At 59.6% G+C, this 45,583-nt stretch carries 38 protein-coding genes; 10 read left to right on the plus strand and 28 right to left on the minus strand.

Annotated elements, in window-relative coordinates:
- Positions 1-252: 252 nt before the first annotated feature.
- The 3 genes from BUE38_RS19280 to BUE38_RS19290 all read right to left on the minus strand — a co-directional run bounded on the left by BUE38_RS19280 (position 253) and on the right by BUE38_RS19290 (position 3,101).
- Positions 253-1,548, minus strand: coding sequence for a TRAP transporter large permease (locus BUE38_RS19280; RefSeq protein WP_073436869.1), 1,296 nt, complete (start codon positions 1,546-1,548; stop codon positions 253-255).
- On the minus strand, positions 1,538-2,014 hold the full coding sequence (locus BUE38_RS19285; protein ID WP_073436870.1) for a TRAP transporter small permease: 477 nt from the start codon (positions 2,012-2,014) through the stop codon (positions 1,538-1,540). The genes BUE38_RS19280 and BUE38_RS19285 overlap by 11 nt, the downstream gene beginning before the upstream one ends.
- A 73-nt stretch (positions 2,015-2,087) precedes the next feature.
- Positions 2,088-3,101 (minus strand): DctP family TRAP transporter solute-binding subunit, encoded by a 1,014-nt coding sequence (locus tag BUE38_RS19290; RefSeq protein ID WP_073436871.1) that lies wholly within the window; start codon positions 3,099-3,101, stop codon positions 2,088-2,090.
- Between the two features lie 259 nt (positions 3,102-3,360).
- On the opposite strand from BUE38_RS19290, the gene BUE38_RS19295 reads away from it, so the two are divergent.
- Both BUE38_RS19295 and BUE38_RS19300 read left to right on the plus strand, forming a co-directional pair.
- On the plus strand, positions 3,361-4,119 hold the full coding sequence (locus BUE38_RS19295; RefSeq protein WP_073436872.1) for an outer membrane protein OmpK: 759 nt from the start codon (positions 3,361-3,363) through the stop codon (positions 4,117-4,119).
- A 373-nt stretch (positions 4,120-4,492) separates the two neighbouring features.
- Positions 4,493-5,368 (plus strand): DMT family transporter, encoded by an 876-nt coding sequence (locus tag BUE38_RS19300; protein WP_073436873.1) that lies wholly within the window; start codon positions 4,493-4,495, stop codon positions 5,366-5,368.
- Between the two features lie 3 nt (positions 5,369-5,371).
- Here the strand turns inward: BUE38_RS19300 and BUE38_RS19305 are convergent, their stop codons facing one another.
- The 13 genes from BUE38_RS19305 to BUE38_RS19365 all read right to left on the minus strand — a co-directional run bounded on the left by BUE38_RS19305 (position 5,372) and on the right by BUE38_RS19365 (position 18,409).
- Positions 5,372-5,896, minus strand: coding sequence for a DUF192 domain-containing protein (locus BUE38_RS19305; protein ID WP_073436874.1), 525 nt, complete (start codon positions 5,894-5,896; stop codon positions 5,372-5,374).
- 2 nt (positions 5,897-5,898) lie between these two features.
- Positions 5,899-7,092, minus strand: a complete 1,194-nt coding sequence (locus BUE38_RS19310; RefSeq protein WP_073436875.1) for an ABC transporter ATP-binding protein — start codon at positions 7,090-7,092, stop codon at positions 5,899-5,901.
- The gene (gene modB, locus BUE38_RS19315) at positions 7,089-7,760 is read right to left on the minus strand and encodes a molybdate ABC transporter permease subunit (protein WP_073436876.1); all 672 of its coding nucleotides are present in this window, start codon (positions 7,758-7,760) and stop codon (positions 7,089-7,091) included. The genes BUE38_RS19310 and modB overlap by 4 nt, the downstream gene beginning before the upstream one ends.
- A gap of 10 nt (positions 7,761-7,770) precedes the next feature.
- On the minus strand, positions 7,771-8,565 hold the full coding sequence (modA, locus tag BUE38_RS19320; protein WP_234987109.1) for a molybdate ABC transporter substrate-binding protein: 795 nt from the start codon (positions 8,563-8,565) through the stop codon (positions 7,771-7,773).
- Positions 8,566-8,619: 54 nt separating this feature from the next.
- A complete protein-coding gene (locus tag BUE38_RS19325) occupies positions 8,620-9,342 on the minus strand; it encodes a GntR family transcriptional regulator (RefSeq protein WP_073436877.1) in 723 nt (240 codons plus the stop codon).
- Between the two features lie 178 nt (positions 9,343-9,520).
- Entirely contained in the window at positions 9,521-10,699 is a 1,179-nt protein-coding gene (gene uxuA / locus BUE38_RS19330) for a mannonate dehydratase (RefSeq protein WP_073436878.1), read from the minus strand.
- A 140-nt stretch (positions 10,700-10,839) separates the two neighbouring features.
- The gene (locus tag BUE38_RS19335) at positions 10,840-12,309 is read right to left on the minus strand and encodes a mannitol dehydrogenase family protein (RefSeq protein WP_371860429.1); all 1,470 of its coding nucleotides are present in this window, start codon (positions 12,307-12,309) and stop codon (positions 10,840-10,842) included.
- Between the two features lie 3 nt (positions 12,310-12,312).
- A complete protein-coding gene (locus BUE38_RS19340; RefSeq protein WP_073436880.1) occupies positions 12,313-13,593 on the minus strand; it encodes a TRAP transporter large permease in 1,281 nt (426 codons plus the stop codon).
- On the minus strand, positions 13,593-14,192 hold the full coding sequence (locus tag BUE38_RS19345; RefSeq protein ID WP_234987110.1) for a TRAP transporter small permease: 600 nt from the start codon (positions 14,190-14,192) through the stop codon (positions 13,593-13,595). The genes BUE38_RS19340 and BUE38_RS19345 overlap by 1 nt, the downstream gene beginning before the upstream one ends.
- 107 nt (positions 14,193-14,299) lie before the next feature.
- Positions 14,300-15,280, minus strand: coding sequence for a TRAP transporter substrate-binding protein (locus BUE38_RS19350; RefSeq protein ID WP_073436881.1), 981 nt, complete (start codon positions 15,278-15,280; stop codon positions 14,300-14,302).
- Positions 15,281-15,340: 60 nt separating this feature from the next.
- On the minus strand, positions 15,341-16,363 hold the full coding sequence (locus BUE38_RS19355; RefSeq protein ID WP_073436882.1) for a Zn-dependent oxidoreductase: 1,023 nt from the start codon (positions 16,361-16,363) through the stop codon (positions 15,341-15,343).
- 76 nt (positions 16,364-16,439) lie between these two features.
- The gene (manD, locus tag BUE38_RS19360; protein WP_073436910.1) at positions 16,440-17,651 is read right to left on the minus strand and encodes a D-mannonate dehydratase ManD; all 1,212 of its coding nucleotides are present in this window, start codon (positions 17,649-17,651) and stop codon (positions 16,440-16,442) included.
- A gap of 20 nt (positions 17,652-17,671) precedes the next feature.
- Positions 17,672-18,409 (minus strand): GntR family transcriptional regulator, encoded by a 738-nt coding sequence (locus BUE38_RS19365; RefSeq protein ID WP_073436883.1) that lies wholly within the window; start codon positions 18,407-18,409, stop codon positions 17,672-17,674.
- A gap of 218 nt (positions 18,410-18,627) precedes the next feature.
- Between BUE38_RS19365 and BUE38_RS19375 the strand changes: the two genes are divergently transcribed.
- Complete coding sequence (locus tag BUE38_RS19375; protein ID WP_073436885.1) at positions 18,628-19,809, plus strand: alpha-hydroxy acid oxidase; 1,182 nt, start codon at positions 18,628-18,630, stop codon at positions 19,807-19,809.
- A gap of 389 nt (positions 19,810-20,198) precedes the next feature.
- Here BUE38_RS19375 and pyk read toward each other — a convergent pair whose 3' ends face one another.
- The 6 genes from pyk to BUE38_RS19405 form a co-directional block, all read right to left on the minus strand.
- The gene (gene pyk / locus BUE38_RS19380; protein WP_073436911.1) at positions 20,199-21,674 is read right to left on the minus strand and encodes a pyruvate kinase; all 1,476 of its coding nucleotides are present in this window, start codon (positions 21,672-21,674) and stop codon (positions 20,199-20,201) included.
- A 978-nt stretch (positions 21,675-22,652) separates the two neighbouring features.
- Positions 22,653-23,546 carry a 2-hydroxy-3-oxopropionate reductase gene (locus BUE38_RS19385; RefSeq protein ID WP_073436886.1) on the minus strand — a complete coding sequence of 298 codons (894 nt, stop codon included), beginning with the start codon at positions 23,544-23,546 and terminating at the stop codon, positions 22,653-22,655.
- 89 nt (positions 23,547-23,635) lie between these two features.
- Positions 23,636-24,415, minus strand: coding sequence for a hydroxypyruvate isomerase (gene hyi, locus BUE38_RS19390; RefSeq protein ID WP_073436887.1), 780 nt, complete (start codon positions 24,413-24,415; stop codon positions 23,636-23,638).
- A gap of 139 nt (positions 24,416-24,554) precedes the next feature.
- Complete coding sequence (gcl, locus tag BUE38_RS19395; RefSeq protein WP_073436888.1) at positions 24,555-26,330, minus strand: glyoxylate carboligase; 1,776 nt, start codon at positions 26,328-26,330, stop codon at positions 24,555-24,557.
- 790 nt (positions 26,331-27,120) lie between these two features.
- A complete protein-coding gene (locus tag BUE38_RS19400; protein WP_073436889.1) occupies positions 27,121-27,963 on the minus strand; it encodes a bifunctional allantoicase/(S)-ureidoglycine aminohydrolase in 843 nt (280 codons plus the stop codon).
- A gap of 96 nt (positions 27,964-28,059) precedes the next feature.
- Positions 28,060-28,548, minus strand: a complete 489-nt coding sequence (locus tag BUE38_RS19405; RefSeq protein ID WP_073436890.1) for an ureidoglycolate lyase — start codon at positions 28,546-28,548, stop codon at positions 28,060-28,062.
- A gap of 234 nt (positions 28,549-28,782) precedes the next feature.
- Here BUE38_RS19405 and BUE38_RS19410 point away from each other — a divergent pair, with 234 nt between their 5' ends.
- The gene (locus BUE38_RS19410) at positions 28,783-30,249 is read left to right on the plus strand and encodes a YfcC family protein (protein ID WP_084542048.1); all 1,467 of its coding nucleotides are present in this window, start codon (positions 28,783-28,785) and stop codon (positions 30,247-30,249) included.
- Positions 30,250-30,348: 99 nt separating this feature from the next.
- On the opposite strand, the gene puuE is transcribed toward BUE38_RS19410, so the two are convergent.
- Entirely contained in the window at positions 30,349-31,287 is a 939-nt protein-coding gene (puuE, locus tag BUE38_RS19415; protein WP_073436891.1) for an allantoinase PuuE, read from the minus strand.
- Between the two features lie 653 nt (positions 31,288-31,940).
- Here puuE and BUE38_RS19420 point away from each other — a divergent pair.
- From BUE38_RS19420 to BUE38_RS19435, 4 genes are all read left to right on the plus strand, one after another.
- A complete protein-coding gene (locus tag BUE38_RS19420; RefSeq protein ID WP_073436892.1) occupies positions 31,941-32,690 on the plus strand; it encodes an aspartate/glutamate racemase family protein in 750 nt (249 codons plus the stop codon).
- A 239-nt stretch (positions 32,691-32,929) separates the two neighbouring features.
- On the plus strand, positions 32,930-34,291 hold the full coding sequence (locus BUE38_RS19425; RefSeq protein WP_073436893.1) for an NCS1 family transporter: 1,362 nt from the start codon (positions 32,930-32,932) through the stop codon (positions 34,289-34,291).
- Positions 34,292-34,411: 120 nt separating this feature from the next.
- Positions 34,412-35,194, plus strand: coding sequence for an aspartate/glutamate racemase family protein (locus BUE38_RS19430; protein WP_143166402.1), 783 nt, complete (start codon positions 34,412-34,414; stop codon positions 35,192-35,194).
- Positions 35,195-35,322: 128 nt separating this feature from the next.
- Positions 35,323-36,780 (plus strand): NCS1 family nucleobase:cation symporter-1, encoded by a 1,458-nt coding sequence (locus BUE38_RS19435; protein ID WP_073436894.1) that lies wholly within the window; start codon positions 35,323-35,325, stop codon positions 36,778-36,780.
- Between the two features lie 129 nt (positions 36,781-36,909).
- Here the strand turns inward: BUE38_RS19435 and BUE38_RS19440 are convergent, their stop codons facing one another.
- The 3 genes from BUE38_RS19440 to uraH form a co-directional block, all read right to left on the minus strand.
- Positions 36,910-37,596, minus strand: a complete 687-nt coding sequence (locus BUE38_RS19440; RefSeq protein ID WP_073436914.1) for a GntR family transcriptional regulator — start codon at positions 37,594-37,596, stop codon at positions 36,910-36,912.
- A gap of 469 nt (positions 37,597-38,065) precedes the next feature.
- A complete protein-coding gene (locus BUE38_RS19450) occupies positions 38,066-39,346 on the minus strand; it encodes a urate hydroxylase PuuD (RefSeq protein WP_073436896.1) in 1,281 nt (426 codons plus the stop codon).
- Positions 39,347-39,482: 136 nt separating this feature from the next.
- A complete protein-coding gene (gene uraH / locus BUE38_RS19455; protein ID WP_073436897.1) occupies positions 39,483-39,836 on the minus strand; it encodes a hydroxyisourate hydrolase in 354 nt (117 codons plus the stop codon).
- Between the two features lie 282 nt (positions 39,837-40,118).
- Here uraH and uraD point away from each other — a divergent pair, with 282 nt between their 5' ends.
- Positions 40,119-40,643, plus strand: a complete 525-nt coding sequence (gene uraD, locus BUE38_RS19460) for a 2-oxo-4-hydroxy-4-carboxy-5-ureidoimidazoline decarboxylase (protein ID WP_073436898.1) — start codon at positions 40,119-40,121, stop codon at positions 40,641-40,643.
- 202 nt (positions 40,644-40,845) lie between these two features.
- Here the strand turns inward: uraD and BUE38_RS19465 are convergent, their stop codons facing one another.
- Positions 40,846-41,553 (minus strand): glutathione S-transferase N-terminal domain-containing protein, encoded by a 708-nt coding sequence (locus BUE38_RS19465; RefSeq protein WP_073436915.1) that lies wholly within the window; start codon positions 41,551-41,553, stop codon positions 40,846-40,848.
- A gap of 555 nt (positions 41,554-42,108) precedes the next feature.
- On the opposite strand from BUE38_RS19465, the gene BUE38_RS19470 reads away from it, so the two are divergent.
- Positions 42,109-43,812, plus strand: a complete 1,704-nt coding sequence (locus tag BUE38_RS19470) for an L-lactate permease (protein ID WP_073436899.1) — start codon at positions 42,109-42,111, stop codon at positions 43,810-43,812.
- Between the two features lie 207 nt (positions 43,813-44,019).
- Here BUE38_RS19470 and BUE38_RS19475 read toward each other — a convergent pair.
- Positions 44,020-45,583 (minus strand): Ig-like domain-containing protein (locus BUE38_RS19475; RefSeq protein ID WP_143166403.1); only part of this gene is annotated, 1,564 nt, incomplete at its 5' end.

The raw sequence follows: 45,583 nt of genomic DNA on the forward strand, positions 1-45,583 counted from the left end.
CAGCTTCGAGACACGAGTAACGAGCGGCGAGCTGCCCAGTGCCGCTCCATGGTCCCAGCTTCGAGACACGAGTAACGAGCGGCGAGCTGCCCAGTACCAGTCTGACGGTTACGTGCCTTTTCTCGGGGTTCGGGGTTCGGGGTTCGGGGTTCGGGGTTCGGGGTTCGGGGTTCGGGGTTCGGGGTTCGGCTCGAGCGTAGCGTGCTCGTGGCTCGTGGCTCGTGGCTCGTGGCTCGTGGCTCGTGGCTCGCCCTACACGTTATACCCCAGCACCCTTGGCAGCCACAGCGCGATCTCCGGGAAGAACGCGACCAGCGCCAGCGACGAGGCCATGGCCACGACAAACAGCAGCGCCCAGCCGACCGTCTGCTCGAGGCGAATCTTCGCCACCTCTGTCGTCACCATCAGATTGACAGCAACAGGAGGCGTGAACTGGCCAATGGCGATGTTCATTGCCAACAGAATACCGAACCACACCGGGTTCCAGCCGAAATGCTGCATCACCGGAATCAGGATCGGCATCATGATCAGATAGATCGAGATGGCATCCAGCAGCATGCCTGCCGCCAGCACCGCCAACATGATCAGCACCAGCAGCAGAGCACCATTGTCCGACAACCCGATGACCCATTCGGCAAGGTGCCGGAAGGTGCCCAGGGTGGTTCCTGCCCAGGCGAAGATTCCGGCCAGCGCAATGATCAGCATCACCACCCCCGAGACCACCGCAGCCTCACCCAGCAGCTCCCAGAGGTCTCGCCAGTTCAGCTCGCGGGTCAGCACCAGGCCCACCACCACACCATACGCCACGGCTACCACCGCTGCTTCGGTCGGGGTGAACAGACCGCTGCGTAGACCACCGAGAATCAGCACAGGGGCAAAGAGTGCCGGAATCGCCTGACGAAAACTCTCTCCCAACGGTGGACGTTCCACCTCCCGGGGATCTTCCCAACCATAGTGGCGCGACAGCAACAACGCCGGTATCAACAGTGACAGTCCGGCAAGCACACCGGGAAAGAGACCTGCGGCGAACAACGCGCGCAAGTCCACTCCCGGCACCACGATCGAATACAGGATCAACGCCACCGACGGTGGGATCAGTATCGCCGTGGAGGCCGAAGCGGCAATCAGGGTCGCGGAAAAGGGCCGTGGATAACCGGCACGGGTCATGCTCGGCAACATGACCATGGCCACTGCTGCGGCGTCCGCCGGCCCTGAGCCACTCATCCCGCCCATGATCATGCACACCAACACCGCAACCACTGCCAGGCCGCCGTGACGCGGGCCGATCAGCGCCTGAGCGAAACGCACCAGACGTGCGGCCACTCCAGCACGCTCGAAGATCAGTCCGGTGAGAATGAACAACGGAATGGCAATCAGCGGATACTTGGCAACGCTGTTCCAGGTATTGGTACCCAGGGTAGCCAGCATGTTGGGTGACAGTCCCGCGAGAATACCGACCGCCCCCGAAAGACCAAGGGAAAAGGCAACCGGGACGCCAATCACCAGCAGCGCGAGGAAACTGACCAGCATCCACAGATCAGGCGTCATCGGCGAAATCCCCCCGCAAGCGAGCAACAGTCAGCTGGCACTGACGAAACAGCATCAAGGCCGACAACACCGGCAGCCAGACCAGGTACCACCACTGTGGCAGTCCGAGGCCAGGCGACAGTGATTGCCACTGATATTCCTGCCAAGCCATACGCCCGCCGAACCAGGTGATCAAACTGAGCAGCACAACCCCACACAACCCCTGAACCACAATGAGCCCCTGGCGAGCCCGAGGTGGTAGAGCTCGCTCCAGCAGTCCAATACGAATATGGCGATGGCTACGCAGTGCCACTGAGGCACCGGCGAAGGTCAACAGTACCAGCAGGAAGACGGAGAATTCTTCGGTGAAGGCGAAGGAACCGCCAGTGATATAGCGCACTATTACATTGCCGAGACTGATCACGCCGATGATCAGAATGGCCAGAGTGGCAAGCACACGTTCGACAACAGCGTCAGGGCGTTTCATCAGGGGATTGATCTACAGAGGGTAACAGGTGCCGGCCCCTGAGCCAGGAGCCAGCGTCGACTTCCAGCCAATGTCAGGGAGTGCCGATATCGGCACGAGCGGCCTCGAGCAGCTCCTCGCCAATACGCGGCGTCCACTTGCTGTAGACACTCTCGGTGGCACTGACAAAGGCTTCAAGCTGTTCTTCGGTCAACTCGGTGACAGTCACTCCTCGCTCCTCGATGGCAGCAAGGCGATCTGCTTCCTGTTCACGGGTCATCTTGATTTCCCAGACGCCGGCCTCAATGGCCGTCTCGCGCAGCAGTGTCTTCTCCTCATCAGAGAGCGAGCTCCATACCTGCTGGTTGGCAGCGAAGACCAGTGGATCATTCATGTAGTTCCACAGCGTGACATAGCTCTGCCCCACCTGATCGATACGTGCCACATCGAATACCGACAGCGGGTTTTCCTGACCGTCCACAGCGCCGGTGGTCAATGCCGGCTTGGCATCGGCCCAGCTCATCTGAGTGGGATTGGCCCCCATCGCAGAGAAGGTATCCTGGAACAGCGGTGAACCGACCACACGAATCTTCAGCCCTTCCAGATCCGCAGGTTCATCGATCACGCCACGGGAGTTGGACACCTGGCGAAACCCGTTCTCGCCCCAGCCCAATGGCACCACACCACGGGACTCAATGGCGTCGAACACCAGGTCACCCGCGGTGCCTCCCGTAACCGCATCCACTGCCGCTTCATCGGGCATCAGAAACGGCAGCGAAAACAGATTGAGCTCCGGCACCTGGGGCGACCAGTTGATGGTCGAGCCCACGGCCAGATCAATCAAACCGGAACGCATGGCCGAGAACTCTCGCGTCTGATCCCCGTTGACCAACTGAGAGTTGGGATAGACACGCAGCGTCAGCTCCCCATTTGAGCGCTCCTCCACCAGGTCCGCCCACTTCTGTGCCGCCTGCCCCCAGGGGAAGGCATCGGACAGCACCGTGGAAACCGAGAGTTCGCGAGCTTCGACGGAAGTCGCCAGGGTCGCGCCGGCGAGCAACGCACCCGCAAGTGAAAGAGACAGACGTGAAGGGAGCCAGGCAGTCATGACGTGTCCTTGCATTGTAGCCCCGTGAAACCGGGGTCGATTGGGAAACCCCGAGTCACAGGGGGAAATATTGTTGGTATGGAGACGCTACTTAATATGCCTGCAAAGCAGGCCCGCTCACAAGGCCTCGTCCCCGCTCGGCAAGGCCTCAACGGCTGGAGCCATGAAACCACTCGATCTGTATACAACTAATTTGACAAACTGGACACATGAAATCGATACTCTGATCGCCAATACAAAAACAATGGAAAACATTTCTATGAAATTACTTCATCTGGGATTCCTCAGCGGTGCTGCCATGCTGGCTGTCCACCCCGCCATTGCCGCACAGTACAGCACCACCAAGGTCGAGGCCCTCTATGGCTGGGACTATCAGGATGAGGCCGATGCCGGGTTCACCATCGACAATCCGCGCCACAGCATCCTGACCTTCGCCAATGCCAGCGGCTGGAGTTGGGGCGACAGCTTCTTCTTCGCCGACTTCACCAACTACGACCAGAGCAGCGACGAGGAGCAGGACTTCGGCAGCACTCACGCCGAGTGGATCGTACGTGGCAACCTCGGCGAACTGTTCAACAGTGACCTTTCCTTCGGCCCGGTCAAGGGCGTCTATGCCGCCGCCCAGCTCGACTTCGACCGCAACTCGTCAACCCGCAAGACCACCCACCTGGCGGGCTTGAGTTTTGACCTCGATGTCCCGGGCCTGGACTTCTTCAAGCTCCACACGCTATACCGCAACGACGAGAGTGACGCCGCCGAAGGCAGCTCCGAGCAATACACCCTGGTCTGGTCACGCACCTTCGAACTCGGCTCCGCCACCTTCTCCTTTGAAGGCTTTCTCGACTACATCACTGAGGAAGGCGATCTCGCCGACCAACTGCTGACCCAACCACAGCTGGTCTGGCACGCCACCGACAATATCGGCCTGGGGATCGAGTACCAGTACTGGCACAACAAGTTCGGCCTGGAAGGCACCGACGAGTCCCTGCCCCAGGCCATGGTGAGATGGACGTTCTAACCAAGCTTCCAGCTGCGAGCCACGAGCTTCGAGCTGCGAGCTGCGAGCTGCGAGCTGCGAGCTGCGAGCAGATCGGTGCCAACCTGATGGGTTACGTGCCTTTCCTCGGGGTTCGGGGTTCGGGGTTCGGGGTTCGGGGTTCGGGGTTCGGGGTTCGGGGTTCGGGGTTCGGGGTTCAAGCTCGAGCGTAGCGTACTCGAAGCTCGCCGCTCGCGGCTGGGGTCCATGCTCGAGCGTAGCGTGCTCGTAGCTCGTATCTCGTGGCTGGGTTTACCTGCTCGAGCGCAGCGTACTCGCAGCTCGCTGCTCGTCGCTATTGCTCTCGCCTGCTATGCTGTGCGGCTCCGTCTCCCCCTGAACTCAAGGACGCTCCGTGCCGCTTCGCGACCTGCTGCCTGGCCTGTTTGCCATTGCCCTCTGGGCACTGAACATCATCGTCATCAAGGTCGGCGTCACCGAGATGCCGCCACTGTTGTTGACCACCTTGCGCTTCATGCTGGTCGCAGTATTGCTGGTGCCCTTTCATCCGGTCGCCCGCCATCAGCTGCCGTTTCTGCTGCTGTTGTCGCTGACCTTCGGCAGCATGCATTTCGCGTTGATGATCATCGGCCTGGAGCAGGCTGAAGCCGGCACTGGTGCCTTGCTGGTGCAGATGGGAACGCCCTTCGCGACCCTGCTGGCAGTGATCTTCCTGCGTGAACGGCTGGGACTCAAACGCCTGGTGGGCCTGCTGATGTCCTTCGCTGGAGTGGCAATACTCGCGGGCGGTCCATCGCTCCCCGCACCTCTGCCCACGGCACTGTTGCTGACCAGTGCAATGGGCTGGGCGATTTCCCAGCTATTGATCAAGCGCGGCCCCAATATCGCGCCCATGGCACTGGCCGGTTGGGTGGCTCTGTTTACCGTCCCCCAGGTGGCGCTGGGATCATGGTGGTTCGAAGACCATCAGTGGCAGATCATCCAGAGTGCGGGCATCAAGGGCTGGGGAGCGGTCGTCTATACCGCGGTGATGTCATCGATCGTCGCCTATGGCCTGTGGTTCGGCCTGCTGCGCCGTCATGACGTCAATCGCGTAGTGCCCATGACTCTGCTGGTGCCGGTACTGGCGGTTATCCTCGGCATCCTGCTGCTCGGTGATGGTACCGATGTCTACAAGCTCGGTGGTGGTGGCATGGTCGTTGCCGGCGTCGGCCTGATCGTGATCCGCTGGCGACGCCGACGCCCTGAACCGGATACCGCTCGTAGCTGATCCCTACTGACACAGTCCACTGCTGCCCGGCCAACTGACGCAGTCGCCGACCCTGATGCCAAGCTGCGCCAGGGTACCGGCATTGACCTCCAGCGCAGCATGATAAGCCTGGCCTGGTTGCGTCGCTGGGCAGTGCGAGGCATCAGATTCACAGGGCTGCATCTGACGAATCTCGACGATGCGCCCATCGGCATCGATAAAGGCGATATCCAGCGGAATCAGGGTCTGATACATCCAGAAGGCGTTCTCCACCCCTTGAGGAGCGCTGTACAGAAACAGCATGCCATGATCCCCAGGCATCGAATCCCGTCCCATCAAGCCACGATTGCGTTCGCCCGGCGCATCGGCGACCTCGACGTCGAATCGCGTTGGTCCCTGTTCCGCGTGAATCACCAGTGGAACTGTTTCACCGGTGGATGCCTGCGCACTACGCCACGCAAGGCTCAATGGTGCCGACAGCATCATCGGCGTCAGCGCCAGCGGTGACAGCGAAAGCGTCTTGAGCAGTCGGCGACGACTCAGTGTCATGATCAGATCTCCTCGGGGGGAATCGCGTCCTGTGACGCCTCTCCCATGATATGAATGCCCGTCGCCAACAGCGACACTTCCACCACCTGCCCGCGCAGCAGTTGACTGCGTCGCACGGTATGGGTCGCCATGTCGAAGCGCATGGTCTGGTGCTCATGATCGAGTGCCAGGGTGATGGTGCTCACACCGCCCAGCACCACCAACTGTTCGATGCGAGCCCTGACTCGGTTCTCGTCCTGGTGCTGGTTCTCGTCCTCGTGCTGGTTCTCGTCCTGGTGCTGCGAGGACCGGTCAGCGCGTTGCAGGATGATATCCGATTCCGGCACATACCAGGCCAGCCGACTTCCTTCGGCATATCCCTCCAGCCCCTCGGTTACCTCCAGTTGCCAATCGCCCCACGCCAGCCTTGGTCCGTCTGCGCCATGGACCAGGGTTGCGGTGAACACATTGGGGCGATCGATCAGTCGCGCTACCTCGGCACTGACCGGGCGCCGGAAGATTTCGCTCGGTGCGCCCTGTTGCAGGGATCGTCCTCCATGCAATACACAGATTCGATCGGCCAGGGCACTGGCCTCATTGAGGTCATGAGTCACCATCACGATAGGGATGTTGAGCCGCTCACGAAGCAGCGCCAGCTCACGCTGCAGACGACGGCGCGTCACTTGGTCCACCGCCGAGAAAGGTTCATCCAGCAACAGTACTCGAGGCTCGCGAGCCAGGGCTCGGGCCAGGGCCACACGTTGCCGCTGACCACCGGAAAGTTGATGAGGATAACGATGCGCGAAGTCTTCCAGGTGCACCATCTCAAGCCAACTCATGGCTCGCTGATGACGCTGATCACGCGGTAGATGGCCGAGGGCTGTGGCAATGTTGGCCCGTGCATCCAGATGCGGGAACAGTGCATAGTCCTGAAAGACCATGCCCACGCGGCGCCTCTGCGGCGACCAACACTGGCCGCCTGCCTCATACCACAGCTCGTCGCCACAACGAATCGAGCCTCCGGAGGGCCGATAGAGACCGGCAATACTGCGCAACAACGTCGTCTTGCCACTGCCGGAAGGACCGACCAGCGCCAGCAGCTCGCCCGGGCCACAGCGAAACTCAGCCGCCAGAGGAATCGGCGAGGGCTGCGTCAGGTTCACCAGCAGCGTACCTGGTCCCACGGCCTCTGATCGAGCAGTCTCCGGTTGCGTCATACGTGTCTCTTCCAGCGTTGTCGGGCTGCCAGGCCGTAGACCACTCCAATGGTCAGGAACGACACCAGCAGCAACATGGCCGACATGATACCCGCCCCGCTTTCATCGAAGGCCTGCATGCGATCATAGATGGAGATCGCCAGGGTTCGGGTTTCACCATCGATCGAACCGCCCACCATCAGAATGACGCCGAACTCACCGAGGGTATGCGCAAAGGTCAGGGCCAGAGAGGAAATGATACCGGGTAGAACCAGCGGCAGCTCGATACGCCATAGGGTCTGCCAGGCAGACAGCCCGGAGCACCACGCCGCCTCACGCAGGTGGGCGGGTACTGCCTCGAAAGCACGCTGCACAGGCTGCACCGCAAACGGAAGATTGACCACCAGTGATGCCAGCAGGATGCCACTGAAACTGAAGTTGAGACTACCGCCGAACAACCACTGCCAGAAGGCGCCCAGGGGCGCATCCTGGCTGAATGCCTGCATCAGATAGAAGCCCAGCACGGTGGGCGGCATGACCAGAGGAAGCGCCACCATTGCCTCGGGCAGCACCTTCCAGCGAGCTCGGGCCTGCGCCAGGCTGCGCCCGAGAACAATGCCCAGCGGCAGCAGCATTGCACTGGTCAACAACGCCAGCTTCAGTGAGACGAATAGTGCCGCTCCATCCATGGCGGTCGCCTCAGGACGCTTCGGGTACCGAGAACCCGAAGCGCGTCAGGACCTCTTCAGCCTCGGGCGATTGCATGAAATCGAAGAAGGCTCTGGCACCATCGCCGGCGCCATCGACCAGCACCATGCGCTGTACCAGAGGGTGATGCCACTGTTCGGGAATCAGGCGCCAGGTGGCCCGCCCCTCAAGCTCCGGGGAGCTGACCAGAGAATAAGCCGAGAAACCACCGATGGCCTCGGCAGACAGGGAAAACTGCGCCGCCTGGGCGACATTTTCGCCGACGATGCGCAACGCCTCGGAGTCCTGCCACAAGTCAGCCTGCTCCAGCACCTCCCGTGCCGCCAGACCATAGGGCGCATGCTCGGGATTGGCCAGAGCAATCCGCAACCGCGAGTCACCACTACTGGATTCGGCAATGGCCTGACGCACCACCTGCAGCGGATCATCCTCGTTGGGCAGAGGACGATCCTTCGATTGCAGCCAGACCAGCCGCCCCAGTGCGTAGGTCCGCCCCTCACCGTCACTCAGCCCCTCATCCTCCAGGGTCCGGGCACGTGCCTCATCGGCGGACAGGAAGACCTCGAAAGGAGCGCCCTGCTGGATCTGCCGCAGCAGATTACCGGACGCCCCGTAGGTGACGCGCACCTGGTCGTCATGCTCGGCCTCGAATCGCTCCACCAATTCCGGCATGGCAAACTGCAGCGAGGATGCCGCTGCCACCGTCACGGTTTCGGCCTGAGCCAGACTGCTGGTCGCCAGTGTCACGGCCAGCAACATGGGCACGCCCAACAGCTTTCGCATCATGATGTTCTACCTTGCTGAATCCACAACATCGCCTGTTGATGACAGGCACCGGAGTTACTTGCCGCCGGACAGAATGGACTTGAGGTCAATACTGCTGTCCCGTGGCCCGAGATCCAGCAGGCCCTGCAGGCTGGTCAGATGCTGCTCGATATCGGCGCGAGCGGCTTCACCATCACCACTGCGCAGGTGCTTGATCAAGCAGGGATGGTCCCCTTCGAGATAACAGCTACCCAGACCCTGGCGCTTGTACAGCGCAATGACGATGGACGTGCGCAGGATCAGGTCCGTCAGCATCGAGCCGAGAACCCGATTGGGAGAATGCTCGGCGAGCAGGTGATGGAAGGCCAGCGAATGCTCGATGCGCGTCGGCTCGTCATTGGCGAGGAAGGCTTCACGCTCTCGTTCAGCACGATCCTCCAGTTGCACCAGCACGCGATCTTCCAGCCGCCCTGCGGTCAAGGCAGCTACCTCGCCCTCGACGAGGTTGCGCGCGGAGAAGGTTTCGCGAGTCTCGTCCACGTCCGGTGCACGGACTCGTGCCACCTGATTGGGGCGTTGGTCCACCACATGCTCCGACGCCAGGCGTGTCAGCGCCTTGCGCACCACCGAGCGGCTGACGCCGAAGACCTCACCCAACGTCACTTCCGGCAGACGCGAGCCGGGAGGCAGCCGTTGCATCAGTACCGCCCGCCTGACCTGACGGACGATATCGCCATCACTGACGCGCCCACCGGCGCCGATCTCCGCCATCACTTCCCGCTGCCAGGTGCTGCTCATTGTCTGCTCGCTTTTATTCACTTGGCCAATCAATGACCTTCGCACGTTTTTGCCAATTGCACCACAGAATCCACTTCACGTGTATACAACTGTCGAGGTGCGTGGCAACAAACCCAGGCGAGAGACAAGAGAACACCTGTTCCGGTAATCAGTGGAAAGTCGCAGCGATGTTCAGAGGTCAGCGACTCAACCGACGAACGGCCAACTCTACGCCACGCAGCTCGGCCAGCCCCTTGAGACGACCATAGAGCGGGTAACCGGGCGCGGTGTTGCGGTGCTGATCGTCGAGGATATGGTGACCATGATCCGGCCTCAGCGGCAGGCGCTTGCCCCCTTCGCGCCCGCGCCGTTGCTCCTCTTCAACCAGAGCCTGAATCACCCCGACCATATCCACATCTCCCTCCAGATGCTCTGCCTCATGGAAGGAACGTGCGTCAGGCTGCTCACGCTGAGTGGCACGCAGGTGAACAAAATGAATGTGAGGACCAAATTCACGTGCCATCGCCACCAGATCGACATCACTGCTGACGCCATAGGATCCGGTACACAGGGTCAGGCCATTGGCTGGGCTCGGGGATGCTGCCAGTATCCAGCGCGCATCATCAGGCCCGGAGACCACCCGTGGCAGGCCGAGTAGCGGACGGGGAGGATCGTCTGGATGAATTGCCATGCGTATCCCGACCTCCTCCGCCACAGGGATCACGGCCTTGAGGAAATACCCCAGATTGTCGCGCAGACGCTCGGCATCGATTCCGGCATATTCCGCAAGGATCTCGCGGAACTGCTCGAGCGTGTAGTGCTCCTCGGTACCGGGCAGGCCCGCAATGATGGTCTCGACCAGGCGATGACGCCCCTGCTGATCCAGAGCATCGAGCCAGGTGCGCGCCTGTTGCTTCTCGGCGTCGGAATACTCCTGATCTGCACCGGCGCGGGCCAGCAGATACAGATCGAAAGCGGCAAAGGCCTGCTGATCAAAGCGCAATGCCGTGCCGCCAGCGGGAAGCGGCCAGGCGAGGTCGGTTCTCGTCCAGTCGAGCACGGGCATGAAATTGTAACAGACGACATCAATGCCACAGTACGCCAGGTTGCGCAGTGTCTGCTGATAATTGGCAATCCAGGCATCGCGCCCGGGGCGCCCCTTCTTGATGTCCTCGTGTACCGGTACGCTCTCGACAACCGACCAGCTCAGGCCTGCGTTCTCGATCAGCTTTCGACGCGACTCGATAGCCTCCACCAGCCAGACTTCCCCATTGGGAATCTCATGCAATGCGGTGACTATTCCGGTAGCCCCTGTCTGACGAACTTCCGCCAGGGAAATCGGGTCATTGGGACCGAACCAGCGCCATGTGTGTTCCATCGATATACGTCCTGTGCCAGAAAACTTGCATTTCTGAATTCAACATCTTGAATTCAATATTCTGAGTTCGACATCCTGGGCTCAACCTCTCGAACTCAACAAACAAGGGCCGCACCGGAAGCAGCCCCGGCGGAGGAGGGTCATGAAAGACGCCTGAGTGTTGCGGAGACGCCGTCGGTCTCCAGCGCCTGCCAGGCATCCACGATTGCCTGGCTGAAGTGCGGGTAATCGGCCAGTTCGGCCGCAAAGACATCCGACTGGGCCAGAAACGCCGCCACCAGGGATTGCGGCTGCTGATGGGTCGCATGCAGAGAGGCCAGACGTTCAGCGATGGGGTCATCCACCACATGACGATGGCCGTGCAGGTCAGTACCCGCGGTATAGCGTAGCCAGGCAGCCACTCCCAGAGCGGTGCAGGACACATCCCTGTCGGCTCGCAGGTTGATCAATGCTCCCTGCAACCAGCGCTGTGGCAGCTTCTGCGAGCCATCCATGGCGATCTGCTGTAGGCGGTGACGCAGGCTATCATTGGCGAAGCGGGCCAACAGGCTATCGGCATAGGTCGCCAGGTCAGCGCCTTCCGGCATGGTCAGCGTGGCCGCCGCTTCAGCGAGCATGTAGCGTTTCAGCATGGCAGTGAAGGCTGGCTTCTGCATGGCATCACTGACCGTGTCGACGGCGTCCAGAGCACCCAGATAGGCCAGTAGAGAGTGGCTGCCATTGAGCATGCGCAACTTCATGGTTTCGAAGGGCGCGACATCGGCAACCATCTGCACCCCTTCCTGCTCCCAGTCCGGACGCCCCTGAGGAAAATCGTCCTCGACCACCCACTGACTGAAGGCCTCGCAGACTACAGCGGCAGGGTCATCCACCCCGAGCTCCGACAGACGTGCAAGGTCCCGACTGGTCATGGCCGGTACAATGCGATCGACCATGCTGCTCGGAAAGGCAACATTCTGCTCTATCCAGGTAGCCAGTCGTGAGTCGCGATGGCTCGCCAGTTCAATCACGGCACGCCGCGTCCGCTGTCCGTTGTGGGGCATGTTGTCACAGCACAGCACCGTGAACGGTGCTGTGCCCGCTTCCCGACGTCGTGCCAGGGCCTCCACCATAATGCCCGGAGCGGTCTGTGGCTGGTGGGGGTGTTCGATGTCGTGGGCAATGGACGGAGATTCAACCAGCAGGTCACCGCTGCCGGGACTGAGATGGTAGCCCTTTTCCGTCACGGTCAGAGTAACGATGCGCACCTGCGGCTGACTCAGCCGTCGAAGCAGAGTTTCCAGGTCAGGTCCATCGGGGCCGGCATAGAGCGCCTCGCGAACGGACCGCACGGCTCTGATCGTCACATCACAGCTGTCACGATATTCCGCTACATGGTAGCGCATACCCGCATCACGCAGCTGGATGACCAGTTGGTGATTGGAGCGGATATTGGCACTGCAGACTCCCCAGTTCCCGCCACCATGACGCGCCATGTTGCGTTCGATATAGACCGCCTGGTGTGCTCGATGAAAGGCCCCCAACCCCAGATGCACGATCCCGATATCGGCGGCGGGATAATGACTATCGATATACTGCATTTCTATCTCGTCACTTTTCCATTTTTCCATCTGTTACTCCCCCATCAACAGATTGGGTAGCCACAGTGAGATGGCCGGAACAAAGGACACCAGCATCAGCACTGCCAGATTGCAGATCAGGAAGGGAATGATGGCCCGCGCCACCTGCAGCATCGGCATCTTTCCGATGCTGGAAACCACGAACAGGCAAACCCCCACTGGCGGTGTGGTCAGTCCGATCATCAAGTTCAGTACTGCCATGACACCAAAGTGGATGGGGTCCATTCCGACACCTGTTGCCACACCAAGCAAGGCCGGAAACAGAATGATCAACGCCGCGATGGTCTCCATGAAGGCACCGACGAACAGCAGGATCAGGTTGAGAATCAGGATGACGACGATGGGATTATCACTGAAACCCAGAATGGTGTCGGCCAACATCTGGGGGATCTGCTGGCTGGTCAATATCCAGCCAAACAGATTGGCCAGACCGACAAGCATCATCAATGAAGCCGATGTCAGAACGGTATCGGTGAGGATGCCACGCAGATTGCTCCAGTTGATACCCTTGTAGACAAAAGTGCCGATCAACAGGGCGTAAAGGCTGGCAACGATGGATGCCTCGGTCGGGGTGAACAGCCCACCGATAATGCCGTACAGAATGATGAACGTCATCAGTAACGCCCAGAAGGCACTGCGACCTTCGGTCAGCAACTCCTTCAAGGTGGCACGCTTCTCCTTGGGATATCCCCGGCGCACTGCCAACCAATATACGGTGATCATCATCGCCACACCCAGCAGCAGCCCCGGAATCGCACCGGCGAGAAACATGCGCCCTACCGAGATTCCCGACAGAGAGCCGACAATGATCATCGGCACACTGGGCGGAATGATCGGACCAATAGTGGAAGATGCTGCCGTCACCGCTGCGGCAAAGGGCTTGTCATAACCGGACCGAGCCATGCCGGGAATCATGACCGAGCCGATACTGGCGGCATCAGCAACGGCTGTGCCGGAAATGCCACTGAAGATCATCGAACCGCCGACATTGGCCAGCCCCAACCCACCACGAATATGCCCCACCAGGGCATTGGAGAAACGCACGATATGCTGGGTGATATTGCCCACATTCATCAGGTTCCCGGCCATGACAAATCCCGGAATACACAGCAGCACAAACACATCGATACCGGCATACATGCGTTGCGGAATGATGGTGAGGGAGATGTCACCAAGTACCAGATAGGCCAGTGATGCAATTCCCAGGCAGAAGGCGATGGGCAGACCGATCAGCAGCAGAACCAGAAAAGTAATGAAGAGTACTGCGATTTCCATTAATGCACCTCACTGGCGGGTTGCTCACCACGCACCAGGGCAATGATGCCTTCCAACGTACAGATGACGCTGTAGAACAGCAGCGACGCAAAGAGTACGACGGAGGACAGGAAGATATAGATCATCGGAACGCGCAGCGAGGGAGATGTCTGAAAGGCACCGATCTGCGCGAACTTCCATGCCTCGGGAAGCACAATCAGCGAGAACCCTCCCGTGAGCAGCGAGATCAATGCCAGGTAGGCCGCGCGCCCGCGAAAGCCCAGCAGACCGTGAAACAACTCGACATTGACGTTGCGGTGGCGATGAAGGACGACACCGGCTCCCAGTGACACCATGTAGATGAACAGATAGCGCGTCAGCTCTTCTGTCCAGGCAACGGTAAACGGCAGCAGCAAGCGTGATGTCACCTGCAGTAGTACCGTGAGCGACAAACCGATCAGGGCAATCACGGCCAGCGCCAGCAGGGTCCTGTCCAGCACATCAGCCAGCCGGCCGAGTGGCCCCTTGAGTCTCGGCACGGAGGTCAACACCTCCAGAGACTCCTGTATATCCTGTACGGGCTCGGTCATATCGGGTCTGGTCATAACGGGCTCGGTCATGGGATTCTCCACACATGCTCTACATACATGCCATATGGCAGAAACCGGGGCCGGCCCTTATTGGCTGAGCTCAGGCCCCGGCGCATGCTATTCACCACCACTTCTGATTACAGGTCCTGGATGGCGTCGTAGATCTCACGCTGCTCTTCACTGAGGGCATCAAGCACAGCCGGGCGAGCCTTTTCGGCAAAGGCCTGCTGGTCTACTTCGACAAATTCCATGCCCTTGTCGGTCAGGGCCTGGCGCAGACGCTGCTGGTCCTCGGTAAACAGCTGCGCTTCGTAGCTCTGCATTTCACTGGCAGCATCACGTACGACCTGCTGCAGGTCTGCCGGCATGCTCTCCAGCTTGCTCTTGCCGATCACCACGTAGATCCAGCTGCGCACGTGGTCAGTCATGTTCACGTACTGCTGCACCTCGTTGAAGCTGGCACTCTCGATCAGGCTGAGCGGGTTTTCCTGGGCCTCGATAGTGCTCTGCTGGAGAGAGGTGAACACCTCGGAGAACGCCATGGGCGTCGGCCGGGCTCCCAGTGCCTCCCAGGTATCGACAAACAGCGGCACATTGGGGACGCGCAAACGCAGGTCGTCGAGATCCTCTGGCGAAGTGATCGGACGGTTGGAGGTCAACTCACGGGGGCCGCGTTCGAACCAGGCCAGGGGCACCAGTCCGGTCCGCTCGGTAATCTGTGCTTCGATCTGCTTGCCGACATCACTCTCGACGGTCTGACGCAGGTGATCCTCGTCACGGAACAGATACGGCACCGCCATCATTGCCGCCTTGGGTGCCCAGTTCTGCAGGCTTTCACCGCTGATGGTCATATCGGCGGTACCCAGTTGGATGCTGTTGATCACATCCATCTCGCTGCCCAATTGTTCATTGGGATAGACCTGAACCTCGATGCGCCCATCGGAGTTGGTTTCCACCAATTCCTTGAACTTGAGCGCAGCCTGGTTCCAGATATTCTGTTCGTTGGCCAGATGGCCGAACTTGAGGGTGAAATCCGCCGCCAGCAGTGACTGGCTACCGAGCAGTGCAGTACCCAGCAATGCTCCTGCCACTAGACGCTTGAAGGTTGTTGTTGACATGGCGTAGCTCCTTTCTTATCGGGGTCTGACAGTTAGGGGTCTGGCAATTGGCCGAACGCCTCAGGAGGCGATGTCGACGAGGACCTTTCGGGCCTTCTCGGGAGTGGTGTCGAGCATATGGATGGCCCCGGGCATATCGCGCAGGGCAACGCGGTGACTGACCAATGCATGGGGATCCAGGCGACCCGCCTCGATATGCGCGAGCACTTCCGGGAACTTGCGGTTGTTCAACCGAGAGCCGACCAGTGTCAGCTCTTTCTTGATTACTTCCAGTTGCACCAGGTCGCTGGGAGTCGGGTTGAATCCCAGCAGGCCGATGCGCCCTGCCGGACAGGCCATACGCAGCATGCCCGGCAGCATGGCCGGGACACAGGCCGCATCGGCGATCAGCGGGATACCTTCACCTGCCGTCAGCTCCTGCACCGCCTGCTCCAGGTCCTGTTCGCGCCCGTTGATGACATGACGGGCACCCAGCTCAAGGGCGGTCGCCAGGCGCTCTTCGATGATGTCGGTGACAATGATGTCCTCGATCCCCATGGCCTGCGCCATCTGCACGATGGTCAAGCCAATCACGCCGGCACCGATGACCAGCAGGCGATCTCCGGCATGGGGCTCCATGCGTGCCAGCACATTGGCCGCGATCGAATAGGGTTCGACCAGCGCAGCCGAATCCAGGCCCAGAGTGTCGGGAATACGCCAGGCATTGCCCGCTGGCACATTGACCTGCTCGGCAAAGCCGCCATGACGATGGACGCCAATCACCTGCATGGCGCTACAGACATTAGGACGGCCTATGCGGCATGGATAGCATTGACCGCAATTGACCACCGGGTCGATACACACGCGCTCTCCGACACGTCCGGCATCCACCCCTTCCCCCACGACACTGATGACGCCCGCGAACTCATGGCCGGTGATGCGAGGAAAGCGGACAAAGGCGTTGTCGCCGTGGATGATGTGCATATCCGAGCCGCAGATACCGGCAAAGGCCACATCGACCACCACCTCACCTGCAGCGGGCTGTGGTGACGGCTGCTCACTGACATCGAAATCGTGCGGGGCCTTGACTTGAAATGCTTGCATGCAACCAACTCCTTGAAACCATTCGGTGACGCCGCTTGCTCTGATTGATAGCGCGGCACCTGACCTTGTTGACGACCTACCAGTGCCAGAGCGTGCCGTCCTCCAGACGGTTGACGGGTAGACTCGCGCGCTTGTACGGGAATTGCGCCGCTGCCGACTCATCGATATCGACACCGTGCCCCGGGGCTTCGCCGACGATGAAATGACCATCCTCGAACCGATGATCATGGGAGAAGACCTGGTGGGTCAGGTCGTCATGGGGCATATGTTCCTGAATACCGAAGTTGGGCACCCAGGTGTCGAAATGCACCGCCGCTCCCAGACACACCGGGGGCAGGTCGGTCGGGCCATGAAAACCGGTGCGAATGTGGTAGAGAGCCGCCAGATCCGCGATACGGCGGACATGAGTGATACCACCACCATGGGTCAGCGGTGTACGGATATAGTCGATCCACTGGTTCTGGATCATCTCGCGATAGTCATGGATCGAGTTGAACACTTCGCCTATCGCCAGAGGCGTGGTGGTGTGTTCACGAATCAGGCGCAGGCTCTCCTGGTTCTCGGCGGGGACACAGTCCTCCATCCAGAACAGGTGATAGGGTTCCACAGCCTTGCCCAGGCGGGCCGCTTCAATGGGTGTCAGGCGGTGATGCACATCATGCAGCAGGTGCAGGTCGTGGCCGAAATGCTCACGCACCGCCGCAAACAGTTGCGGTACATGATTGAGATATTTCTCGGTGCTCCACACATGCTCTGCGGGAAGTTCCGCATCCGCGGGTTCGTAACGCTCGCCCTCGCGTTTTGCCACACCGTAGATCGTCGGGATACCGGGCACGCCAGCCTGTACGCGCACCGCACGATACCCCTGGGCCACATGACGCTCGACCTCGCTGAGACAGCTGTCGATGTCCTTGCCGGTGCAGTGGGCATAGGTCATCACCCGCTCGCGACTGCGACCCCCCAGCAGTTGATACAGCGGCATGTTGGCAGCCTTGGCCTTGATGTCCCACAGCGCCATGTCGACGGCACCGATGGCCGACATGGTCACCGGGCCACGCCGCCAGTAAGCACCACGATAGAGGTACTGCCAGATGTCCTCGATGCAGCTGGCATCCTTGCCGATCAGCGCCGGAATCACGTGCTCCTCGAGGTAGGCGACGACCGCCATTTCGCGCCCATTGAGGGTCGCATCCCCGATACCGTAGACCCCCTCGTCGGTGACGATCTTGAGAGTGACGAAATTGCGCCCGGGGGCACAGACAATGGTGTAGGCCTGCGTGATCTTCATTGGCTGGCGTCCTCGGTTGTTCATAAGCTCGCTTCTTTAACGAGGGATTGGGTCTGCTGGTCCTCGAACATGTCGGGAAAGCGCCGCACCAGGTCAGGTAGAGAAATCAGCACTTCGCGTAGATGAATCTCCATCGCCTGCCCTGCCGCCTCCACATCCCGGCGCTCGATGGCGTCGAGAATATGCGCATGCTGATCGACCAGCTTGTCGATGGGTGTGCTGTCGGGGACACTGAGATAGCGCACCCGGTCGAAATGAGCCCGTACCTCTTCCACGACCTTCCACGCTGACTGCTGATGCACGCCCAGAATCAGCGCTCGATGAAACAACTCATCAAGGTGATAGAAACGGTCGTGATCCTGCGGATCGATGCAACGCCGCTGACGCTCGACCAGGTCATGCAGCTCCATCAGCGTTGCCGATGATAGTCCCCGAGTCGCCGCCAGGCGTACTACCGCCACCTCGATCGCTTCACGCACGAAACGCGCTTCCAGCACTGCCTGCTGCGAGATCTTGACCACAAAGGTGCCGCGTTGCGGTCGGACCTCGACCAGCCCTGCCTCCGACAGCCGGATGAAGGCTTCGCGAACGGGCTGGCGGCTCACCGAGAAGGTGTCGGCCAGTTCCTTTTCCGACAGACCCTGCCCCGGCACCAGCACCATTCTGATGATTGACTCACGCAGCACCTGGTAGAGCCGCTGGCGAACGGGGTCGCTGGTCCGCGTTTCCTGCCATAGCGATTGCAGCGTTGTATTCATGGGGTTCTCTCCACCTCGGGCTTTATCCACCTCATGCGCTCTCCACCTCGAGCTCTGACTTCGGCTCCAACCTTGCCCTGGCTTTCGACATGGCCCGGCTGGTCCTGATGGAAATACAGCAGCCTCTTCCTGATATGACTAGTATGGTAGTATGGTGACAAAACAAAAAGCACCTCCGTCTTAGACATTGGTGCAATGGCCCTCATCTGGAGACTCCCGTGAAACGCCGCTCCTACGCCGGAAGCGATTACCGCAAGGCCCTCAATATCCACGACCTGGAGCGTATTGCTCAGCGTCGACTGCCCAACTTCGTCTTCGAATACCTTCAGGGCGGCGCCGATGATGAGCGCACCCTGGCTCGCAACCGAAACGTATTCGCCGATTACCTGTTCGAACCCAGAACCCTGACCCGAGTCGGCCCACGCGACCTGACCAGCACACTGCTGGGAAAACAGTACGCCATGCCGCTGGCCATCGGCCCGACCGGCTATAACGGCATGTTGACGGCTGACGGTGACATCAAGTTGGCAAAAGCCGCTCGCGATGCAGGCATTCCCTTCGTGCTGAGCAACGTCTCCACCACCTCGCTGGAGGATATCGCCGCCATCGAAGGGCTCACGGCATGGATGCAGATCTACTTCTATCGTGACCGGGACTATGTCAGGAAACTGGTGGAACGATGCCGAACCGCCGACTATGAAGCCATCGTGGTAACCACCGACAGCGCCATCTATGGCAATCGAGAGTGGGATGTGCGCAATTTCCGCAAGCCCATGCAGCCCACCCTGCGCAACCTCCTCCACCTACTGACTCGACCACGCTGGATGGCTGACGTGCTGATTCCCGACGGCATGCCAACCTTCAAGAACCTCGGCGACCTGTTGCCCCCCGACAAGCAGGGCGTCCAGGGAGCCTCTGCGATCATTGGCCAGCAACTGGACCCTACCCTCAACTGGGATGACATTGCCTGGCTGCGCGACCTCTGGCCGCACAAGCTGATCGTCAAGGGAATCCTGTCACCCGCCGAGGCCGAGCAGGCAGCCGCCATCGGCGCGGATGCGGTTGTGCTCTCCAATCACGGCGGTCGCCAACTCGATCATGCCTGCTCGCCGTTCGAGGTACTGCCGGAAGCCCGACAAAGGGTGGGGAACCGCTGCCAACTATTCATCGACAGCGGATTTCGCAGAGGAACAGACGTCGTCAAGGCTCTGGCGCTGGGCGCCGATGCGGTATGGCTGGGACGCACCACCCTCTATGGACTGGCCGCAGGTGGTCAGGAAGGAGCCGCCCATGCACTGGGCATCCTGCAAGGGGAAATCGACCGCACCATCGGTCTACTGGGCGTGGATCGCATCACCGATCTCGAAGCCAGCATGCTGAGGCGCGCCGTTCGGTGCTGAGAGATACCAGCTTCGAGCAAAAAGCGACGAGCCTCAAGCTGCACAGTGCCGCTCCGAGGACCCAGCCTCAAGTCGCGAGCGCCGGGAAACTCAGCGTAAAACCGACAACCCCGCGCCTTTTCACGCGGAGCGGGATTCAAGCTCGAGCGTAGCGTACTCGTAGCTCGTCGCTCTCAGCTTGCGACCCACAGGGATGTGGGAAGTGCATGCTCGTGTCGGGAACACGAGTAGCCGACCCACAGGGATGTGGGAAGTGCATGCTCGTGTCGGGAACACGAGTAGCCGACCCACAGGGATGTGGGAAGTGCACATGTTCGTCGGGAACGAACATGTGCCAGCTCGTAGCTCGTAGCTCGTAGCTCGTAGCTCGTAGCTCGTAGCTCGTAGCCTTATTTCCCCAGATGACGCTCGTTGATGTCGAGGATCTTCATGGTGTTGGTGCCGCCGTGGGCATTCATGTGGTCACCACGTGTGAGGATGACGTGATCGCCGATATCCGCGATGGCATGCGAGACGATACGCTCCAACGCTCGATCATTGAGTTCATCAGCCGTCATCTCACTGGTATCGAAAGGCAGTGAGATCACGCCGCGATACAGCGCCATGCGGCGCTGCGCCAGCGGATTGTGGGCCAGACCCACGATCGGCAGACCGGAGCGAATCCGTGAGGCAATCAGCGGTGTATAGCCGGTGGACGTCATGCAGGCAATGGCCGCGACACCGGAAAGGTGGTTGGCAGCATACATGGCCGACAGGGCAATGGTTTCATCAATCCGCTCGAAGCCCTCGTGAATGCGGTGGCCGGATTCCTGAGCGATGCGCTCACGCTCCGCTCCCAGGCAGACGCGGTTCATTGCTTCGACGGTTTCCACCGGGAAATCCCCCGCCGCTGTTTCGGCGGACAGCATCACCGCATCCGTGGCATCCAGCACCGCATTGGCCACATCGAACACCTCGGCACGGGTCGGCAGCGGCGACTCGATCATCGACTCCATCATCTGAGTCGCAGTGATCACGGCCCGGTTGTGGCTGCGCGCATGCTTGATGATGCGTTTCTGGGTGCCGATCAGCTTGGCATCACCGATCTCGACGCCCAGATCTCCACGCGCCACCATCACCGCCTCACTGGCCTCGATGATGCCGTCCAGGGTCTCGTCATCGGCCACGGCCTCAGCGCGTTCCAGTTTGGCCACCAGGCCGATTTCCTTGCCGGCTTCGCCCAGCAGACGACGCGCCTCGAGCATGTCCTCGGCAGACCGCGGGAAGGACACCGCCAGGTAATCGACTCCGATCTCCATGGCGGTCTTGAGGTCCTGCTTGTCCTTGTCGGTCAGCGCCGGGGCAGAGAGACCTCCACCCTGCTTGTTGATGCCCTTGTTGTTGGACAGCTTGCCGCCGACCACAACCCGGGTATGGATCTCGCTGCCCTCGACACGATCGACGTCCAGCACCACTCGTCCATCGTCAAGCAACAGACGGTCACCGGCGGTTACGTCGTCGGCCAGCTCGCGATACTCACAGCCCACGCGATCAACATTACCGGCATCCCTGTCCAGTGACACATCAATGACGAAGAGGGCTCCCTCGGTCAGCTGTACAGCGCCTTCGGCAAAACGCGCAATACGAATCTTCGGCCCCTGCAGGTCACCCAGAGCGGCGACACTGCGGCCCAGACGTTCGGCGATCTCGCGCACCTCGCCGAGTCGGCGTCGATGATCGTCGGCACTACCATGGGAGAAGTTGAGGCGCACCACATCAACTCCGGCCTTGAGCATCTTCTCGAGGACGCCCTCGCGATCACTGGCAGGCCCGAGTGTGGCTACGATCTTGGTACGGCGAATAGGGGGATGTGGCAGTCGGCTCATGCTGTCCTCGATGATGGTTCGAATATGACCTCTGGAAACCCTGATGCACTGCCCTGCTGCGCCCGTAGCACTCGCTTCGATGGAGCGCTCGACGACCATTTTCGACATCCCTTCTCAACACCCATCGTGATGCGGGCCATGTCGGTACGGATGAGATGCATCAGCGATCTCTTGCGACCTGGGTCGCCCTGACGGGCAACTCGTTATGTAATTTTACTACACATAGGGACATCAAGGCGAACCCAAGCTTCACACGGGTCATATTGGTAGAAATTGTTCTTTTCAACAACAGGTTGTATCGAAACACCGTCACCTTGGTGGGCTGCTGGCGACGCCCCTTCTCGGTTCAGGGGCACGGCCTTGCGGTGTATCTGTAAATAAACTACACGAAAAATGTGACAGGCGGATGGACCAGACTGTCCTTCTGTAGCCATAAGTACCGATCATAAGTACTGATCATAAGTACCGAGCATACGTAACAGACTTCGAGCCGCGGGTCACGAACTGGTCAGCGCTGCTTCATTGCTCATGCACAAAAGCCAGGGGTTGCGGCTTCAAGCTCGACCTGATCGTAGCTCGACTCATTCAAAAAGGCTCGCCGACCGGCAGGAACAGGGGGGAAGCAAGCCGGCGAGCAAGGGCCGCCGTAGCGGCCCAGGCAGGCGACGACCCGACGCCTGCGCTCAGGGAGCAGTCAACTCCCCTGTCCGACCCACACGGATGTGGGAAGTGCGTGCTCGTGTCGGGAACACGAGTAGCCGACCCACACGAATGTGGGAAGAACAAATATAGCCGCCGTCACCTCAGCCCTGGCGGCACAGCACTGTCATCCCTGGGCCCTCAACACCGTGCTGTCGTATGCAGCGGCTGCCGACCCCGGGGCTTGCGACACAGTGGCTTGCGATACAGGACCATCCACGAGGCAACGACTGACACAGCAAGATCACTGACCAGCCCAACTCACTGGGCTGATCTCATTCACTCACCTTTTTGCCCCACCTCGTGGTCCGCCAATGACTCGAGAGCACGCAGAATACCCGCGTGATCCCAGTCGCTGCCGCCCTGCGCCGCGCACGCCTGGAACAGTTGCTGGGCATTGGCCGTCCCCGGCAGTGCCAGGTTGAGACTGCGAGCGCCTTCCAGAGCCAGGTTGAGGTCCTTCTGGTGCAGTCGAACCCGGAAGCCCGGATCGAAGGTGCGCTTGATCATGCGTTCGCCATGCACATCGAGAATCTTCGACTGTGCCAGGCCGCCCAGCAGGGATTCGCGAACCCTGGCCACATCCGCACCGGCACGAGAAGCAAACAGCAGCCCTTCGGCAACGGCTTCGATGGTCAGCGCCACCACGATCTGGTTGGCAACCTTGCAGGTCTGGCCCGCACCATGACCACCGATATGGGTGATGGTCTTGCCCATGACCTCGAGAACCGGCAAGGCACGCTGGAAGCCTTCCTCGGTGGCACCGACCATGATCGTCAGCGCGGCATTGATGGCCCCACCTTCGCCACCGGATACTGGTGCATCGACATATTCACCGCCGGCCTTGTGGATGCGCTCGGCGAACTGCTGAGTGGCGATGGGCGCGATCGAGCTCATGTCGATCACCAGAGTGCCCGGCTTGAGCCCCTCGACGACACCGTTCTCACCGAACAGCACCTCTTCCACATCGGGGGTGTCCGGCACGATGGTGATGACAATGTCGGACGCCTCGGCCACGGCCTTCGGCGAATCCGCCACCTGCATACCCTTGTCAGCAAGGGTGGCATCCAGGCTGCCACGCTTGACCGTGGTCAGTTGGTGGCCTGCATCGATCAGATGCCCCGCCATCGGACGCCCCATGATACCCAGACCAATAAAACCGATATTGCTCATGATACTTCTCCTGAAATCTGTACTGCGTATGACTTCTGTGCTGCGTATGACTTCTGTACAGCGCAAGACAATAAAAGGAAGCGTTTCACTCAGCGGCGCGCGGCGTCCAACCAGCCCAGACCTTCCTGGGTAGTGGTCGCCGGCTTGTACTCACAGCCGATCCAGCCGGTGTAGCCCAGCCGTTCAAGGTGAGCGAACAGAAATGGGTAATTGATCTCGCCACTGCCCGGCTCATGACGGCCGGGGTTATCGGCCAACTGAACGTGGGCAATCCGCGCGAGGTGACGCTCGATGGTCGGCGCCAGGTCCCCTTCCATGATCTGCATGTGATAGATGTCGTACTGCAGTTTGAGATTGTCGCTGCCGACTTCATCGAACAGCGCCAGTGCCTGTTCAGTACGGTTGAGGAAGAATCCCGGGATATCGCGGGTATTGATCGGCTCAGCGATCAGCAGGATGCCCGCCTGCTCGAGACGCTCCGCGGCATAACGCAGGTTGTCGACCAGAGTGCGATGCGCCTGCTCCTGGGTCACACCTTCAGGCACGATACCGGCCAGACAATTGACCTGACGGCAACCCAGGGTGGTGGCGTACTCGATGGCAGTATCGACACCGGCGCGGAACTCCTCCACGCGATCCGGGTGGCAGGCGATCCCTCGCTCCCCCGCTCCCCAGTCACCCGCCGGCAGGTTGTGAAGCACCTGCTCGAGACCGTTGGCATCAAGGCGCTGCTTGATTTCCTCGGCAGGATAATCGTAAGGGAAAAGGTACTCGACGCCCTTGAAGCCCGCCTGAGCGGCCGCTTCAAAGCGATCGAGAAAGTCCACTTCGGTGAACAGCATGCTGAGATTGGCAGCAAATCGAGACATTTCGGGTCTCCCTGTTGTGGTTCTGGAACCAGGCTTGTCCAACCGTGGTTATCGACCCAGCACCGCAATCCCCATTGCCGTGCCGGGAGAGGGTCAGGGACCGTGTTTCAGGTCCCCATGTTCTTGAAGCCCCTTGCCCTCAGGTCAGTGCGGCAATCGAGCTCGGTGCATCCTCGAGGTTCTCGGCCAATGCCTCGAACTCGTTGATGCCGCCCAGATCAGTACCCATGGCGATGTTGGTGACGCGCTCGAGAATCACCTCGACCACTACCGGCACGCGATACTCTCTGGCCATCTCACGCGCCTGCCTGAGCGCAGGAGCAATGTCATCCGGACGCGAGACACGCAGCGCCTTGCAGCCGAGACCTTCGACCACCGAGACATGGTCAACGCCATAGCCGTTGATCTCTTCGCAGTTGATGTTCTCGAACGCCAGCTGCACGCAGTAGTCCATGTCGAAGCCGCGTTGCGCTTGGCGGATCAGACCGAGATAGGCGTTGTTGACCAGCACATGCACATAAGGCAGGCGGAACTGGGCACCAACGGCGAGCTCCTCGATCATGAACTGGAAGTCATAATCACCGGAAAGTGCCACCACCTCGGCATCCGGATCAGCGCGGCAGACACCCAGCGCGGCCGGAATGGTCCAGCCCAGCGGACCGGCCTGACCACAGTTGATCCAGTGGCGCGGCTTGTAGACATGCAGGAACTGGGCACCGGCAATCTGCGACAGGCCGATGGTGCTGACATAACGCGTGTCACGGCCGAAGACCTTGTTCATTTCCTCGTAGACACGCTGCGGCTTGACCGGCACGTCATCGAAATGGGTCTTGCGCAGCAAGGTGCGCTTGCGCTCCTGACAGGACTCGGCCCACTCACTACGATCCTTGAGACGACCGGCCTGCTTCCACTCGGAGGCCACCTCGATCAACAGGTCGAGTGCCGCCCTGGCGTCGGAGACGATGCCGTAGTCCGGGCCGAAGATACGCCCGATCTGGGTCGGCTCGATATCGATGTGAACGAACTTGCGGCCCTCGGTGTAGGTCTCGAGGTTGCCGGTATGGCGGTTCGCCCAGCGGTTACCGATGCCCATGACGAAGTCGGATTCGAGCATGGTGGCGTTGCCGTATCGATGGGAGGTCTGCAGGCCCACCATGCCTGCCATCAGCGGGTGATCATCGGCAATCGTGCCCCACCCCATCAGCGTCGGAATCACCGGCACACCGGTCAACTCGGCGAAGGTCTGAAGCTGCTCGGCGGCATCCGCGTTGATGATGCCACCCCCGGCCACCAGCAACGGACGCTCGGACTCATTGAGCATGGTCAGCGCCTTCTCGACCTGGGCACGAGTCGCCGCAGGCTTGTAGGCCGGCAACGGCTCGTAGGTATCCGGATCGAACTCGATCTCGGTCATCTGTACATCGATCGGCAGATCGATCAGCACCGGTCCGGGACGCGATGAACGCATGATCTGAAAGGCCTGCTGGAAGGCACGCGGCACCTGGGCGGGTTCCAGTACGGTGATGGCCCACTTGGTCACCGGTCCGGCGATGGCCTTGATGTCCACCGCCTGGAAGTCTTCCTTGTGCAACTTGTTGGCCGGCGCCTGGCCGGTGATGCACAGAATCGGAATCGAATCCGCCGATGCCGAATAAAGCCCGGTGATCATGTCGGTGCCGGCGGGGCCAGAGGTGCCGATACAAACCCCGATATTGCCGGGCTTGGTACGGGTATAGCCCTCGGCCATGTGTGAAGCGCCCTCGACATGGCGAGCCAGCACATGATCGATACCTCCCACCTTACGCATGGCGGCGTAGAAGGGGTTGATGGCAGCACCGGGCAAGCCGAAGGCAACATCTATGCCCTCCTTGCGCAGCACATGCACAGCAGCGTCAGCGGCGGTCATACGAGCCATGATGCTTCTCCTGTTATCTGGTTGTGATTTTTGTATACAAAATAGTATCTACAATGGCGACGAAACTATTTTTATGGAAATTCTTTTCAATATTTGTAGCAGCCATGGAAGCGCAGCGCCAGAGAAACTGGAAAAATTTTCCACATAATTGACAACAACGAAAGGAAATACAGACTAACTATCTGTTTATAAACAGTTATTTGTTATAGAAACGACGTATTCAACTTCCGTATAAGGCCGCATTCAAGACCCGGGAGGAGCAGAGTCACTGGAGCCGACCAGCCTCTTCACTACCGAGCGACGCGAGGCATCCCGGGCCTGGTAGACTGCCAGCTCCCAAACAAGCGTTTGATAATGTATACAGAAATGAGATTTTCACCGCCGACGAGCACTGACTCTCCCAAGGGGAAACGGCAGCAAGCAGGTATACCCCACAGCAGAAGGCTTCGGGGCAACAGAAGGGAAAACACTGGCGGGAAAGAGCTGGCCGGAAAGATCATCGAGAAGGATGCCGAGACGGCTCGGCATCCTGCCATAACATGACAACCCAATCGCTCAGGATAAGCGATTGGGTTATTGCCCCATCACAAGGGTGTACTGGGTCAACATCGTTAACATGGCAATCAAATAGCTCATCCTGATCGATTTGATTTTCGTCCGCACCACACGGGCGCAGATGCGCGGATCTGCTGGTGTGGTGCGGTCTCGCGTCGGTCTGATGGCCGACGGCGGCACGTCCCTGTGCCGCAATCAACCCAACACAAAAGCATGCTGGGTTAATAACTCGCGATCAGTCCAGCGTCGGCAGTTTCATGTGCCGGTTCACATCCTTGTACAGCAGATAGCGGAATGGGCCCGGGCCACCGGCGTAACAGGCCTGGGGGCAGAAGGCACGCAACCACATGTAGTCGCCGGCCTCGACTTCGACCCACTGCTGGTTGAGATGGTAGACGGCCTTACCCTCAAGCACATAGAGGCCATGCTCCATGACGTGAGTCTCGTCGAATGGGATCACTCCACCCGGCTGGAAGGTCACGACAGTGACGTGCATGTCATGGCGCATATCATCCGGATCAACAAAGCGCGTGGTGGCCCAGACCTCATTGCAGTCCGGCATGACCGTCGGCTCGATGTCATTTTCGTTGGTGACGATCGGCTCCGGCAGATCAATGCCATCGACCCGTTCGTAAGCCTTGCGAATCCAGTGGAAGCGTACCGCTGATGAGGAGCGGTTGAACAGTTGCCAGTCACTCCCCGGCGGAATGAAGGCGTATCCACCGGGCACCATGGTATGGGTCTTTCCGGCCAGGGTCAGTTCCAGTTCCCCTTCGACGACAAACAGCACGCCCTCGGCATCCGGGTTGGATTCCGGGCGTTCACTGCCACCTTCCGGGCCAACTTCCATGATGTACTGGGAAAAGGTCTCGGCGAAGCCGGACAGCGGCCGCGACAGAACCCACAGGCGAGTATTGCTCCAGTGCGGCAACTTGCTGGTGACGATATCGCGATAGACCCCCTTGGGGATCACCGCGAAGGCCTCGGTGAACATGGCGCGGTCGGTGGTCATGACCTTCTGGTCCGGATGACCACCCTGAGGTGCGTAATAGCTTCTGACGGGCTTGTCTGTACTCATGGTCTTTTCCTTGTCGTGTTCTGGCTCTTTCACTCATGACGGGAGCAGCGCGACTTGCTGGGCAATCGGCAATGCAGCCCCGAGTCGCGGGCCACCTCAATCCAGGCTGACGCGTACCTGCAAGGGATGTTCGTCGCAGTTGTTGCCGTCGCCACCACGGTCAACGACCAGGAACTCACCCTCGCGCTCCAGCACCGACTGGATGGCATGCCAGGTACCGGCTCGGTAATTGACGCCCTGGCGCCCATCAGTGACGAAGGCGCGGACATCGGCAGGGTCGATGCTGTCACCCGCGGGAGCGACCACGATCACGAAACGCTCTTCATGCAGCGGCATGAACGCCTGGCTGCCCTGGGGATGGCGCTCGAGAAAGGTGAGTTCCAGCGGCAGGGAAATCGGCTGGCTGACGAAGATACTGATCAGCGTATGCGCGTTGTCGCCCAGCGTCTCCACCCTTGCCAGGTCATGGTGACGCTGGGTACGTCCGGCATTGATCGAAAAGTGCTCCGAGGTCCGCGAGTCGATCACGTCACCAAAGGCGGAGAAAGCCTCTGCAGTCAAGGGCTGCGCTACAAGTTCCAGCATCCGGTTTCCTCTTGTTTTCTCGACAACGTACCCACCACTCCTGCTCGCATGGGCGATTGATGCGGCAGGCTCGTTGCATTTGTTTTCGACATATTTATGGAAATCGATTCCATATTAATGTTCACTGACCAAAGGCGCAATTCCACACGCACCATCTGCGTGACCAATTCCAACAGCGCCCCGAGGCGAGACCCACACTCGCCTGAGTAGTCACAACAACACCCTGAGGGCCCCATGACCCAGACAACACCAACTCAATCGCCGGCGGCCGGCAAGGCCTCCCCATCAACCAACCGCAAGCGCAAGCCTGGACTGCGCATCCCGAACATCTACGTCATTCTGTTCGTCTTCATTGCTCTGGCATCGATCGCCACCTACTTCATCCCGGCAGGTGAGTACGAGCGCGTACCAGGACCCAATGGGCGAACCACTATCGATGCGGAATCCTTCCAGTTCGTCGACGGATCACCAACGACCCTCACCGACTTCATGCTGGCGATTCCCAATGGCCTGATGAGCGCCGGCCAGGTGGTGTTCTTCACCTTCATGATCGGTGGCATGTTCATGGTGCTGCGTCGCACCGGCATCATCGAGATCGGCGTCGACAAACTGAGTCGACGCTTTGCCAACCGCCGCCTGCTGATGATTCCTGTGTTGATGACCGTGTTCGCGCTGATTGCGACCATCATCGGCACCCAGGAACTGGCGCTGGTCTATGTGCCGGTCATCCTGCCGCTGATGATCGCACTGCGCTTCGATTCGGTCACTGCTGCCGCGGTTGCTCTCTGCGCTACGACGGCGGGCTTTGCCACTGGCGTGCTCAACCCGATCAACACCGGCCTGGCACAACAGCTTTCCGGTCTGCCGCTTTACTCCGGTTTTATGCTGCGAGCTCTCGCGTTTGTTGCGATCCTTACCGCCGCCATCATCTTCGTCATGCGCTATGCGCGAAAGGTCAGCCATGACCCCGATGTCAGCCTGATGGCCAATGACCCGAACGAGACCGCCAAACGTCATGACTACCTGCATGCCACCGATGAGGGTGCGCTGAGCGCCAGCCCGCGCCAGAAGCTGGCAGCACTGACCACCTTCGCCTTCATGGCCCTGTTGGTCTACGGCGTCCTTGCCCAGGGCTGGTTCATGATGGAGATGGCGGGCCTGTTCATCATCATGGGCATTGTCGTCGGCCTTGTCGCGGGCCTGACGACCGAAGACATCTGCGAAGGCTTCAACCAGGGTTTCCGAGACGTCATGGTCGGCGCCATGATCGCCGGTATCGCCCGTGGTGTCGCTGTCGTCCTCGAGGATGGCCAGATCATGGACACCCTGGTCTACGGCCTCGGCAATCTGGTCGGAGAACTCCCGACCCTGCTGTCCGCCACCGGCATGTATTTCGCGCAGCTGGCCTTCAACTTCGTGGTACCTTCCGGCAGCGGCCAGGCTCTGGTCACCATGCCGATCATGGCACCGCTGGCTGATCTGATCGGAGTCACCCGACAGACCGCGGTACTCGCCTACCAACTCGGCGACGGTATCGGCAACATCCTGTATCCGACATCCGGCTATTTCATGGCTACGCTGGCACTGGCCGGAGTGCCGTGGCAGAAATGGGTCAAGTTCTTCTTCCCGCTGTTCTGCGTCTGGGTCGTAATCTCGCTCGGCTTCCTGCTGGTCGCCCAGGCCATCGGCTGGGTCGGTTAGGTCTCAGGGGCAGCCCCACACTCCCCCCCCCTCAACGACCACCACCAGCCATCTGAACCGCCGCCCCCACCAGCCCCTTGCTGGCGGGGGCGGCATCGTTCACCCCTGTGAAGTCGGAGCCGGGAAGTGCTCTGCCCAGTGACGGGCAATATCGACACGACGCGTGACCCAGACCCGGTCGTGGGCCTCAATGTGGTCAAGGAAGCGCTGTAACGCACGGAAGCGACCCGGGCGCCCGATCAGGCGACAGTGCAGGCCGATGGACAGCATCTTCGGCGACTCCTCCCCCTCGGCATAGAGCACATCGAAGGCATCACGCAGATAGGTGAAGAAGTGGTCGGCGGTATTGAAGCCCTGAGGTGCGGCAAAGCGCATATCGTTGCTGTCCAGCGTATAGGGCACTACCAGGTGCGAACGCTCGACGCCCTCGCTGTCAGACTCACGCGTCCAGAATGGCAGGTCATCCCCATAGTAATCGCTGTCATACAGGAAGCTGCCTTCATCGAGCACCAGGCGGCGAGTGTTGGGGCTGTCACGACCGGTATACCACCCCAACGGTCGCTCGCCATACAGCTTCTCGAAGATTTCGATGGCCTTGCGCATGTGCTCGCGCTCGACCTTTTCCGATAGCTGTTGGTAATGAATCCAGCGATAGCCGTGGCAGGCAATCTCGTGGCCCAGCTCCTTGAAGGCCTGGGCAACCTCGGGATTGCGCTCCAGCGCCATGGCCACGCCAAAGACCGTCAGCGGCAGGCCGCGACGCTCGAATTCGCGCAGGATGCGCCAGACACCAGCACGTGAGCCATATTCGTAGATCGACTCCATGCTCAGGTGGCGATCCGGATAACTGTCAGCCCCGATGATCTCCGACAGGAATTGTTCGGAACCCGCATCTCCATGCAGGACACAGTTTTCGCCACCTTCTTCGTAGTTGAGTACGAACTGAACAGCGATGCGGGCCTTGCCGGGCCAATTGGCGTGCGGTGGTTTCTGACCGTAGCCGATCAGATCGCGGGGATAGGAAGCCGACGTGCTCATGCCTTTCTCCTGATTTTTCAGACAACTCCTGGGCCTTGCTGTATCTCGGCGCCCAGCTTCCTGATGCTGGTTCAGCCAGCCCGGAAGCGATGTTGTGCCTGTATTGTTGTGGCGGTGTTTTTATAGCAATGCTGTGTAATGGCTATGGTCAGATCTGCTGTAGACGCTTGTGAACATGAACAGATCTGACGTGAATCCTGATGTAAAGAGACTCGGCACCAGGAAGCTGGATCCAGACTCGATTAGCCATTATGTATACAAAGAAAAGATAGACTGTACTCAAGTCATCATCAAGCCCTAACAGGCACTCAAACTCGATATTTCCATTACTTCTCTCCCAGTCAGTGCTCCGGAGTCCGCTGAAGCTGGAACACTGCCGGGTTGCAAGAGTCTATCGGACTCAAAAAGTGTATACAATAACTCCGGGCAAAGTGTACACAAAAACTGATGATTCGAACCGACAAGTGCTGAGTACCGTTGAACAAAGCCATTCCATGACTCAGCTAACGAATATAAGACACTGATTAAAAACAAAATAAACGAATGCGTTTTCTCGGCACATCTTTGCCTTGATGCGTATTCGAAGCAACGCTATTTTGTGTACAAAGATAATTTTTGCTGTACCACAGGATTCACCCATCAGGATCGCTGATATGCATATTCACTTGATCAACCCCAACACCACAGCGGGCATGACCGCCACCATCCGAGATGCTGGCGTTGCCATCGCCGCGTCGGGCACCAGAGTCACGGCTTCTCAGCCGCCCTCAGGGCCAGTGTCCATTGAAGGGCACTTCGACGAAGCCATCAGCGCCGTAGGTGTCACAGAAGAGATCATGCGTCTGGATCGCGAATCACCGCCCGATGCCTATGTCATTGCCTGCTTCGGTGATCCGGGACTGCTGGCGGCACGCGAGATTACCCGAGCTCCGGTCATCGGCATCGCCGAAGCGGCCTTCCACATGGCTACGTTGATCAGCACGCGCTTTTCCGTGGTCACTACCCTGGGCCGCACGGTGATCATCGCCGAACACCTGCTCGATCAGTATGGCTTCAGCCACCATTGTCGCCGGGTACGCGCCGCAGAGATTCCCGTGCTGGATCTCGAGGACGACAGTGATCGCGCTCTGGAGCGGATCATCGAAGAAGGACGACGTGCCCGCGACGAGGATCGTATTGGTGCCATCGTGCTGGGCTGCGGCGGCATGGCCAACCTCACCGAGACCATCAGCCGCGAAGTCGGTCTACCGGTCGTTGAAGGCGTCACCGCAGCAGTGAAGCTGGCGGAAGCGCTGGTCGGCCTTGGACTGGCCACCAGCAAGGTCGGTGATCTGGCCTGGCCTCGCGCCAAGACCTACACCGGGAAGTTTGCTCATCTCTCGGGATTCGAACCCGGTCAGTGACAAACACGGCATGACCATGGTCGTGGAACGACTGTGGCACCAGAACTCGGCTCGGGAGGGTCGAAAGGGCCATTGCGGCACGACACATGAACAGGCTTGCCGCTCTCGGGCATCGAACGGGCCCCTGCAATCAACAGGCTCCAACGATCAGTAGGCCCCAACAACCAACAACAGGCTCTCCTCCAACCATCGCATCCAGCTATCTCCTCCAACAACAAACCAACAGAGCGAGAATCGACATGTCCACTTCCCCATCGCACCCGACTACGGGTGCTGCCACCGACAGCTCGGCCACCAAGGCCGCCGGTGACGAGTCCCTGGCGCCCCAGAAGACACGCATCATGGGGCGCACCTCCTACCTGCTGGCCTGGTTCGGTGGCTGTGTCTCGATCGGGACCTTCACCATGGGCTCAAGCGTGGTCGGCACCCTGAACCTGATCCAGGCAACCCTGGCCATTGCCATCGGTTGCTTCGTGATCGGCATTGCCCTGGCCCTGAATGGCGCCGCCGGGTACAAGTACGGCATCCCCTTCATGGTCCAGGCACGCAGTTCGTTCGGCTTTCAGGGCACTCGCCTGCCGGGACTGGTACGCGCGGTTCCGGCCATCGTCTGGTACGGTTTTCAGAGCTGGATCGGTGCAGGAGCACTCAATCTGGTATCGGCGACCCTGTTCGGCTTCGATAACCTGATCGTGTTCTTCATCGGCTTCCAGTTCCTGCAGATCGGACTCTCGGTGCTCGGTTTCCAGGGCATCAAGTGGCTGGAGAACATCGGCAGCGCCTTCATCCTCGCCTCACTGGTGTACATGTTCTACAGCACCGTGGTGCGTTATGGCGATGTGCTGTCCGCCAATCTGCTGACCATGGAAGGCTCCTGGGGGCTGCCGTTCTGGGGAGCCACCATGCTGTTCCTCGGTATCTACAGCACCATGATGCTCAATGTCAGTGACTATTCCCGTGAGCACAAGGAAGGCACCGGACCAGGGCTGTTGACCACCATCTACGCCATGTCGATCCTGCCCTGCACGATGTTCATGGGCCTGATCGGTTTCATGGTGTCCGAGGCCACCGGCGTGGCCGACCCCATCAAGGTGTTTGCCAACGCAGTCGACAATACACCGCTGCTGATGACCACCCTGCTGTTCATCGCCTTCGCCCAGGTCACCACCAATGTGCTGAACAATGTGGTGCCGCCCACCTATGTACTGATGGACACCTTCAAGCTCAGCTACCGCAAGGCAACGGTGATCGTCGGTCTGTTGGCCTTTGCGACCTTCCCCTGGGAACTGGTCAAGGACGAATCCGCCGCCGGCCTGCAGGTCTTTGTACAGACCTACTCCGCCTTCCTTGGTCCGATCTTCGCGGTACTGGTGGTCGACTACTATCTGATCCGTCGCCGCACCCTCGACCTCGACAAGCTGTATGACGAGAACGGCCCCTATCGCGGCGTCAATCCCGCGGCCCTGGTCGCCACAGTGGTTGGTGTGGTGGCTGCCTTCAGCGCATCCACGGTGTCCTGGTACGCCAGCCTGATCCCGGCCGGCCTGACCTATCTGCTGCTGATGCGTCACTGGCAGGCCTGCCAGCGCTTCCGCAACTGAGCGCATGGCGCCCCGGGTTCCCTCGGGGCGCCTGCTCAGGCGCTCCTCAGCGACGGGCAACCACCCTTGCCGACGGAGACCTTTCTCGAGAACAACGACAATGAACGGAGCTCTTCCATCATGCACAAGCTTCCCTTTCTCATTTCGGGCCGCAAGTTGGCCACCTACGGCCTGCTGAGCGTCTGCCTCTGCGCCGCCTTCGCATCGACGGCAGGTGCCGCGAATGACACCACACCCGACCGCGCCATCGTACTGATCAATCCCAACTCGAATGCCGAGGCCACCCGCTCGATGGCCGAGCTGGCCCGGCTCGAGACCGAGGGCGTGGCAACCGTTATCGAGCGCAGCAACACCGATGCTCCAGCCCTGCTGACCACGCCTCAGGATATGATCGGCGCCGCCCCGGGTGTCGTCGCCATCGGTGTCGAAGCCGCCGGTGACGAACGCGTGGCCGCCATTATCGTGTCTGCCTTCAGCGACCCCGGGCTCGAGGAGCTGCGCGAGGAAGTTGATATTCCGGTGTTCGGCATCGGCGAGGAGGTCTTCCACGAGGCCGCACGAGGCGACCGCGAATTCGGCATCGTCACCGTCACCCCGGACGAGGCACTGATCGAGTCGTTCCGCCAGAAGGCTGCGTCCCTCGGCTATGAGCACCTCTACCGTGGCGTCAGGGTCACCCCGGGCGACCCCACCCAGCTGGTGCAATCCCCTGAAGCCCTCGATGCCGCCCTGGCAGAGGCGGTGCAGACCTCCATCGAGGAGGATGGCGCCCAGGCCGTGATCATGGGCGGTGGCCCGCTGTCGGCCTCCGCCCTTCGCCTGCAACCCCGCTTCGAGGTCCCGCTGGTGGTCGCCGTGAATGCTGCGGCCCGTGCAGCCGTCGCGGCCATTCAGGACAAGTAGTCGCTCTACGGCCCACCGCGGAGACCGCGGTGGGCCAACCTACACTGAGAGTGACGGCAGCACCCCGACTCAAGGCCCTCCCGAGCGGGCAGGCCATCCACAACAACCACAGCGCAAGGGCCTCTCTCATGAATGAGCAGGATCTCCACCTCGACACCTCGCGTGTCGATCCCTCTCTATACAACAAGGATCTCGCCCCGCTGCCCCATGACAAACGCAACTGGGGGGCTTTCGAGATATTCAATGTATGGTCCAACGACATCCAGAGTCTGTTCGGCTACACCCTGGCCGCGTCACTGTTCCTGACCTATAACCTGAGTGGCTGGGCGGTGATGGCAGCGATCATTCTCGCCGGGGTAATCGTGATGTTTCTCGTCAATCTGACCGGCTCACCCAGTGTCCGTTACGGGATCCCCTTTCCGGTCATGATCCGCGCCAGCATGGGCGTACGCGGCTCCAATCTGCCGGCACTACTGCGCGCTATTGTCGGGATCTTCTGGTATGGCGTGCAGACCTACTTCGCATCCACCGCGGTGACCCTGATGATCACGTCGCTCATCGGTACTGATGGTGGCGCAGGCATGCTGGGGCTGTCCCCCGTTGCCTGGCTGTCCTTCCTGGTGGTGTGGGTGTTCCAGATCGCCATCTTCTGGTCCGGTATCGAGCGCATCAAGCACTTCCTCAACTGGGCCGGACCGCTGGTTTATGTGGTGATGGTGCTTCTGATGATCGTCGTCTGGTGGCAGGCCGGTGACCAGTTGCTGCCCGCGGTGGGCGATATCTTCTCCGGCCAGGGTAACGGCATCGGTGGCATCCAGGCCTTCGCCGCCATCGTCGGCACCATGGTTGCCTACTTCGCCGCGGTGGTAATCAACTTCGGCGATTTCACTCGTTTCGTCACCACTGAACGGCAGATGAAGCTCGGTAACCTGCTGGGGCTGCCCCTGAACGTGGCCTTCTTCTCGTTCATCGCCCTGATCATCACCGCCGGTACCATGGTGCTGTTCGGCGAGGCGCTGACCAATCCCACCGATATCGTCGAGCGAGTGGATTCCCTGCCGTTGACGCTGCTCTCGGCCCTGACATTCTTTGCGGCCACGGTGGGCATCAACCTCGTCGCCAACTTCATTCCTCCGGCCTACGATCTGGCCAACCTGTTCCCGCGCCATATCAGCTTCCGCATCGGCGGTCTGATCACCGCCTGCGTGGCGCTGGTCGTCGGTGGGCTGTGGGTCTCGGTCATCAGCCAGATCGGCGTTCCCGGCTTCGTCAATGCGGTGGGGGCCATTGTCGCGCCCTTCTACGGCATCATTGTTGCCGACTACTATCTCATCAAGGGAGGCAAACTGGATGTTCAGGCGTTGTACTCGGCTCGGGAAGGCGATGCCTACACCTATACCAACGGCTGGAACCTGCGGGGACTGGCGGCCTTCGCCCTCGCTGCAATATTCTCGCTGTCGACGGTGATCGTGCCCGCGATGTCCAGTCTGTCTGGCTTCGGCTGGATGATCGGAGCCGCGCTGGGTGGCGTGTTCTATCTGGCTCTGATGCGTGGCCAGACGCGGGCGCTGAAGTCGCCTGCCTGACCCTGGCCCGTAGTCAGGAAATACGTCGCTCGGACGTAAATAGTTCGGGAGTAAGTTGTTCGAAAACAAGCTCGGGAACGATCAGCCGGGCGGCGCGCCATTCTGAAGGGATACACGCCGCCCAGTTGATCAGCGCGAGAAGATCTCGAACAGATCCGGAGCCTCGCTGTCCTCTTCGACAATGGACAGCGAGGCTTCGATCGCTTTCAGGTGCCGGCTCATGAAGGCCGCAGCGCGCTCGCCCTTGCCTTCGGCGAGGAAGTTGATCAGATCCTGGTGATCGTGGGATTCGCAGCCCAGATGGCCGGTGTTGCCGTACACCGCAAGAATCAGCGATGACCGCGAACACAGGCGGTCAACGAACTCCGCCAGAGTACGATTACCCGAAATACTGGCCAGGTAGGTATGAAAGCCTGCAGAAAGCCGAATCGCCTGGCTCTGCTCACCAACACGCAAGGCATCGCGCTCGCGTTGGGCCATGCGCCGCAATTCCTCGATGTCTGCCGCCGTGATACGCCGGGCAATCTCCGGTATCAGCCCACACTCGACCATCTGACGCGCATCAAAGACATCCTTGGCTTCCTCGGCTGTGGGCCGAGTCACGCTTGCCCCGCGACGAGGTGTCAGCGTGACCAGCTGTTCAAGCGCAAGGCGCTGCAGGATCTTGCGAATCCCGGTGCGGCTGACGCCGAACACCTCGGAAAGAGCATCTTCGCGAAGCCGTGCGCCGGGCTTGAGACGATGTTCGATGATGGCGTCACTGATGGAGCGATGGATGGCCTCATGGCGCTCGGCACCATCACCGTTCTTCCCCATTCTGGGGGATGATGCACCGGTAGCCTGAGGGGAAGCCTTCACCCGTTGATTCATCGACGCTCTCCTGTCAGTGCGCTATTGATCAGTCATGGCCTGTGCGGTGACCACTCCGGCCTTGAAGCCGGACCACCATCAACGGGCTCGAGCCTCGTATACCCTGGGTCCCATAAACCATAAGTCCCATATACCAGGAATCTCGCGTGCCTGGCCTGGCGTCGCGATCATTGTGCGATTGCTGCAGTTATCCCACGAGCCCAGTGTGGCGTGCCACAAGTATCAACGCCTATTGTATACGACATCTAGTGTGGTGTTTCGCAAGTTCATCGTATTTCAGAGTCATCAGACGCGCGAAAATCATGACAACCTGTGAGACACCACACCAGGCAAAAAGGCCTGCCACCGAAGTCGGGGCAGGCCAAAGGAGTCACAACACTTTACTGCAGAACCTTGCTGCAGGCGGCAGAGAAGGTTATTCGCTGCCCCAATTCGCGATCAGCTTGCGCTCATCATCGGTCATCTGGGTCAGGTTACCCAACGGCATATAGCCACTGGCAACAACCTGCTGGATGACCGCCTTCTGTTGCTCGGTCTGAGCTTCTGTCTCCAGTGCAACACCAGCGGGTGGAGCACTGAAGCCCGCATGCGTCGGTTGAGCCGCGTGGCAGGAGGCACAGCGCTCAACCACTACGGCATGTACGCTGGCCAGTGGCGTTGCGTCCGAGTCTTCTCCGCTGTCAGCGACTGCCTTCCCAGTGCCGCTCGAGGCTGAGGATTCGCTGGTCACGGCCGCGCTGGCTGCGCCTGATGTGCTGTCACTACTCAGACTCGGCGCGCCCAGACCAAAGGCCAGCAGGATCAGCACTACACCCGCGGCAGGATAGGCCGGCTTGTGGTGACCGGAGTGCATCAGCACGAAGTACTGACGAATCAGTGCTCCAGCGAAAATCAGCAGCGCCATGATCACCCAGGCCCAGTCATTGGTGTAGGCGAAGGAGTAATGGTTGCTGATCATCAGCAGCACCACCGGCAGCGTGAAGTAGGTGTTGTGCACCGAGCGCTGCTTGCCACGCTTGCCATCCAACGGGTTGGGAGTCTCGCCCGCCTGCATCGCCTTCACCATGCGACGCTGGCCGGGAATGATCCAGAAGAAGACGTTGGCCGACATGGCCGTTGCCATGACGGCACCGGTGAGCAGGAACGCCGCACGGCCGGAGAAGATGTGTACGCTCAACCAGGCAACGACCACCATCATCACCGCCACGGCGATACTCAGCAGGCCATCGCGATCCATGTTGGGACTGATGCGCTTGCACAGTTCGTTATAGACGACCCAGCCCCCGGCAAGAAACGCCAACGCCACCAGGTTGGCTTCCAAACCACTCAGGTTGGCGGCCCACTGCCAGGGGCTACCCGGGTTGACCAGGTAGAAACTGGGGTTGGCCATGTAGAGGATGACGAACAGGCCAAAACCCGACAGCCAGGTGACATAGGACTTCCAGAATGACCAGTGCAGGTCATCGGGTAGCTTTTCCGGTGCTGTCGCATACTTCTGGTTGTGGTAGAAGCCACCGCCGTGCACCGCCCACATCTCGCCGAAAACACCCTTGCGCCGATCTTCCTCGGCCTTGGGGGTCTTCAGTCCGTTGTCGAGCATGACGAAGTAGATGGATTCACCAATCCAGGCGATGGCCGCGATGACATGCAGCCAACGCAGCAGAAAGTTGGAGACGTCAAGCAAGTAGGAAGACATGACTTGTTCTCTGCCAGGAGTTGTTGTTGGGAAACGCAGCGATGGTCAAGACCATTCAGCCACGTCGGTCACGGGTTCAGCCGGTCACAGATGCAGCCGGTCAAGGGTGCTGTCGGTCACAAATTCAAGGGGCCGGTCAGCTACCGCGGTAGGTGGAATAGCTGTAGGGCGATACCAGTAGCGGGACATGGTAATGCTCACTGTCATCGGCAACCCCGAAGCGCAGCGGAATGCGGTCGAGGAAACGTGGCTCGCTGGCCTCGACGCCCTGGGCACGTAGATAGTCGCCGGCATGAAACACCAGTTCGTATTCGCCACGGGTAAAGGTATCGCCTTCCAGCAGGGGGGCGTCACAACGGCCATCGTCGTTGGTCACAGCCTCACCAAGGCGAATACGTTCATCGCCATTGATGCGGAAGATATCGATACGGATGCCCTTTCCCGGGCAGCCGCGAGAGGTGTCCAATACGTGTGTGGTCAAGCGTCCCATGGTGCTCCTCCTGCCATGCGAAATTATTGTCACTCGACGAATCGAGCCTATGGTGAACATGATTGATCTAAAGAAGGGTACATTTCAACCAATTTTTTGTATACATTTTATCCAGATGACGCCACCATTACTGAGCGACCCATCAACGACGGGCCATACACACGGTTATGGAGCACGGTCCGTAGAGAGCTGTCCATAGAACTCTCTGCAACTCGCTTTCACCGTTCTCGTCGACGATGCTTCTTTATCTATACTCTTCTTTCTACAACAGCAGGAGGCTTCATGGCCGCGCCGATTCTCGAGAAACGCCCGAGCCACATGGACAAGGCAACGTTCGTCGCTACCTATGGCGATGTCTTCGAGCACTCTGCCTGGGTCGCCGAGGAGGCCTGGCAGCGGGGCCTGGACGAACAGCATGACAATCCAGTCACGCTGGCGGAGCATATGGGACAGGTGCTGATCGATGCCGATGAACAGCGCCAGATGCAAGTCATTCTGGCCCACCCGGATCTGGCCGGTAAGGCAGCGGCAGCAGGCGAGCTGACCAATGACTCGACTCGCGAGCAGGCTGGTGCGGGCCTGGATCAATGCACCCAGGAAGAGCTCGAGCGCTTCACCCGGCTCAACAATGCCTACAAGGAACGCTTCGGCTTTCCCTTCATCATGGCGGTCAAGGGCGGCAACCGACACACCATCCTCGCCGCCTTCGAGGAGCGCCTGAACAATAACGTAGACCAGGAGCGTCGTGAGGCCGTTGCCCAGATCAACCGCATCGCACGCTTCCGGCTCGAGGATCGCGCCAGCTGAATGCTGAATACGACAACGGCCAGCCTCTCTCGGCTGGCCGTTGTCGATGAAGCGTCCGATTGCAGGCCCTTGCCTGCCGGTTCGATATCAACGTGGCAACTCACGATTGACATGGCAATCAAATGGCTCTTCCTGATCGATTTGATGATTGCCGTCGGCACTTACCTGTGCCGCGCTCAACTCAGCACAAGAGCTTGCCGGGTCAATAACTTCCTTCAATATCTGAGATACGCAGCGCCTGGCGTCCCAATCCATCATGCAGGTCCAGCATGCGCTCCCGCCATGCATGTACCGGGTCGGCATTGGATATGAGATCCGCAGTGGAGACGCTACGCGCCCACATGAAATTGCCGAATACCAGATAGTCACCGGCACCAGGCACATCGCCATCGATGAACTCGGTCTGATCAAGCAACCCCCGCAATGGCTCCAACGCCGCATCCAACTGCGCCAGGCCCCTGGCCGGCGAATGAAACTCTTCCAGACGACACCCGAAGCGCTTCTCACGGGTTTCGCGGAAGTAGTCACGATCCTTTGGATGAATGGCGTTGACCAGATCCATGATGATCGTGCGCATGATGCCCGGAGCCATGACCCGTTCCGCATGGAACTTGATGTAACGGACACGCGCTTCGGCGGTAGCATCACCCAGCAAGGAAGGCGTCTCCGGGTAGGCCTGATCCAGATAACGCATGATCTCGTAGCTGTCGACGACAGTCCGATCCCCATCCACCAATACCGGCACCTTGTCGTAGTTGGCAAACGCCAGTGCCTGCTTGTCGGTGAAATGCCATGCCCGGGTTTCCACATCCAGCCCCTTGTGGGCCAGTGCCAGCTTCACCCGCCAGCAGTAGGGAGAAAAGCGCAGCTCACTATCGCTGCCACACAGATCGTACAACACTCGTGACATTGGACTTGCCTCGCTCAGGGTCGATAGATGCATGGTGCCAGCATCAAGCGTTGAGACCAATGCCGGGAAGTCCTGGCTTGTTATCACAGGGCCTTATTAACATGGCAATCAAATAGCTCATCCTGATCGATGTGATTGTCGCCCGCACCACACTGGCGCAGATGCGCGGATCTGCTGGTGTGGTGCGTCTCGCGTCGGTCTGATGGCCGACGGCGGCACGTCCATGTGCCGCAACTCACCCAACATAAAAGCATGCCGGGCTAATAATATCCCGAGGCCAGGCACTTCATATCCCACCAATTTTGTCCATTAGTCTAACGGTCTGCCGCATCATGATGTCTTTCCCTCATCAATGACGTATCACAACTCTATGTTTTTATTAAACAATACAAGAATAAAACGGAACTCAATGCTTAGCAAGCATTGGTAAGACCAATTCACCAAGTATGGAACTGGAAGAATCTCGCGTTTATCGTGCAGCGAACGCTACACCGTGATCCGGTGGGCGGAAACTCATGAGATCGCTGACCACAAACGACAAGAGAACACCGACTGATGACTGATACGACCCTTGCGCTCCTGGCATTCGTGCCGCTGGTACTGGCAGGTATTCTGCTGATCGGCCTGCGCATGGCCGCCCGAGTGGCCATGCCTATCGTCCTTGTGGTGACCGCCGCCATTGCCCTGCTGGCCTGGGACATGACCGTGACCCGGGTCATCGCCTCGACACTACAGGGCCTGATCCTCACCGTGGCGATCCTGTGGATCATCTTCGGCGCCATCCTGCTGCTCAATACGCTAAAGCACTCGGGTGGCATTACCGCCATCCGTAATGGCTTTTCCGGTGTCAGTCCCGACCGCCGCGTGCAGGCAATCATTGTTGCCTGGCTATTCGGCTGTTTCATTGAAGGTGCTTCGGGCTTCGGAACTCCGGCGGCCGTCGCTGCTCCCTTGATGGTGGCATTGGGATTCCCGGCTCTGGCCGCCGTCACCGTAGGCATGATGATCCAGTCCACACCGGTCTCCTTCGGTGCTGTGGGTACGCCCATCGTGGTCGGGGTTGCCGGTGGCGTCGACCGTGTCGGCATCACCAGTACTCTGGAGACAGGTGGCTCCAGTTGGCTGGATTACTTCCACCTGATCGCCGCTGAAGTGGCACTGGTGCACGCTGTGGTAGGGGTCCTCATGCCACTGATCATGGTCATGATCATGGTGCGTTTCTTCGGCGCCAATCGTTCATGGAAGGAAGGGCTGGCCATTGCGCCCTTTGCCATCTTTGCCGGTGTCGCCTTCGTAGTGCCCTATGCCCTGGCGGGGGTTTTCCTCGGACCAGAGTTTCCATCGATGATCGGCGCCATGGTAGGCCTCGCCATCGTGGTGCCCGCGGCTCGACGTGGTTTTCTGATGCCCACCGAGAACTGGGACTTTCCGGACAGCCAGCAATGGCCCGACCACTGGATCGGCAAGCTGAGTATCAAGGCCGAGGAAGTCGTTGGTGAAACACGCATCTCCACCTTCATGGGCTGGCTACCCTATGTACTGCTGGCCGTGCTGCTGGTGCTGTCGCGCACTGTCGAACCCTTCAAGGCCGCACTGACCTCGTTCAGCCTCGGTGTTACCGACATCCTGGGTGAAAGCGGTGTGTCCGGTAGCGTCGAGCCGTTGTACCTGCCCGGCGGCATCCTGCTGATGGTGGTGTTGATCACCGCCGTGCTGCATCGCATGAAGGTCTCGGAACTCAGAAATGCCTTCGGAGAGTCAACTCGCACCCTGCTGGGCGCCGGTTTCGTGTTGATCTTCACCATTCCCATGGTGCGCATCCTGATCAACTCCGGCGTCAATGCTGCCGACCTGCCGTCGATGCCAGTCGCCATGGCGACCCTCGTCGCCAATAGTGTTGGTGAAATCTATCCACTGTTCGCTCCGACAGTGGGTGCACTTGGTGCCTTCATCGCCGGATCCAACACCGTTTCCAACCTGATGCTGTCGGACTTCCAGTTCAATGTTGCCCAGCAACTCGGTGTTTCCACTGCACTGATGATCGCTCTGCAGGCTGTTGGTGCCGCCGCCGGCAACATGATCGCCATCCACAATGTGGTGGCCGCCTCGGCTACCGTGGGGCTGCTGGGCCGCGAGGGGATTACCATCCGCAAGACCCTGTTGCCGACGCTGTACTACGTGATTGCCACAGGCCTGATCGGCCTGTTCGCCTTCCATGTACTGGGTGTCAGCGACCCGCTACTGAGTATTGGTCAGTGAATCCCGGCTGAACACCGCCTGATAGCTGCCTGGCGGGGGGTACCACGCCCCCTCGCCAGGGCCGCCCAGGCCTTGTCTTGAAAATCGACGAGCGACGGTCAGGCAAGGCGAAATCGGACGAAAAAGCGCAGTTTACTGGTCGTAAATGAGCATTTGAGAACGACTTCAACGCCGCATGACCGAGCGCAGACACTTTTCAGGCAGGCCCTAGACGATCAACTGCTGGTTGGCCAGCAAGGTCGCCAGATCCGTCTGCACATCGGTGAGTGTCACCAGTGTGGTCATCTTGTGAGTACTTCCCTCACTATCTCGATCAATGGCGATCTCGGTGTCGTTGCCCTTCACCATGACCCTGAGATACCTGGCGAGCTCATCCAGGTCAGGCCCACCATTGCCTGAACCATGAATCCCCGAGTCAGCCAGCAATTCATGCAGATCAATGTAATCCGCGTCCGCGCCGTAACCAACCGTGAAGCCACTGATCCGGTCCACACCATTACCACCGGTAGCATCGGCGGCATTCAGTAGATGCCAAGTCAGTAGATCACCGCCACCATTGCTGATAGTGAAGTGATCGTCGTTGGCAGTACTTGTCAGGTGATTGTCGGCCTCCCGGCTAGACACGGTATTACTTTCCATGACGGCTGTATCAATGGGTTTTGACTCGCTCTCGGCATCTTCACTCATCAGTAGGCGCTGCTGAACAGTCGCGACAGTTTCATAGCGGTTCCATTCAAAGTTATCCAGCACAACACCCATTCGTTCATTTTGACCATTGATACGAATATGGTCCACAACCTTTCCATCGTCTGCTGTATATTCAAACTTATAAACGACCGGGATCCCGCCTCCTGGATCAACAGCTTTCAGCTTCACCTGATCAATCATCAAATCATTTGAATCATAAACCTCCACATAGGAGTCATTATCCACAGAGTGATAATTAAAAGAAAAGTAATCCACTCTATACCCAAAATCTATTTCACCCACTGCTCCCTCAGCGATAACGACAACATTCCCATAATTTTCATTGAAGCCGAATGCCCACGCTTCTGAGCCACCAAAAGCCCTGCCGTCCTGAATACCAATGATTTTCATGCCTGAATCAAAAATATGTGATTCACCAGCATGTACCTGGTCTCTCAGGGGATCACTTTCAAAATCTTCCGATTCAGCTAGTTGCACTTCAAAGCGTCTACTGCCATTCGCCTGATTTCCGGCATCATCTTCAACCAGGACAGAAACCGTCTGATGACCGACCTCCAGATCTTTCACGTCCGCTGCTGGAACCCCCAGTCTCCAGGTACCATTGCTACTGACCCTGGTGATATGGATCTTACCGCCCAGGTCAAGAGTAAGGGTCTCTCCCTCCCTCAACCCAGTGGTGGTGCCGCTCAGGATTAGATCCTGCTGGTGTTCGACGGCATCGATGACATCATCCCCGGTGACGGCATCGATCGTCACGGTCGGCCTGGAGGTATCCACCGTCACCCCCCGCTGGCCATACCCGGTATTGCCCGCATCATCCGTGACCTCGGCCTTGAGGGCGTAACCACCATCCCTCAGCGACTTGATATCCCCCTCGCCAACGGTCAATGTCCAGTGGCCGTCGGCACCGACTTGCGTGGTGTGACGCTTACCGTTGAGCGTCAGGGTCAGCGTTTCTCCACCCTTCACCCCGCTGGCGGTGCCACTGATGCTCAGCGCCTGCTGATGTTCCACAGCGTTGATGGCATCATCCCCGGCGATGGTATGGATCGTCACGGTCGGC

This window comes from Halomonas cupida (genome assembly GCF_900142755.1).
Taxonomy (GTDB): domain Bacteria; phylum Pseudomonadota; class Gammaproteobacteria; order Pseudomonadales; family Halomonadaceae; genus Halomonas; species Halomonas cupida.

Coding starts and splice junctions, on each gene's coding strand:
- BUE38_RS19280 (WP_073436869.1), bottom strand. CDS start 1,548: ATGACGCCTGATCTGTGGATGCTGGTCAGTTTCCTCGCGCTGCTGGTG.
- BUE38_RS19285 (WP_073436870.1), bottom strand. CDS start 2,014: ATGAAACGCCCTGACGCTGTTGTCGAACGTGTGCTTGCCACTCTGGCC.
- BUE38_RS19290 (WP_073436871.1), bottom strand. CDS start 3,101: ATGACTGCCTGGCTCCCTTCACGTCTGTCTCTTTCACTTGCGGGTGCG.
- BUE38_RS19295 (WP_073436872.1), top strand. CDS start 3,361: ATGAAATTACTTCATCTGGGATTCCTCAGCGGTGCTGCCATGCTGGCT.
- BUE38_RS19305 (WP_073436874.1), bottom strand. CDS start 5,896: ATGACACTGAGTCGTCGCCGACTGCTCAAGACGCTTTCGCTGTCACCG.
- BUE38_RS19310 (WP_073436875.1), bottom strand. CDS start 7,092: ATGACGCAACCGGAGACTGCTCGATCAGAGGCCGTGGGACCAGGTACG.
- modB (WP_073436876.1), bottom strand. CDS start 7,760: ATGGATGGAGCGGCACTATTCGTCTCACTGAAGCTGGCGTTGTTGACC.
- modA (WP_234987109.1), bottom strand. CDS start 8,565: ATGATGCGAAAGCTGTTGGGCGTGCCCATGTTGCTGGCCGTGACACTG.
- BUE38_RS19325 (WP_073436877.1), bottom strand. CDS start 9,342: ATGAGCAGCACCTGGCAGCGGGAAGTGATGGCGGAGATCGGCGCCGGT.
- uxuA (WP_073436878.1), bottom strand. CDS start 10,699: ATGGAACACACATGGCGCTGGTTCGGTCCCAATGACCCGATTTCCCTG.
- BUE38_RS19335 (WP_371860429.1), bottom strand. CDS start 12,309: ATGGAAAAATGGAAAAGTGACGAGATAGAAATGCAGTATATCGATAGT.
- BUE38_RS19340 (WP_073436880.1), bottom strand. CDS start 13,593: ATGGAAATCGCAGTACTCTTCATTACTTTTCTGGTTCTGCTGCTGATC.
- BUE38_RS19345 (WP_234987110.1), bottom strand. CDS start 14,192: ATGACCGAGCCCGTTATGACCAGACCCGATATGACCGAGCCCGTACAG.
- BUE38_RS19350 (WP_073436881.1), bottom strand. CDS start 15,280: ATGTCAACAACAACCTTCAAGCGTCTAGTGGCAGGAGCATTGCTGGGT.
- BUE38_RS19355 (WP_073436882.1), bottom strand. CDS start 16,363: ATGCAAGCATTTCAAGTCAAGGCCCCGCACGATTTCGATGTCAGTGAG.
- manD (WP_073436910.1), bottom strand. CDS start 17,651: ATGAAGATCACGCAGGCCTACACCATTGTCTGTGCCCCCGGGCGCAAT.
- BUE38_RS19365 (WP_073436883.1), bottom strand. CDS start 18,409: ATGAATACAACGCTGCAATCGCTATGGCAGGAAACGCGGACCAGCGAC.
- pyk (WP_073436911.1), bottom strand. CDS start 21,674: ATGAGCCGACTGCCACATCCCCCTATTCGCCGTACCAAGATCGTAGCC.
- BUE38_RS19385 (WP_073436886.1), bottom strand. CDS start 23,546: ATGAGCAATATCGGTTTTATTGGTCTGGGTATCATGGGGCGTCCGATG.
- hyi (WP_073436887.1), bottom strand. CDS start 24,415: ATGTCTCGATTTGCTGCCAATCTCAGCATGCTGTTCACCGAAGTGGAC.
- gcl (WP_073436888.1), bottom strand. CDS start 26,330: ATGGCTCGTATGACCGCCGCTGACGCTGCTGTGCATGTGCTGCGCAAG.
- BUE38_RS19400 (WP_073436889.1), bottom strand. CDS start 27,963: ATGAGTACAGACAAGCCCGTCAGAAGCTATTACGCACCTCAGGGTGGT.
- BUE38_RS19405 (WP_073436890.1), bottom strand. CDS start 28,548: ATGCTGGAACTTGTAGCGCAGCCCTTGACTGCAGAGGCTTTCTCCGCC.
- BUE38_RS19410 (WP_084542048.1), top strand. CDS start 28,783: ATGACCCAGACAACACCAACTCAATCGCCGGCGGCCGGCAAGGCCTCC.
- puuE (WP_073436891.1), bottom strand. CDS start 31,287: ATGAGCACGTCGGCTTCCTATCCCCGCGATCTGATCGGCTACGGTCAG.
- BUE38_RS19420 (WP_073436892.1), top strand. CDS start 31,941: ATGCATATTCACTTGATCAACCCCAACACCACAGCGGGCATGACCGCC.
- BUE38_RS19425 (WP_073436893.1), top strand. CDS start 32,930: ATGTCCACTTCCCCATCGCACCCGACTACGGGTGCTGCCACCGACAGC.
- BUE38_RS19430 (WP_143166402.1), top strand. CDS start 34,412: ATGCACAAGCTTCCCTTTCTCATTTCGGGCCGCAAGTTGGCCACCTAC.
- BUE38_RS19435 (WP_073436894.1), top strand. CDS start 35,323: ATGAATGAGCAGGATCTCCACCTCGACACCTCGCGTGTCGATCCCTCT.
- BUE38_RS19440 (WP_073436914.1), bottom strand. CDS start 37,596: ATGGGGAAGAACGGTGATGGTGCCGAGCGCCATGAGGCCATCCATCGC.
- BUE38_RS19450 (WP_073436896.1), bottom strand. CDS start 39,346: ATGTCTTCCTACTTGCTTGACGTCTCCAACTTTCTGCTGCGTTGGCTG.
- uraH (WP_073436897.1), bottom strand. CDS start 39,836: ATGGGACGCTTGACCACACACGTATTGGACACCTCTCGCGGCTGCCCG.
- uraD (WP_073436898.1), top strand. CDS start 40,119: ATGGCCGCGCCGATTCTCGAGAAACGCCCGAGCCACATGGACAAGGCA.
- BUE38_RS19465 (WP_073436915.1), bottom strand. CDS start 41,553: ATGTCACGAGTGTTGTACGATCTGTGTGGCAGCGATAGTGAGCTGCGC.
- BUE38_RS19470 (WP_073436899.1), top strand. CDS start 42,109: ATGACTGATACGACCCTTGCGCTCCTGGCATTCGTGCCGCTGGTACTG.